Genomic DNA, 56,907 nt, shown 5'->3' on the forward strand with positions numbered 1-56,907 from the left:
GCGCAGCCCCCGCCGGGGTCCGAGGGGCGGAGCCCCTCGGGGGGTCTGGGGCACAGCCCCAGGGCCCGGGCCTATCCAGCCTCCTGCACGGGCGGGTGGGTGGGCAAACCCCCCGGGGTCTGGGGCGGAGCCCCAGGGAGCTGCACCCGGCGGGTGGGCAGCACCCCCAGGGGCCCCGGGGCGCAGCCCCGGAGGCTAGGCCGGGCTGCCCGAGGTGTAGCGGCGCAGCAGGGGCGAAAGGACCAGCACGGACTTCGTGCGCTCCACGTACGGCTCCCCCGCGATCCGCTCAAGCACCCGCTCGAAGTGCCGCATGTCGGAGGCGAAGACCTGCACGATCGCGTCCGCCTCCCCGGTGACGGTGGAGGCGGACGCCACCTCCGGGTACCGCTCGAGCCCGCGCCGGATCGCATCGGGCGACGTGTTGCGGCGGCAGTAGATCTCGATGAACCCCTCGGTCTCCCAGCCGAGGGCCGCCGGGTCCACCCGTACGGTGAACCCGGTGATGGCCCCCTCCGCCCGCAGCCGGTCGACGCGCCGCTTGACCGCGGGCGCGGACAGACCGATCAGCGAGCCGATGTCGGCATAGGAGCGGCGGGCGTCTTCGGCGAGCGCGTGGACGATGCGTTCATCGAGGTCATTGAGTCGCACTGCGGGTGGATCACTTCTGTGAGGCGGTGGCCAGCCTGGAACGGCGGTAGCCGTATCCGAAGTAGATCACGAGACCGGCGGCCATCCAGCATCCGAAGTACTCCCATGTGGCGCCGGACAGGTTCCACATGAGGTAGCCGCAGCTGACGAAGCCGAGGATGGGGACGACCCAGCCGAGCGGCACCCGGAAGGTGCGCGGCATGTCGGGGCGCGTCCGGCGCAGGATGATGACCGCGACGTTGACCAGGGCGAAGGCGAAGAGCGTGCCGATGCTGGTGGCGTCCGCGAGCTTGCCGAGCGGCACGGCGGCCGCGAGCACGCCGCAGAACAGCGAGACGACGACCGTGTTGGCGACCGGCGTGCCGCTGCGCGGGCTGACCTTGGCGAACACCTTGGGGACCAGTCCGTCGCGGGCCATCGCGAACAGGATCCGGGTCTGGCCGTAGAGCACGGTCAGGACGACGCTGGCGATGGCGATCACCGCGCAGGCCGCGAGCAGCGTGGCCCAGAACGAGTGGCCGGTGACGTCCTTCATGATGCCGGCCAGCGCCGCCTCGGAGCCCTCGAACTGCTTCCAGGGGCGGGCGCCGACCGCCACGAAGGCGACCAGGACGTACAGGGCGGTGACGATGACCAGCGACAGCATGATCGCGCGCGGCAGGTCCTTCTTCGGGTTCTTCGCCTCCTCACCGGCGGTGGAGGCGGCGTCGAAGCCGATGTAGGAGAAGAACAGCGTGGAGGCGGCGCCGCTGACGCCGGCCCGGCCGAGCGGCATGAAGTCGGAGTAGTTGCCCGACTTGAAGCCCATGAACCCGATCACGCAGAAGAGCACGAGAGCGGCGATCTTCACGCCGACCATGATCGTGTTGGCGCGGGCCGACTCGCGGGCGCCGCCGAGCAGCAGGCCCATCGCGAGGACGACGACGAGCAGGGCGGGCAGGTTGAATATCCCGCCGTCGCCGGGGGGTGCGGACAGCGCGTCGGGGATGGTGACGCCGATCGTGCCGTCCAGGAACTCGTTGAGGTACTGCCCCCAGCCGACGGCGACCGCCGCCACCGAGACGCCGTACTCCAGGATCAGGCACCAGCCGCAGATCCAGGCGACGAGTTCGCCGAGCGTTGCGTAAGCGTACGAGTACGAGGAGCCCGCGACCGGGATGGAGCCCGCGAGTTCGGCGTAGGACAGGGCCGAGAAGAGCGCCGTGAGTCCGGCGAGCACGAAGGAGATCGTGACGGCGGGTCCGGCCTTGGGGACGGCCTCGCCCAGGACGACGAAGATGCCGGTGCCGAGCGTCGCACCGATGCTGATCATGGTCAGCTGCCACATGCCGAGGGAGCGCCTGAGGGACCCGCCCTCGCCCTGCCCACCCTCCGCGACCAGGCGTTCCACCGGCTTGCGCCGCATCAGACCCCGGCCGGGGCGCGGGCCCCCGGCGGCGGGGGCATCGGTCGAGGGTGGCGGTGCGCCGTGATCCAACACTGAGGTGGCTCCTTATCGCTGCCAATCGGCGGCGGGTGACCGCGGCGGCCCGGCCGTCCCGCACAGAGGGAGATTTCGGGCAGCATGGAGCCTTCCCGTGGCCGGTTCCGCCGAGCAGGCGGTCCCCGCCACTCCACGTACGGCGAGAACCTTATGGGTTTCCGCTTCCCGGTCGTAATGCAGCAACCTTGCGCATCGCCGGTTGATCATTGCGCACGGGGGCGACGGGTGGCGGTTCGTTGCGGTTCAACGTTCGATCCGTGCGCCTGCCCTGCTCAGGGCGCTTCACACGGGCCCCGGGCGTGGTCCTGGTCACGGGCCCGCTTGACACTTCATCAGCCCTGTTGCAAGGTCGCGCCCCATGGACCCGCACGCGCCGCACGAGACCGCCGGGAAGCCGGCCGATGGCTGGCTGGATCCGGCCCCCTACCTGCGCGGAGTGGCGTGGCTCGACGCCGAGGGCCGGCCCGTACGGGCGGACCCGGACGACGCGATGCGGCTGCCCTGGGACACCGGGGAGCGGGCCGCGCTGCCGATCGGGACCCGGATCGAGTTCACCGCGCACGGCACGTCGGCGGTGGAGCTGCGCTATCGCGCCCGGGTGCCCAAGGCCGGCGCCGAGCTGCACGACCTGGCGCACACCTTCGCCCTCTGGCAGGGCGACCGGTGTGTGTGCGAGACCACCGAGGAGCCGCGCGAGGAGGGCCTCGTACGGCTCCAACTCCCCGACGGGGAGGGCCCGTTCACGATCCATCCGCCCGAGGCGCAGGCGCCGCACATCGTCGCGCTCCGCGCGGTGGACGGCGCCCTCGCACCGGCTCCGCGCGGCGCCCGCTGGCTGGTGCACGGGGACTCCATCACGGAGGGCTGGTGGTCGACGCGGCCCGCGCACGCCTGGCCGGCCGTCGCGGGGCGCGCGCTCGGCCTGGACACGGTGAACCTCGGCTACGCGGGCGGGGGGCGCGGTGAACTGCCCACCGCGGAGCAGCTGGCCCGGCTGCGGGCCGATGTGATCACCCTGGCCTTCGGCACCAACTGCTGGTCGCGGGTGCCGTTCTCGGCCACGCTGATGCACGAGAACACCCTGGCGTTCCTGCGCCTGGTGCGCCAGGGCCATCCCACGACGCCGCTGCTCCTGGTGTCCCCCCTGCTGTGCCCCGAGGCGGAGACGACCCCCAACGCGCTGGGCGCCACGCTCGGCGAGCTGCGCTCGGCCATGGAGAGCGCGACCCGCGAACTCATCGCCGCCGGCGACCGCTTCCTCCGTCTGCTGCCCGGGCAGGCCCTGTTGGGCGCCGAACACCTCGCGGACGGGCTGCACCCCACCGACGAGGGCCACGCCCGGTTCGGGGCGGCCGTGGCGCGGGCGCTCGCCCCGTACGCGCCGAAGCCCCCGCGGGAGGAATCGCGGGGGCTCGGGGACGTACGGCAGCCGGACAGGCCCTGAGGGGCCCGCCCGAAGGCGCTAGCTCCAGCTGGCGTGCAGCGGCTTGCCCTCGGCGTAACCGGCGGCGGACTGGATGCCGACGACGGCCTTCTCCTCGAACTCGGCGAGCGAGGAGGCACCGGCGTAGGTGCAGGAGGAGCGGACGCCCGCGATGATCGAGTCGATCAGGTCCTCGACGCCCGGGCGGGCCGGGTCGAGGAACATGCGCGAGGTGGAGATGCCCTCCTCGAACAGGGCCTTGCGGGCCCGGTCGTAGGCGGACTCCTCACTCGTGCGGTTCTTGACCGCGCGGGCGGAGGCCATGCCGAAGGACTCCTTGTAGAGGTGACCCTCGGCGGAGGTGTGGAGGTCGCCCGGGGACTCGTAGGTGCCCGCGAACCAGGAGCCGATCATGACGTTGGAGGCACCGGCGGCGAGCGCCATGGCCACGTCGCGCGGGTGGCGCACACCCCCGTCGGCCCATACGTGCTTGCCGAACTTCTTGGCCTCGGCCGCGCACTCCAGGACCGCGGAGAACTGCGGGCGGCCGACACCGGTCATCATGCGGGTGGTGCACATGGCGCCGGGGCCCACGCCGACCTTGATGATGTCGGCGCCGGCCTCGATGAGGTCGCGCACGCCCTCGGCGGCGACGATGTTGCCCGCGACGATCGGGACCTGCGGGTCGAGGCCGCGCACGGCCTTGATCGCGGCGATCATCGACTCCTGGTGGCCGTGTGCGGTGTCCACCACGATGGTGTCCGCGCCGGCGTCCAGGAGCTGCTTGGCCTTGCCCGCCACGTCGCCGTTGATGCCGACGGCGGCGGCGATGCGCAGCTTGCCCCGCGCGTCGGTGGCCGGGGTGTAGAGCGTCGCGCGCAGGGCGCCCTTGCGGGTCAGGATGCCGGCCAGGCGGCCGTCCCCGTCCACGGCGGGCGCGTAGCGGCGGTTGGCGTTGTCCAGCTTGTTGAAGGCCTCGCGCGGGTCGATGTCCGCGTCCAGGAGCAGCAGGTCCTTGGACATGACCTCGGACAGCTGGGTGAAGCGGTCCACGCCGGTGAGGTCCTGGTCGGTGACGACGCCGACGGGCCTGCGCTCGCCGTCCACGACGACGCCCGCGTTGTGGGCCCGCTTGGGCAGCAGGGCCAGCGCGTCGGCGACGGTCTGGGTCGGGGCCAGGACGATGGGGGTGTCGAGCACGAGATGGCGCGTCTTGACCCACGAGATGACGTCGGTGACGACCTCGATCGGAATGTCCTGGGGGATCACGACGATGCCGCCCCGGCGGGCCACGGTCTCGGCCATGCGGCGGCCGGCGATCGCGGTCATGTTGGCGACGACGAGCGGGATGGTGGTCCCCGTGCCGTCGGGGGCGGCGAGGTCCACGCCCTGGCGGGAGCCCACCGCGGAACGGCTCGGCACCATGAACACATCGTCGTACGTCAGGTCGTACGGCGGCTTGATGTCGTTGAGGAAACGCACGTGCTGAACATCCCAGTCGATCGAGGTGGCCCCAGGCATTTCAGCCAGGGGAAAAGCACGTAGTTCATTGTCCCATGTCCGTACGATCGCGCCGCCCGGGCCGATCGTCCAGGGACGGGACGTCCGTCCTAGTGGGATCCTCCGAGCGCGAGGTGCACGGCCAGCGTTCCCCGCGGTCCCGACCCGGCCGAGACGTCCAGGATGTCGAGGGCGGTGGCCCACTCCTCGGGCCGCCGTTCGGCGTACTCCTGCCAGCCGGTGACGACCAGGAGGCGGCCGGGGTCGGCGGGCCCCCAGTCCGGGTCGCCGAGGCAGTCGGCGAGGGCGTCCCAGTTCCGGCCGAACCAGTCGGGCAGGCGCAGCGCCTTGGCCACCCGCTCCATGAAGGCGGCCTTGCCGGTCACCCCGTCCAGATCGAGGACGTCGACCAGCCAGCCCGCGGCCCGTACCGCCTCGTACGGCTCCGGCGTCATCGCAGCACCGCCTCGAACGTCTTGTAGTGGTCGCCGGTGTAGTAGAACTCGCCGCCCTGCCCGGTCACCAGGCGCCGTGCGCCGCGGTCGCGGGAGTTCGGCGTCGTCACGGTGTACTCGTGGTAGTAGCCGCGCCCGCGCCGGGGCAGCGCCTTCTCGTAGTTGCCGAACACCACACCGTCCTTGCCGTACGGGAACGGGCCGCCCTGATCGATGAGCCGGAGCGTCTGCCGTGCCTCGGGCGGGAGCCGGTCGGCGCGGACGGTCGCCATGCCCTTGGCCCAGCCGGGTGTCGCGGCGGCGGACGACGGGGCGGAGGCGGCCGGGCTCTGTCCGGCGGGCCGCGCGCCGTCCTGGCCGCCGCAGCCGGCGAGCAGCACGGCGAGGCACGCGATCACCGAGGCCAGCGCGATCCGGGCACACCTGTTGATCATGTCCCGATGCTCCCATCCCGCGGAGGTGTGAGCGAATGCGTACGTCGCCGGTGGCGGGTCACGATGGAAGCATGCTGCTCGCCGACCTGGCCAGAACCTCGGCCGAGATCGCCTCCACCGCCTCGCGGTCGGAGAAGTCCGCGCTGCTGGCGCGCCTGTTCTCGGCCACCGAACCCGACGAGGCGCCGCTGGTGGTGACCTATCTGGCGGGCCGCCTCCCGCAGCGGCGCACCGGCCTCGGCTGGGCCGCCCTCAAGGACCGGCCGCCACCGGCCGCCTCGCCCGGCCTCACCGTGCGGGACGTGGACGGACGGCTCGACGCCATCGCGGCGGTGTCCGGCAAGGGCGCCCAGGGCGAGCGCAGGCGCCTGGTGGGCGAGCTGATGGCCGCGGCCACCGAGGAGGAGCAGAACTTCCTGATCGCGCTGATCACCGGCGAGGTCCGCCAGGGCGCCCTCGACGCGGCGGCCGTGGAGGGGCTCGCGGCGGCGGGCGGCGCCCCGGCGGCGGACGTGCGGCGCGCGGTGATGCTGGGCGGCTCGCTCGGCACGGTGGCGCGGGCCCTGCTCGCCGACGGCCCCTCCGCGCTGGCCGCGTTCCGGCTCGACGTGGGCCGCCCGGTGCTGCCGATGCTGGCGCACAGCGCGAAGGACGTCACCGAGGCGCTCGACCGGCTCGGTCCGTGCGTGGTCGAGGAGAAGCTCGACGGGATCCGCGCCCAGGTCCACAAGGACGGCGAGACGGTACGGGTGTTCACCCGCACGCTGGACGACATCACCGAGCGGCTGCCCGAAGTGCTCGCCGCGGCGCGGGAGTTGACGGCACATCAGGCGGTGCTCGACGGTGAGGTGATCGCGCTCGGGGCCGACGGGCGGCCCCGCTCGTTCCAGGACATCGCCGGGCGCGTCGGCTCCCGGCTCGATGTCGAGGGCGCCCAGGGCCGGTTGCCCCTGTCCCCCGTCTTCTTCGACCTCCTCTCGGTGGACGGCCGGGACCTGCTCGACCTGCCGGTGCACGAGCGGCACGCGGAACTCGCCCGCATCGCGCCGGAGCCGCGGCGCGTGCGGCGCTTCGTGGTGGCGGACCCGGCCGACGCCGAACTGCGCCGCGGCGCCGAGGAGTTCGCCGCCGCGACCCTTGAGCGCGGGCACGAGGGCGTGGTCGTCAAGGCGCTGGACTCGCGGTACGCGGCGGGCCGGCGCGGGGCCTCCTGGCTGAAGGTCAAGCCGGTGCACACCCTGGACCTGGTGGTGCTCGCGGCCGAGTGGGGGCACGGTCGGCGCACCGGCACCCTGTCCAACCTGCATCTGGGAGCGCGCCGCGAGGACGGCACGTTCGCCATGCTGGGCAAGACGTTCAAGGGGCTCACCGATGTGCTGCTCGCCTGGCAGACCGAGCGGCTGCGGGAGCTGGCGGTGGCCGAGGAGCCCTGGGGGGTGCGGGTGCGGCCGGAACTCGTCGTCGAGGTGGCCTTCGACGGGGTTCAGAGATCAACTCGGTACCCGGAAGGGGTCACACTGCGGTTCGCACGGGTAGTGCGCTACCGCGAGGACAAGAGGGCCTCGCAGGCGGACACGGTCGCCACGGTCATCGAACTGGGCGGCGGGAGGGACTGAACCGGTGGAGCAGGGTCACGGCGGGGAACAGCGGGAGCGGGCACAGCGAAGGGCGCAGGAGGCCGGGCTCGCGGCCGCGCGGCTCACCGCGGAAGGAGTCAGGGCGGTCGCGCTGACCTGGGTGGACGTGGCGGGCCTCACCCGCGTCAAGGTCGTACCGACCGCGCGGCTCGCGCAGGTGGCGGCGCACGGCGTCGGCATGTCACCGGTCTTCGACGTCTATCTGGTGGACGACTCGGTCACCACCAGCCCCCACATCGGCGGCCCGGACGGCGATCTGCGCCTGATCCCGGACCTGGAGAGGCTCACCGTGCTCGCGGCGCAGCCCGGCTGGGCGTGGGCGCCGGTGGAGCGCTACGAGCAGTCGGGCGAGCCCTACGACGCCTGCCAGCGCCTGTTCGCGCGCCGGATGACCGAGCGGGCCGCCGAGCGCGGCCTCGATCTGCGGATGGGCTTCGAGACGGAATGGGTCGTCGACCCGCCGCTCGCGGGCCCCGCGTACGGGATGGCGCGGGTCGTGGAGCGCTCGGCGTACGTGGGCGACGTGCTCGCCGCGCTGGAGGCGCAGGGCGTGGAGGTGCTGCAGATCCACCCCGAGTACACGGCGGGCCAGTTCGAGGTGTCGGTGGCTCCGGCCGATCCGGTGGGGGCCGCCGATCTCGTGGTCCTGGTGCGCGAGACGATCCGGGCGGTGTCGCTCCAGCACGGGCTCACGCCGTGGTTCGGGCCGGTCGTCGACCCGGAGGGCGTAGGCAACGGCGGCCACGTCCACTTCAGCCTGTGGCAGGACGGCCGCAACCTGTGCCGGGGCGGCGAGGGCCCCTTCGGCATGAGCACCACCAGTGAAAGCTTCCTCGCGGGGATCCTGGACGCGCTGCCGGCCCTGCTCGCCATCGGCGCCCCGACCCCGGCGAGCTATCTGCGGCTGACGCCCTCCCGGTGGGCCGGCGCCTTCCAGTGCTGGGGTCTGGAGAACCGGGAGGCGGCGCTGCGGTTCGTCGCGGGGCCGCCCGGCGCCGAGGACGCCGCGAACGCCGAGGTCAAGTCGTTCGACCCGGCGGCCAACCCGTACCTGGTGGCCGGCTCGCTCATCGCGGCCGGGCTCGCCGGGCTCGACGCGGGCCTGCGGCTGCCCCAGCCGGTGGCGGGCGACCCGGTCCACGCGGACGGCCCGCGCCGGCTGCCCGGGTCACTGCCCGAGGCGCTCGCCCGTTTCACCGAGTCGCAGGTGCTGCGCGAGGCCCTGGGCGAGCGGCTCTTCGAGGCCGTGATCGCGGTGCGCCAGGCCGAGACCAAGCTCTTCGACGGCCGCACGCCCCAGGAGATCGCCGAGGCGACGCGCGGGAGGTACTGAGTGCTGCCGCTGGTCGACCACCACTGCCACGGCGTGCTGCGCTCGGACCCGGGCGACGGCGCGTTCGAGGCGTTCCTGACCGAGTCCGACGCGCCCGCCGCGGCCGGCACCAGCTTCTTCGACACCCAGCTCGGCTTCGCGGTGCGGCGCTGGTGCCCGCCGCTGCTGGGTCTTGAGCCGCACTGTCCGCCGGAGCGCTATCTGGCGCGGCGCCGGGAGCTGGGCGCCGAGGAGGCCAACCGGCTGCTGCTGTCCGCCTCCGGCATCGGCACGTACCTGGTGGACACCGGGCTGCCCGGCGACCTCACGGGTCCGGCCGAGCTGGCCCGGCTCGGCTCGGCGGCGGCGCGCGAGATCGTCCGCCTGGAACATCTCGCGGAACGCACCGCCGAGCGGGCCGGGGCGGGTGCGCAGGCGCTGGATCCGGACAAGTTCCTGGCCCTGCTCGCCGAGGCGGTCGGGGCCGCCGCGCGGGGCGCCGCTGGTTTCAAGTCGGTCGCCGGATACCGCTACGGCCTCGACCTGGTGCCCGAGCCGCCGGGCCCGGCCGAGCTGAGGGAGGCGACCGCGGGGTGGCTGGCGGCCGGGGCCGGGCGGATCACCTCGCCCGTGCTGCTGCGGCACCTGCTGTGGTCGGCAGCGGACACCGGGCTGCCGCTCCAGATCCACACCGGTTTCGGCGACCCCGATCTGCGCCTGCACCGCTGCGATCCGCTGCTGCTCACCGACTTCGTCCGGGCCGTCCGCCCGACGGGCTGCCGTCTGGTGCTGCTGCACGGCTATCCGTACCACCGCAACGCGGGCTATCTGGCGCACGTGTACCCGCACGTGTACGCCGATGTGGGTCTCTCGCTCGCGCACACCGGCACCCGCGCGCAGGCGGTGCTCGCGGAGTTCCTGGAGCTGGCCCCGTTCGGCAAGCTGCTGTTCTCGACGGACGCCTACGGGCTCGCGGAGCTGTACGTGGTGGGGGCGCGGCTCTACCGGGAGGCGCTCGACCGGCTCCTGAACAGCTGGACCGGGTCGGGGGCGTGGTCGGGCGAGGACGCGCGGCGGGTGGCGGAACTCATCTCGGCGGGCAACGCCGAACGGGTCTACGGCCTCTGAGCCGGCCGGGCCGCCGGGGGCGCGGCCCCCGGCGGCTCAGATGCCGTCCGGGTCCGCCCGGTCCAGGGCGGGGCGGGGCCGGGGCCCGGCCTCGTTGAGCAGGAAGTCGGCCGCCGCGGTGTCGGTGACCAGGCTGGTGACCAGGCCGGAGCGCAGGACCGCGTCGATCGCGGCGGCCTTGCGCTGGCCTCCCGCGATGGCGACGACCTCGGGGATGCGGCGCAGCCGGTCCGCCTCGACGGTGATGCAGCGCTCCCCCAGGTCGCGCCCGACCCGGCGGCCCTCCGCGTCGAAGAGGTGCGCCGACATCTCGGCGGCGACCCCGAGGGAGGCGTAGTGCGCCCGCTCCTCGTCGCTCAGCATGTCGTGCACGGTGGAGATGCCCGGCTCCCAGGAGCCGATGGACACGGCGGCCACGGTGACCTTGTCGAAGTACTCGAAGGCGCGGGCGATGCCGGTCTGGTTGCGCAGGGCCGCGGCCGTGGCCGGGTCGGGCAGCAGCATCGGGGCGTAGATGGGGTGGGCCTCGCCGCCGGAGACCTGGGCGGCCCGGCGCACCGCCTCGACGGAGCCGCGCTCGGCGGTGCCCGCGTCGTAGACGCCGGTCAGCTGGACGACCGTGCAGGGCGGCAGCCGGTCGAGGGCCGCGGCCATGTGGATGGTGGAGCGGCCCCAGGCCAGGCCCAGCACATCGCCCTCGCTGACCAGCTCGCCGAGCAGGTCCGCGGCCACCTCTCCGAGGTTCTCCGGGTCGGGCGAGGTCTCCTCGCCGTCCGCCGGGGACTCCACGACGACCGCGTGCCGCAGGCCGTAGCGGGCCCGCAGGGCGTCGGAGCGCTCCGCGTCCAGTTCGGCGGGGACGCGGATCTCGATGCGTACGAGGTCCCGCTCCAGGGCGGTCTCCAGGACCCGGGCCACCTTGAAGCGGCTCACGCCGAACTCCTCGGCGATCTGGATCTTGGACTTGCCCTCCAGATAGAAGCGGCGGGCCATCGCCGCCGCCTGCACCAGCTCCGCGGGTCCCATCCGCAGGGCTGACCGACCCGCCGACATTGCAGACACCGCGATCTCCTCACTGCTGTTCACAACTGCTGTTCACGCACCGGACTCGCTGTTCATCCTGTCAGATCCCACGGTCCTTGATCAGCCCCGAGGGGTTCCGTTCATCCAGTGGCGGCTCAGTGTGCGCACGCCCAGGGGGCGTCGGCCGTCGTCCGTTCAGCCAGGGAGCGCAGGCTGCGCACCGCTTCGGCCGGGTCGTCCGCGCCGTAGACGGCCGAACCCGCGACGAAGACATCGGCTCCGGCCTCGGCGCAGCGCTCGATCGTGGTGGCCGAGACCCCGCCGTCGACCTGGAGCCAGAGTTCAAGTCCGTGTTTGCTGATCAGCTCACGGGTCCGGCGGATCTTCGGCAGCATGATGTCGAGGAAGGACTGGCCGCCGAAGCCGGGCTCGACCGTCATGATCAGCAGCATGTCGAGCTCGGGCAGCAGGTCCTCGAACGGCTCGATCGGGGTCGCGGGCTTGAGCGCCATCGAGGCGCGGGCGCCCTTGGCCCGGATCTCTCGGGCGAGCCGCACCGGGGCCGCCGCCGCCTCCGCGTGGAAGGTGACCGAACCGGCCCCGGCCTCCACGTACTGCGGAGCCCAGCGGTCCGGGTCCTCGATCATCAGATGGCAGTCGAGCGGTGTGCTGGTGGCCCGCGCGAGGGACTCGACGATGGGCACGCCCAGGGTCAGGTTCGGCACGAAGTGGTTGTCCATCACGTCGACGTGCAGCCAGTCGGCGCCCTGGACCGCCCGGGCCTCGTCGGCCAGCCGGGCGAAGTCCGCGGAGAGGATGCTGGGGTTGATCTGAGCCATGCCCCAAGCCTGCCATGCCCCGGGCGACTTGCCTGCCACGGTGCGGGACCCGGTGCGACGCGATGGGCGCGAGCCGGGCGATCCTGTTGCCCCGGGGGCCCCTGAAGCGTGGTCGTCCGCCGTACGGCCGGCCCGGCCGCAGACCCTGCGGTGCCCGCTCCGGCCGAGGTCGGCCAAACCGTGACCCGGCCAAGTCCCGTGCGGGCAGGGCGAGTTCGGGTCGGTCGCGCTCGGCGCACGCGGAGCGACGCCCCGCGTTCGGGCCGCCGCGGCGGGCGTCAGGCCGTACGCCTCAGGAGGGCGAGGTACATCGCGTCGGTGCCGTGCAGGTGCGGCCACAGCTGGACGTCGGGCCCCTCGCCGAGGCCGGCGACGCCGGGCATCAGCGGGCGTACGTCGATCCACTCGGCCTCGACCGGCTCGCCGCCGCCGCGCCCCGTGAGGACGTCGTCCACGACGATCCGGGTCTCGGCCAGGTGCGGGGAGCAGGTGGCGTATCCGACGACGCCCCCGACGCGGACCGCGGACAGCGCCTCGCGCAGCAGCCCGCGCTGGAGCGGCGCGAAGCCCTCCAGGTCCTCGGGGCGGCGACGCCAGCGGGCCTCCGGGCGCCGGCGCAGGGCGCCGAGACCGGAGCACGGGACGTCGACCAGGACCCGGTCGAAGGACTGCGGCAGCCATGGCGGGCGGGTGCCGTCGGCCGCGATGACCTGGTACGGGCCGGGGTTCCCGGCGAGCGCGCGCTCGACCAGGCGGGCCCGGTGCGGCTGCTTCTCGGAGGCGAGCAGCGCGGCCCCCCGGCCGGCGGCCAGGGCGGCAAGCAGGGCGGCCTTGCCGCCGGGCCCCGCGCAGCCGTCGAGCCAGCGCTCGTCGCGGCCTTCGAGCGGGGCGTTGGCCAGGGCGGCGGCCACCAGCTGGCTGCCCTCGTCCTGGACGCCGGCCCGGCCTTCGCGCACGGCGTCGAGCGCGCCGGGCTCCCCGCCTTCGGCCATCCGCACGGCGTACGGCGACCAGCGGCCCGGCAGGCCGCCCTCCTCGCCGAGCGCGTCGAGCAGTTCGTCGGTGGTGGAGCGGCCCGGGCGGACGACCAGGGTCACCTCGGGCCGCTCGTTGTCCGCCTCCAGGAGGTCCTCGATGCCGGCCCGGCCCCCGCCGAGCGCGTCCCACAGCGCGGAGACGACCCAGCGCGGGTGGGAGTGCACGACCGCCAGATGGTCCTCGGCGTCGTCCTCGTAGGACGGGGCGACCTTTTCCAGCCAGCCGTCCAGGTCGTCCGCGGCGATCTTGCGCAGGACGGCGTTGACGAACTTCGCCCGCCCGTCGCCGAGCACCACGCGCGCCAGCTCCACGCTCGCCGAGACGGCGGCGTGCGAAGGGATGCGGGTGCCGAGGAGCTGGTGCGCGCCGAGCGCGAGCACGTCGAGCACCGGGGGGTCGACCTCGCGCAGCGGGCGGTCGATGCAGGCCGCGATGATCGCGTCGTAGGTGCCCTGGCGGCGCAGGGTGCCGTAGACGAGTTCGGTGGCGAGCGCCGCGTCCCGGGCGTCGAAGGTGCCGCCCTCGCGCGCCTTGCGCAGCAGCGGGGGCAGCACGAGGTTGGCGTAGGCGTCGCGCTCGTCGACGGCCCGCAGGGCCTCGAAGGCGAGGATGCGGACCGGGTCCTTCTTGGGACGGCGGTACGGCTTGCCGGTCCTGCCGCCGCTGGGGCCGGCGCCCTGGCCCGCCTTGGGGTTCGGGCTGCGGCGTGGCGAATCGTTCACGTGAAAGGTGCTCCGCGGATCAGTTGGGGCGAACCCCTTCAGCCTACGTCCGCCGCACCCACGCGCTCACCCGGGGCGATGCGCACCCCGCGGGCCCAGTCGGCGCCGCGCATGGGCTTCTTGCCCTGCGGCTGGACCCAGAGCAGCTCCACCGCGTGCGAGCCGGTGCCGACGTACACGTTGTTCTTGGCGGCCGAGAGCTCGCCGGGCGCGAGGTCGGTGCGGTCGGTGACCAGGGCCGCCTGGATCAGCTTGAGGCGCTCGCCGCGGAAGACGGTCCAGGCACCGGGCGCCGGGGTGCAGCCGCGCACCACACGGTCCACGCGCAGCGCCGGGGCCGACCAGTCGACGTGCGCCATCTCGACGGTGATCTTCGGGGCGAGCGAGACGCCGTCGGGGGGCTGCGGCACCGCCTTCAGGGAGCCGTCCTCGATCCCGTCCATGGTGGCGGCGAGCAGCCCCGCGCCCGCGAACGCGAGCCGGGTCAGCAGGTCCCCGCTGGTGTCGGTGGGCCTGACCTCCTCGGTGACCGTGCCGTAGACCGGCCCTGAGTCCAGCCCCTCCTCGATCAGGAAGGTGGCGGCGCCGGTGATCTCGTCGCCCGCCATCACCGCGTGCTGCACCGGGGCGGCCCCGCGCCAGGCGGGCAGCAGCGAGAAGTGCAGGTTGACCCAGCCGCGGGCCGGGATGTCGAGGGCGACCCGGGGAAGGAGCGCGCCGTACGCCACGACCGGGCAGCAGTCCGGCGCGATCTCGCGCAGCCGGGCCAGGAACTCCTCGTCGCGCGGCTTCGCGGGCTTGAGCACCTCGATGCCGGCCTCCGCGGCCCGCTCGGCGACCGGGCTCGCCACCAGGCGGCGGCCCCGTCCGGCGGGTGCGTCGGGCCGGGTGACGACCGCGGCGACCTCGTGCCGGCCGGAGGCGATCAGGGCGTCCAGGGCGGGGACGGCGACCTCGGGGGTGCCTGCGAAGACGAGCTTCACTGGGGGTTACCTCGCTTTGTCGAGAGCAGCGTCTCAGTCTATGGGCCCCCGGGCGATGGCGTACGCGCAGGTGTCCGGGGCCGCGCGGGGCGGTCGGCGGCTCCCGTTCGGCAGGGGCGTACGGGGCTTCGCGCGCCCTGTGCATATGCCCATACGCCCCCGCAGCGTGACCCCAACAGGAGGTGGCGCGTTGGTCAAAAGAGATTGACCGCATCGGGCCGCCCCCGCGCCCCGCGCCTCTTCAACACCCGCTCCACGTCAACACAGCACCACGCGACCCAGCACAGCGCGACCCAGCACCGACCGACACAGACCCACCCGACACAGACCCACGCAGCAGCACCGTCCTCATCATCCCGTTCATCCCCTTCATCCCCTTCATCGCCGGTTCGAGAGGCTTGCCCATGGCCGACCACGCAACTCACGACGCCCAAGCGCGGGCCAGCCTGCACCTGTTGGTGCGTGACATCGAGCGGGTCCGCCGGCAGGTGGACGCCCTGCGCACCCTCACGGCGCAGCTGGGCAACGTCTACCGCCCGCGCCGCTCCGGCCCCTCCACGGGTTTCGTCGTGTACGGACGCGCCCCGGCCCCGACCGTACGGCTCGCCCAGGAGCTGCGCGACAGCGTCGAGACGCTGGTGACCGCGGCCGTCGACTTCGACCGTTCGCTCGGCTTCTCCTGGGACGCGGTGGGCTCGGCCCTCGGCGTCACCAAGCAGGCGGTGCACCGCCGTTACGGGTCCCGCCGGGCGAACGCGCCGGCCGCGGGGCAGGTCGACGAACTTCCCGCCGAGGCCGTGGCGCCCCGCGCCCTGCCGCCGCTGTCCGCCGTGCCCGCCGCCCGTTCCATGCCGCCGCAGCCGACGGCGAGCAGCCAGTCCCTGCGCGAGGAGGTCCGCACCAGCGCCTTCCCCGGCCCCCGCAACGGCTGACTCCCCCGCCCCGCCGTGCCCCCGTGCCTGTGACCGGCGCGGGGGCACACCCGTGCCGGTCCCCGGGGCGGGCGGCTCAGCCGATGTCGGGCGGGTCGATCCTGAGCCGCACCGCCTCGCCGCCGCCCCGGGCGAGCCGTGCGGCCTGGGCGGCCTTGAGGGCGGCGGCGAGCGCCGCGCCCCTGCCCGGCGGCACCCGCACCAGGGCCCGCTCCCACTGCTCGCCCACTGGCGGATCGCCCGGCCGCCGGGGCCGCCCGGGATCGGTGACCGGCAGCGGCACGGGCCCCAACACCTGCGCCTCGGGCGGCAGTTGGGCCGCACCGAGGAAGGCGGCCACCGCCTCGGGGCGCCCGATGGCCTCGGCCATCCGGGAGACCGGCGGGAAGCCCAGCTCGGCCCGCTCGGCCAGCTCGCGCAGGGCGTGGCCGACCGGGTCCCAGCGGACCAGCGCCTGCACCGGGCGCAGGGTGGGCTCGGCGACCACGACGACCGTGCCCCCCTCGTCCTGACCCCGCACCAGGGCGGCCGCCGTGATCCAGCGCCGCAAGGCCTCCTCGCCGGCCCGGATGTCGGGGCGGCTCAGCATCGCCCAGCCGTCCAGGAGCAGCGCCGCCGCATACCCGCCCTCGGCGACGGGCTCGGCGCCCGGGGTGGACACCACGAGCGCCGGCTGTCCCGGCACCTGGTCGAGCACGTGGTCGCGGCCCGAGGTGCGCACGGGCACGGCGGGGAAGGCCCGGCCGAGTTCCTCCGCGGTGCGGCGGGCGCCGACGATCTGGGCGCGCAGCCGGGCCCCGCCGCACTCGGCGCAGTGCCAGTCGCCCTCCGCGGTGCCGCACCAGGCACACGTCAACTCCCGCTCGTCCGGCGCCTGGAGCGGTCCCGAGCACCGCCGGCAGCGGGCGGGCTCGCGGCAACGGGCGCAGGCGAGCCGGGGCGCGTACCCGCGGCGGGGCACCTGCACGAGTACGGGGCCGCTCTTGAGGCCTTCGCGCACGGCCTGCCAGGCCAGGCTCGGCAGCCGGGCGGCGCGGGCCGCCTCGTCGCGCGCCAGCTCGCCGTCGCCCACGGTGCGTACGAGGGGGGCCGCGGCCCTGACCACCGCGCGCTCGGCGACCAGGGGCGCGGCCCAGCCGCTCTCCACGAGCTGGGCGGCCTCGACGGTGCAGCTGGTGCTGCCCAGCAGGAAGCCGCACGCGTCGTGGGTGGCGCGCAGCTCCAGCACCTCCCGTACGTGCGGGAAGGGGGCGTTGTCGTCGCTGTGGCTGGAGTCACCGTCCTCCCACACCACGACGAGGCCCAGGTTCTCGACGGGGGCGAACATGGCGGCACGGGTGCCCACCACGGCCCGTACCGCGCCCCGGCGCACCGCGAGCCACTGCCGGTAGCGCCGCTCGGGGCCGGAGTCGGCGGTGAGCAGCGCGTGCCGGCCCTCGCCGAGGAGGGCGGTCAGCGCCCCGTCCACCCGGCCCGCGCTCCGTCCGTCCGGGACGACGACCAGGGCGCCGCGGCCGGAGGCGAGGGTGGCGGCGACGGCCCGGGCGATCTCCTCCGCCCAGTGCGGCCCCGGCAGCGCGGTCCACACCGCGCGCGGCGCGCCGCCGGTGCCGAGCGCGCGCAGGAACGCGGGGCCCTGCGGGTAGCGCTGCCAGGTGCCGGGCTCGGGCGGGGCCGGCGGCGGGGGCGGCGGGGGCGACGGCTTCGACTCGGCCCGGGCGTTCCTCGGCGGCACGGCGAGCTGGAGCACATCGGCGAGGCTCCCCGCGTACCGGTCGGCGACGGCCCTGGCCAGCGCGAGCATGTCCGGGCTCAGCACCCGCTCGGGCGAGACGACACCGGCGAGGGCCGCCAGCGGGCCCGCGTAGTCCGACTCGGCGCGGCGCTCGACGAGGAACCCGTCGATCAGGCCGCCGCCCTCGCGGCGGCCGTCCCGGACGTTGCGCGAGCCGGCTCCGAAGCGCACCCGCACCCGGACACCGGGCTGCGCGTCGGCGTCCAGCTCCTCGGGGACGGCGTAGTCGAAGAACTGGTCGAGGTGGAGCACTCCCTTGTTCACCACGACCCGGGCGACCGGCAGCTCCCCGGCGAGCGCGGCGCCGCGCCACGTCCGCGGCTTGGCCCGGGGCACCTTGGCCTTGCGCACCGTCTCCCGGATCAGCGCGAGCTGCTCCGGGGCCCGGTGGTCGGGGCCCTCCCCCTGCGGTTCGTTCTCGCTGCTCACAGCGCCCATTCCTACCAGAGGGGACTGACAGCGCCGGGCGCCGCACAGCTCGGGACGCACGGGGGCCCCGGACCCGGTTCCCCCGGTCCGGGGCCCTCTCGCGGTGCCTCGGTTACAGACCCGCGGCGGCGCGCAGCGCGTCCACGCGGTCCGTGCGCTCCCAGGTGAAGTCGGGGAGCTCGCGGCCGAAGTGGCCGTACGCGGCGGTCTGGGCGTAGATCGGGCGGAGCAGGTCGAGGTCACGGATGATGGCGGCCGGGCGCAGGTCGAAGACCTGGGTGATGGCCGTCTCGATCTTCTCGTTGTCGACCGTGTTGGTGCCGAACGTCTCGATGAACAGACCGACCGGCTCGGCCTTGCCGATCGCGTACGCGACCTGGACCTCGCAGCGCGCGGCGAGGCCGGCGGCCACCACGTTCTTGGCGACCCAGCGCATCGCGTAGGCGGCCGAGCGGTCCACCTTCGACGGGTCCTTGCCGGAGAAGGCGCCGCCGCCGTGGCGGGCCATGCCGCCGTACGTGTCGATGATGATCTTGCGGCCGGTCAGACCCGCGTCGCCCATCGGGCCGCCGATCTCGAAGCGGCCGGTCGGGTTCACCAGGAGGCGGTAGCCGTCGGTGTCGAGCTTGATGCCGTCCTCGACGAGCTGCTTGAGGACGTGCTCGACGACGAACTCGCGGATGTCGGGAGCGAGCAGCGACTCCAGGTCGATGTCGCTCGCGTGCTGCGTGGAGACGACGACCGTGTCGAGCCGGACGGCCTTGTCGCCGTCGTACTCGATGGTGACCTGGGTCTTGCCGTCGGGGCGCAGGTAGGGGATGGTCCCGTTCTTGCGGACCTCGGTCAGGCGGCGCGAGAGACGGTGCGCGAGGTGGATCGGCAGCGGCATCAGCTCGGGCGTCTCGTCCGAGGCGTAGCCGAACATCAGGCCCTGGTCGCCGGCACCCTGCTTGTCCAGCTCGTCCTCGTCGCCCTCGACCCGGGTCTCATAGGCGGTGTCGACACCCTGGGCGATGTCCGGGGACTGCGCGCCGATGGACACCGAGACGCCGCAGGAGGCCCCGTCGAAGCCCTTCTTCGACGAGTCGTAGCCGATTTCCAGGATCTTGTCGCGCACGAGCTGGGCGATCGGCGCGTACGCCTTGGTCGTGACCTCTCCGGCCACGTGCACCTGGCCCGTGGTGATGAGGGTCTCCACGGCGACGCGCGAGGTCGGGTCCTCGCGCAGGAGCGCGTCGAGGATCGTGTCGCTGATCTGGTCAGCGATCTTGTCGGGGTGACCCTCGGTCACGGACTCCGAGGTGAAGAGACGACGGGACACAATGCTCCCTGGGGTTGCAGCGGCTGCTGGCTGATCATGGTAGGTCGCGCCGGGAGCTGCGCCCGGCTGCGTTCCGAGACCAGTTTATCGGTCGGTTCCGTTCGTTGGACCACGTGTCTCGCTCCGTGGAGTGCGCGGATCTCCGGATCCGGTCGATCCGCGGCCGGCGATCCTGGCCCCGGACGTCTCGCGCGGACCTGGCCACGGCCCGCCAGGGACGCCCCGCGCGGACCCGGACGCGGCGCTAGACCGCGTCGCCGGTGGCCGAGTCGCCGGATCCGAACCGGGCGCCCACGAGATCCCACACCACATCGGCGAGAGCCTCCTTGGGACCGTACGGCACCGGGGTCTCGGAGCCGTCGGCGCCGAGCACCACGGCCTCGTTCTCCTCGGAGCCGAACGTCTTGCGCTCGCCGACCTCGTTGACCACGAGCAGGTCGCAGCCCTTGCGCCGCAGCTTGAGACGGCCGTTGGCGAGCACGTCGTCGGTCTCGGCGGCGAAGCCGACGACCAGCTGGTCCGGGTGCGCCCGCTCGGCCGAGATCTCGGCGAGGATGTCCGGATTGCGGACGAGGGTGAGCGGCGCGGGCTCCTCGCCGTCCTTCTTCTTGATCTTCCCGGCGGCGTAGGACTCCGGCCGGAAGTCGGCCACCGCCGCCGCCATGACCACGGCATCCGCCCCGGGCGCCGCCTTCAGCACGGCCCCCCTCAGCTGGACGGCGGTGCCGACGCGGACCACATCGGCGCCCGCCGGGTCCGGGAGCCCGGTGTTGGCCTCGATCAGGGTGACCCGGGCCCCGCGCGCGACGGCGGTGCGGGCCAGTGCGTACCCCTGCTTGCCGGAGGAGCGGTTGCCGAGGTAGCGGACCGGGTCGAGGGGCTCGCGCGTGCCGCCGGCGCTGATCACCACGTGCCGCCCGGCCAGGTCCCGCGCGGAGCCGCCACGCGCGAGCACCCGGCGGCACACCTCGAACAGCTCGCCCGGGTCGGGCAGCCGCCCCTTGCCGGTGTCGACGCCGGTCAGGCGCCCGACGGCCGGCTCGACGACGACCGCGCCACGGCGACGCAGCGTGGCCACGTTCTCCTGGGTGGCGGGGTGCTCCCACATCTCGGTGTGCATCGCGGGCGCGAAGACGACCGGACAGCGGGCGGTGAGCAGGGTGTTGGTGAGCAGGTCGCCCGCGAGGCCGTGGGCGGCCTTGGCGAGCAGGTCGGCGGTGGCCGGCGCCACGATCACGAGGTCGGCGTCCTGCCCGATGCGGACGTGGGGCACCTCGTGGACGTCGGACCAGACCTCGGTCGAGACGGGGTGGCCGGAGAGCGCCGACCAGGTGGCGGCCCCGACGAAGTGCAGCGCCGCCTCGGTCGGCACCACCCGTACGTCGTGGCCCGATTCGGTCAGCCGGCGCAGCAGCTCGCACGCCTTGTAGGCGGCGATACCGCCGCTGACCCCCAGAACGACCTTCGGCTTGGCCATCGGAAAACTCGCCTCTCCCCGCGCGCCTGATGCGTGTACGTGCCCGCGCGAACGTCCGCGTGCACGTACCCATGACACACCACAGGCCCGGCAGTCGCGCTGCCGGGCCTGTGGTGGAAAACGTCGTGCCTACTGGGCGGGGCCCTCGATGGCCTCCGAGGTCAGCAGACCCGCGTTGATCTCGCGCAGCGCGATCGAGAGCGGCTTCTCGTGGACGTGGGTGTCCACCAGCGGGCCGACGTACTCGAGCAGGCCCTCACCGAGCTGCGAGTAGTACGCGTTGATCTGGCGGGCACGCTTGGCCGCGTAGATCACCAGGCTGTACTTCGAGTCGGTGGCCTCGAGGAGCTCATCAATCGGAGGGTTGATGATGCCCTCGGGCGCGGTCATGGAAGAGGACACTCTCTGCCTTCCGATGGGGATCGAATGTGAGATGGATGACACGGACGCCGACGCCGGGTAAATGACGTCATACGACTGGATCAAACAACTCGCATCAAGGCTAGCAGCTCACGGGCGACGTCCTCGACCGAGGTGTTGACCAGGGTCGTGTCGAACTCGGCCTCCGCGGCCAGTTCGATCTTCGCGGCGGCGAGCCGGCGCTCGATGACCTCGGGCGCCTCGGTGCCGCGGCCGGTGAGGCGGCGGACCAGTTCGTCCCAGCTCGGCGGCGCGAGGAAGACGAGCTGGGCCTCGGGCATCGAGGACCGTACGAGGCGCGCGCCCTGGAGGTCGATCTCCAGGAGGACGGGCTCGCCCGCTTCGAGGCGTTCGAGGACGGCCGCGCGCGGGGTGCCGTAGCGATTGCCCGCGAACTCGGCCCATTCGAGCAGCTCGCCGTTGGCGACGAGCTTGTCGAACTCCTCGTCGTCCACGAAGAAGTACTGCACGCCGTGGCGCTCGCCGGGCCGCGGCTTGCGGGTCGTCGCCGACACCGAGAGCCAGACCTCGGGATGGACCTTGCGCATATGAGCGACGACCGTGCTCTTGCCGACCCCGGAGGGGCCGGAGAGCACGGTCAGCCGCGGACGTGCGTCCGGGGGTACGGGGGTGGTCCCCCGGGGTGTTGCTGCCATGCGGCGATTATTCCAGCTTCTCGGGCATGCCCGAGACGTCAGGCCCCGGAGCCGCCGAACTCACGCTCAAGGGACGCGATCTGGTTGGAGCCGAGCCCCCGCACGCGGCGGCTCTCGGAGATCCCGAGCCGCTCCATGATCTGCTTGGCGCGGACCTTGCCCACGCCGGGCAGGGACTCAAGGAGGGCGGAGACCTTCATCTTCCCGATGACGTCGTTCTCCTGGCCCGACTTGATGACCTCGTGGAGCGAGGCGCCGGAGTGCTTGAGTCGATTCTTGACCTCGGCCCGCTCCCGGCGAGCCGCGGCGGCCTTTTCGAGCGCGGCTGCGCGCTGTTCAGGGGTAAGGGGCGGAAGAGCCACGCCTACGTCACCTCGGATGTCGAACTGTCGGATACGGACCGGTGAGGAACCTGATCGCCCCACACCAGGCGAGCAACGGACCACGCACTCGCGCACGTGCTCGTCTGCTCTCGTCGGAGACTAGCGGCCAAGGCCGCTCCAGTCAGCGAGAACAGACGAAAAGTCCTGGTCAGCCTCAACCGACCGGGACTTTCCGGACAAAACAACCCGGTTTTGAGTAAGGAAATTGTCAACGTTCCGCGTCCGGGGACCTCGCGCCCTCCCCGTCGGCGGTTTTCCTCCGCCACGGCGCCGGACCTGGTGACCCTCCGCCGCGTCCGCACGGCACGGCGCCCCGGTGCGACACATGTCACACCGGGGCGCCGTGGTCGATCATCCCCGCGGCAGCGCCGCGCGGACCTCGTCGGCGTAGCGGGCCGCGGCCTCGCGCAGTGCGGCGGTGTCCGGGCCGTGGCGCAGGACGCCCCGGCTGACGCTGGGCACCACGTTGCGCACGGCGGAGCCGAACACGCCCGGCAGGTCCGCCGGGGTCGCGCCCTGGGCGCCGATGCCGGGGGCCAGCAGCGGGCCGTTGATGTCGAGGTCCGCCCCGGCGTCGCCCAGCGTGGCACCCACGACCGCGCCGACCGAGCCGAGCGGCGACGCGCCCTCGTTCTCGGCCTTCATGTGGTCCAGCATCAGCTGGGCCAGCGAGCGGCCGTCCGCCGTGGTCGAGCGCTGCACCTCGGCGCCCTCCGGGTTGGAGGTCAGGGCCAGCACGAAGACGCCCGAGCCGGACTTGGCCGCGAGGTCGAGCGCCGGGCGCAGCGAGCCGAAGCCGAGGTACGGGGAGACGGTGACCGCGTCCGAGAACAGCGGGGACGCCGGGTCCAGGTAGGTGGCCGCGTACGCCGCCATGGTCGAGCCGATGTCGCCGCGCTTGGCGTCCATCAGGACCAGGGCGCCGGCCGCGCGGGCCTCCGCGACGGCCTTCTCCAGGACGGCCACGCCGCGCGAGCCGAACCGCTCGAAGAACGCGGACTGCGGCTTGAGCAGCGCGACCCGGTCGGCGAGTGCCTCGACCGTGGTGCGGGTGAAGCGTTCGAGGCCCGCGATGTCGTCGTCGAGGCCCCAGTCGGCCAGCAGCGAGGCGTGCGGGTCGATGCCCACGCACAGCGGGCCGCGGGCGTCCATCGCCTCGCGCAGTCGGGTACCGAAGGGGGTCATGCGGCGGCCTTCTTCCGGGTCTCGGCGCCGACGGCCTCGGCGAGCGTCGCGTACGGGGAGGTGGCGAGCCGGGCGGCGAGGCCCTTGTGGATCGCGCGGGCCCAGAACGGGCCTTCGTAGATGAAGGCGCTGTAGCCCTGGACCAGGGTGGCACCGGCCAGGATGCGCTGCCAGGCGTCCTCGGCGTTCTCGATGCCGCCGACGCCGATCAGGACGAGCCGGTCGCCGACGCGGGCGTACAGCCGGCCGAGCACCTCCAAGGAGCGCTCCTTGAGGGGGGCGCCGGACAGGCCGCCGGTCTCCTTGACGAGGGCCGCGGGCGACGTCAGGCCGAGGCCGTCGCGGGCGATCGTCGTGTTGGTGGCGATGATGCCGTCCAGGCCCAGTTCGACCGCGAGGTCGGCGACCGCGTCGATGTCGGCGTCGGCGAGATCGGGGGCGATCTTCACGAGCAGCGGGACGCGGCGGCCGCTCACGCTGCGGTCGGCGGCCTCGCGCACGGCCGTCAGGAGCGGGCGCAGCGACTCGGTGGCCTGGAGGTTGCGCAGGCCCGGGGTGTTGGGCGAGGAGACGTTCACGACGAGGTAGTCGGCGTGGGCGGCGAGGCGCTCGGTCGACTTCACGTAGTCGGCGGCGGCCTCGGCCTCGGGGACCACCTTGGTCTTGCCGATGTTGACGCCGACCGTGGTGCGGAACACCGCCCTGCGGGACGCCAGGCGCTCCGCCACGGCCGCCGAACCCTCGTTGTTGAAGCCCATGCGGTTGATCAGCGCGCGGTCCTGCACGAGGCGGAACAGCCGCTTCTTGGGATTGCCGGGCTGGGGCTCGCCGGTGACGGTGCCGATCTCGATGTGGTCGAAGCCGAGCATCGCCATGCCGTCGATCGCGACGGCGTTCTTGTCGAAGCCGGCCGCGAGGCCGAAGGGGCCGTGCATGCGCAGGCCGAGCGCCTCGGTGCGCAGCTCCTTGTGACGGGGCGCGAGCACGGCGGCGGCGAAGGTCCGCAGGACGGGAACGCGGGCCAGCAGACGGATCCAGCGGAAGGCCATGTGGTGGGCCTGCTCGGGGTCCATCCGCCGGAAGACGAGGTTGAAGAAGAGCTTGTACATGTTCGGTGTCCTCAGGGGCTCGTGGAGAGGGCTCATGAAGAGGGGGACACCGTTTCCGGTGTCCCCCTCGTCCCCGTCCGCTAGTCGCGGGCCGCGGTCAGGTGTTCCGCGTGTTCCTGGAGGGAACGTACCCCCACGTCACCGCGGTTGAGGGCGTCGATGCCCTGGACGGCCGCGGCGAGCGCCTGGACCGTGGTCAGGCAGGGCACGGAGCGGGCGACCGCAGCCGTGCGGATCTCGTAGCCGTCGAGCCGGCCCCCGGTGCCGTACGGCGTGTTGACGATGAGGTCGACCTCGCCGTCGTGGATCAGCTGGACGATCGTCTTCTCGCCGTTCGGGCCCTCGCCCTCGCTGAGCTTGCGCACCACCGTGGCGTTGATGCCGTTGCGGCGCAGCACCTCGGCGGTGCCGGAGGTGGCGAGCAACTCGAAGCCGTGGGCGACCAGTTCGCGCGCCGGGAAGATCATCGTGCGCTTGTCGCGGTTGGCGACCGAGATGAACGCGCGGCCCTTGGTCGGCAGCGGACCGTACGCGCCGGCCTGCGACTTGGCGTACGCGGTGCCGAACACCGAGTCGATGCCCATGACTTCGCCGGTGGAGCGCATCTCCGGGCCGAGCACCGTGTCGACGCCGCGTCCGTGGACGTCGCGGAAGCGGCTCCACGGCATCACGGCCTCCTTGACGGAGATGGGCGCGTCCAGCGGCAGCGTGCCGCCGTCGCCCTCCTTGGGCAGCATGCCCTCGGCGCGCAGCTCGGCGACGGTCGCGCCCAGCGAGATGCGGGCCGCGGCCTTGGCGAGCGGCACCGCGGTCGCCTTGGAGGTGAAGGGCACCGTGCGCGAGGCGCGCGGGTTGGCCTCCAGGACGTAGAGGATGTCCCCGGCCATCGCGAACTGGATGTTGATGAGCCCGCGGACGCCGACGCCCTTGGCGATGGCCTCCGTCGAGGCGCGCAACCGCTTGATGTCGTGGCCGCCGAGGGTGATCGGGGGCAGCGCGCACGCCGAGTCGCCGGAGTGGATGCCGGCCTCCTCGATGTGCTCCATGACGCCGCCGAGGTAGAGCTCGGTGCCGTCGTAGAGGGCGTCCACGTCGATCTCGATCGCGTCGTCGAGGAAGCGGTCGACCAGGACCGGGCGGGTCGGGCTGATCTCGGTGGACTCCGCGATGTACGAGGACAGCCGCTCCTCGTCGTACACGATCTCCATGCCGCGTCCGCCGAGCACGTACGAGGGGCGTACGAGGACGGGGTAGCCGATCTCGTCGGCGATGGCCTTGGCGCCCGCGAAGGTGGTGGCGGTGCCGTGCTTGGGCGCGGGCAGGCCGGCCTCCGCGAGCACCCGGCCGAAGGCGCCGCGGTCCTCGGCGGCGTGGATGGCCTCGGGCGGGGTGCCGACCACCGGGACGCCGTTGTCCTTGAGCGCCTGGGACAGGCCGAGCGGGGTCTGGCCGCCGAGCTGCACGACGACGCCCGCGACCGGGCCCGCGAGGGTCTCGGCGTGGACGATCTCCAGGACGTCCTCCAGGGTGAGCGGCTCGAAGTACAGCCGGTCGGAGGTGTCGTAGTCGGTGGAGACGGTCTCCGGGTTGCAGTTGACCATCACGGTCTCGTAGCCCGCGTCGCTCAGCGCGAAGGAGGCGTGGACGCAGGAGTAGTCGAACTCGATGCCCTGGCCGATGCGGTTGGGGCCCGAGCCGAGGATGATCACCGCGGGCTTCTCGCGCGGCGCGACCTCGCTCTCCTCGTCGTAGGAGGAGTAGAAGTACGGCGTCTTGGCGGCGAACTCGGCGGCGCAGGTGTCGACCGTCTTGTAGACCGGGCGCACGCCGAGCGCGTGCCGGACCTCGCGCACGACGTCCTCGCGCAGGCCGCGGATGCCGGCGATCTGGGCGTCCGAGAAGCCGTGCCGCTTGGCCTCGGCGAGCAGCTCGGGGCCGAGCTTGTCGGCGGCGGCCAGCTCGTCGGCGATCTCCTTGATGAGGAAGAGCTGGTCGACGAACCAGGGGTCGATCTTCGTGGACTCGAAGACCTCCTCCTGGGTGGCGCCCGCGCGGATCGCGGCCATGACGGTGTTGATCCGGCCGTCGGTCGGGCGCACGGCCTGCTCCAGGAGGGCGGCCTTGTCGCCGGTGGGGCTCGTGAAGTCGAACTGCGAGCCCTTCTTCTCCAGGGAGCGCAGCGCCTTCTGGAGGGCCTCGGTGAAGTTGCGGCCGATCGCCATGGCCTCGCCCACCGACTTCATGGTGGTGGTGAGGGTGGAGTCGGCCGAGGGGAACTTCTCGAAGGCGAAGCGCGGGGCCTTGACCACGACGTAGTCGAGGCTGGGCTCGAAGGAGGCCGGCGTCTTCTCGGTGATGTCGTTGGGGACCTCGTCGAGGGTGTACCCGATGGCCAGCTTGGCCGCGATCTTGGCGATCGGGAAGCCGGTGGCCTTCGAGGCGAGCGCGGAGGACCGCGAGACGCGCGGGTTCATCTCGATGACGATGACCCGGCCGTCCTCCGGGTTGATCGCGAACTGGATGTTGCAGCCGCCGGTGTCGACGCCCACCTCGCGGATGATCGCGATGCCGATGTCGCGCAGCCGCTGGTACTCGCGGTCGGTCAGCGTCATCGAGGGCGCGACGGTGATCGAGTCGCCGGTGTGCACGCCCATCGGGTCGAAGTTCTCGATGGAGCAGACGACCACGACGTTGTCGTTCTTGTCGCGCATCAGCTCCAGCTCGTACTCCTTCCAGCCGAGGATGGACTCCTCCAGGAGCACCTCGGTGGTCGGCGAGAGGGTGAGGCCCTGGCCTGCGATGCGGCGCAGCTCCTCCTCGTCGTGCGCGAAGCCGGAGCCGGCGCCGCCCATGGTGAAGGAGGGGCGCACCACGACGGGGTAGCCGCCGAGGGTGTCGACGCCCTTGATGACATCGTCCATGGAGTGGCAGATGACCGAGCGGGCGGACTCGCCGTAGCCGATCTTCGCCTTGACGGCCTCGACGACGCCCTTGAACAGGTCGCGGTCCTCGCCCTTGTTGATGGCCTCGACATTGGCGCCGATCAGCTCGACGCCGTACTTCTCCAGGACGCCCTGCTCGTGCATGGAGATCGCGGTGTTGAGCGCGGTCTGGCCGCCGAGGGTGGGCAGGAGCGCGTCGGGGCGCTCCTTGGCGATGATCTTCTCGACGAACTCCGGGGTGATCGGCTCGACGTAGGTGGCGTCGGCGATCTCCGGGTCGGTCATGATCGTGGCCGGGTTGGAGTTGACCAGGATGACCCGCAGGCCCTCGGCCTTGAGGATGCGGCAGGCCTGGGTGCCGGAGTAGTCGAACTCGGCGGCCTGGCCGATGACGATCGGTCCGGAGCCGATGACCAGGACGGACTGGATGTCGGTGCGCTTAGGCACGCTCGGCCTCCATCAGAGATACGAAGCGGTCGAAGAGGTACGCGGCGTCGTGCGGGCCCGCGGCCGCCTCGGGGTGGTACTGGACGCTGAAGGCCGGCTGGTCGAGCAGCTGGAGGCCTTCGACGACCTGGTCGTTCAGACACACGTGGGAGACCTCGGCGCGCCCGAAGGGCGTCTGGGAGACCTTGTCGAGCGGCGCGTCGACGGCGAAGCCGTGGTTGTGCGCGGTGACCTCGACCTTGCCGGTGGTGCGGTCCTGCACCGGCTGGTTGATGCCGCGGTGGCCGTACTTCAGCTTGTACGTGCCGAAGCCGAGCGCGCGGCCGAGGATCTGGTTGCCGAAGCAGATGCCGAACAGCGGCGTCCGGCGCTCCAGGACGGCCCGCATCACGGCGACGGGGCCGTCGGCGGTGGCCGGGTCGCCCGGGCCGTTGGAGAAGAACACGCCGTCGGGGTTCACCGCGAAGACGTCCTCGGCGGTGGCGGTGGCGGGCAGCACGTGCACCTCGATGCCGCGCTCGGCCATGCGGTGCGGGGTCATCCCCTTGATGCCGAGGTCCACGGCGGCGACGGTGAACTTCTTCTCGCCGACCGCCGGCACGACGTAGGCCTCCTTGGTGGCGACCTCGGCGGAGAGGTCGGCGCCGGCCATCTGCGGGGCCTCCTGCACCCGGGCGAGCAGTGCCGCGTCGTCCGCGACCGCCTCGCCGGAGAAGATGCCGACGCGCATGGCGCCGCGCTCGCGCAGGTGGCGGGTGAGCGCGCGGGTGTCGACGCCGGAGATCCCGACGACGCCCTGGGCCACCAGCTCGTCGTCAAGGGTGCGGCGCGAACGCCAGTTGGAGGGCAGGCGGGCGGGGTCGCGCACGACGTAGCCGGCCACCCAGATCCTCGCGGACTCGGGGTCCTCGTCGTTGACGCCGGTGTTGCCGACGTGCGGGGCGGTCATCACGACGACCTGGCGGTGGTACGACGGGTCGGTGAGGGTCTCCTGGTAGCCGGTCATGCCGGTGGAGAACACGGCCTCGCCGAAGGTCTCCCCCACGGCCCCGTAGGCACGTCCGCGGAAGATGCGGCCGTCCTCCAGGACGAGTACGGCGGGAACCTTGGCGGCTCCCCGGGTGGAGGTCGTCATCGTGCGGCGCCTTCCGTCGTGGTGGTGGGTTGGTCAGGGGTGCGGATCATGGAGTTGATGGCCTCGACCCAGGCCTGGTGCTGCTCGGCCCGGTCGGAGCGGAAGCCGGAGTCGATGAGCCGGTCGCCGTGGTTCCAGGTGACGACCAGCAGCCCGCCCTCGGTGAGGACCTTGCCGGCGATGCCCTTGTCGAGGCGGGCGCCGCGCAGCTGGGCGGTGGGCACGAAGAAGTCGTCCGCGCCGGGGCGTACGACGTCGAGGCCCGCGTCCGTCAGGGTGAGCACGGCCTTGCTGCGGACACCGAGGCCGTGCGCCACGATGCGGTCGAGCCACTGCCCGGCGGTGGTGGAACCGTGGTAGCGGCCGCTCAGCTTCAGTCTGGCCTCACCGGGCGCTTCGGGCGCGGTGGCGAGCTCGGGCAGGTCGGCCTGGAGGCGGCGGCGCCACTGCCAGCCCTGGCGCATCAGCCAGTAGACGAGCGCCACGAAGAGCGCGAGTCCGACGAGCCAGCCGATGCGTCCGCCCCAGTTGGTCACCTCGGCGGACTTCTCCTCGGCGGCCAGATTGATCAGTGATGCGTACGTCACGCCAGCTTCCCGTCCACGACCGTTGCCCGGCCCCGCAGGAAGGTGTGCGTGACGCGTCCGGGCAGCTCGCGGCCCTCGTAGGGGGTGTTGCGGCTGCGGGAGGCGAAGCCCGCGGGGTTCACCTCTCCACGGTATGCCGGATCCACCAGGGTCAGGTTGGCGGGTTCGCCTGCCGAGACGGGGCGGCCGTGGCCCGTGGCCCGGCCGATCGCGGCGGGCTTGTGCGACATGCGGTCGGCGACGCCGGCCCAGTCGAGCAGCCCGGTCTCGACCATCGTGTGCTGCACGACGGAGAGCGCGGTCTCCAGGCCGACCATGCCCATGGCCGCCGCGGCCCACTCGCAGTCCTTGTCCTCGTGCGGGTGCGGGGCGTGGTCGGTGGCGACGATGTCGATGGTGCCGTCGGCGAGCGCCTCGCGCAGCGCCATGACGTCCTTCTCGGTGCGCAGCGGCGGGTTGACCTTGTAGACCGGGTTGTACGAGCGGACCAGCTCGTCGGTCAGGAGCAGGTGGTGCGGGGTGACCTCGGCGGTCACGTCGATGCCGCGCGACTTGGCCCAGCGGACGATCTCGACCGAGCCGGCCGTGGAGAGGTGGCAGATGTGCACGCGGGAGCCGACGTGCTCGGCGAGCAGCACGTCCCGGGCGATGATCGACTCCTCGGCGACGGCGGGCCAGCCGCCGAGACCGAGCTCGGCCGAGACGACGCCCTCGTTCATCTGGGCGCCCTCGGTCAGCCGGGGCTCCTGGGCGTGCTGGGCGACGACGCCGCCGAAGGCCTTCACGTACTCCAGGGCGCGCCGCATGATCACGGCGTCGTCCACGCACTTGCCGTCGTCGGAGAAGACCGTGACCCCGGCGGCCGAGTCGTGCATGGCGCCGAGCTCGGAGAGCTTCTTGCCCTCCAGGCCCACGGTGACGGCGCCGATGGGCTGCACGTCGCAGTAGCCGGACTCCTTGCCGAGCCGCCACACCTGCTCCACGACGCCGGCGGTGTCGGCGACGGGGAAGGTGTTGGCCATGGCGAAGACCGAGGTGAAGCCGCCGCGGGCGGCGGCCCGGGTGCCGGTGAGGACGGTCTCGGAGTCCTCGCGGCCGGGCTCGCGCAGATGGGTGTGCAGGTCGACGAGGCCGGGCAGCAGGATCTGGCCCGCCGCGTCGATGACGGTCGCGTCGCCCGCGTCGAGGCCGGTGCCGACGGCCGCGATGGTCTCGCCGTCGATCAGGACGTCCTGGACGTCACCGCCGAGGACCTTCGCACCACGGATAAGGATCGTGCTCATGGTTACTTGTTCTCCGCATCGGTGGGACGGGCGTGGCTGACGGCGGGCTCGTTGCCGCCGAGCAGCAGGTACAGGACCGCCATACGGGTGTGGACGCCGTTGGCGACCTGCTCGACGACCGTGCAGCGCTCGGAGTCGGCGACCTCGGCGGTGATCTCCATGCCGCGCACCATCGGGCCCGGGTGCATCACGATGCCGTGCTCCGGCATCCTGGCCATCCGCAGGCCGTCGAGCCCGTAGCGCCGCGAGTACTCGCGCTCGGTCGGGAAGAAGGCGGCGTTCATGCGTTCGCGCTGCACACGGAGCATCATCACCGCGTCGGACTTCGGCAGCACGGCGTCCAGGTCGTAACTGACGTCGCAGGTCCAGTGCTCGACGCCGACCGGCAGCAGCGTCGGCGGGGCCACCAGGGTGACCTCGGCGCCGAGCGTGTGCAGCAGGTCGACGTTGGAGCGGGCCACCCGGCTGTGCAGCACGTCGCCGACCAGGGTGATGCGCTTGCCCGTCAGGTCCTGGCCGAGCGCGTCCTCGCCGACCAGGCGGCGGCGCATGGTGAAGGCGTCGAGCAGGGCCTGGGTGGGGTGCTGGTGGGTGCCGTCGCCCGCGTTGATGACGGGGGCGTCGATCCAGCCGGAGGTGGCCAGGCGGTAGGGGGCGCCGGAGGCGCTGTGCCGGATGACGACGGCGTCGACGCCCATCGCCTCCAGGGTCTGCGCGGTGTCCTTGAGGGACTCGCCCTTGGAGACCGATGAGCCCTTGGCGGCGAAGTTGATGACGTCCGCGGACAGCCGCTTCTCGGCGGCCTCGAAGGAGATCCGGGTACGGGTGGAGTCCTCGAAGAAGAGGTTGCAGATGGTCCGGCCGCGCAGGGCGGGGAGCTTCTTTATCGGCCGGTCGGAGACCCGGGCCATCTCCTCGGCGGTGTCGAGGATGAGGACGGCGTCGTCGCGGGTGAGGTCGGCGGCCGAGATGAGGTGACGCATCATCGGGGGGTTCTCCAGGTGTGGTGGAGGTGGGGGCGTGCGGGCGCGCAGAAGCAGCCCGTACGGGTCGGTGGTGGCCGTACGGGGGTGGGCGGAGCTACTGCTCGCCGGCCGGAGCGGTCTGCTTGACGCCGAGCAGCACGGCGTCGCGGCCGTCCTCCTCCGCGAGCTGGACCTTGACCGTCTCCCGCAGCGACGTGGGGAGGTTCTTGCCGACGTAGTCGGCGCGGATCGGGAGTTCGCGGTGGCCGCGGTCGACGAGGACCGCGAGCTGTACGGCGCGCGGGCGGCCGATGTCGCCGAGCGCGTCGAGGGCGGCGCGGATGGTGCGGCCCGAGAAGAGGACGTCGTCGACGAGGACGACCAGGCGGCCGTCGATGCCGTCGCCGGGGATCTCGGTGCGGCCGAGCGCGCGGGCCGGCTTCATCCGCAGGTCGTCGCGGTACATGGTGATGTCGAGCGAGCCGACCGGGGTCTTGCCTCCGGTGATCGACTCCAGCTTCACGGCGAGCCGCTCGGCGAGGAAGACGCCACGGGTCGGGATGCCGAGGAGCACCACGTCGTCGGCGCCCTTGGCACGTTCGACGATCTCGTGGGCGATACGGGTCAGGACGCGGGCGATGTCGGGGCCTTCGAGAACGGGCCGCGCCGCATCGGGGTGCGCCGGATCCTGCGGGTGCTGCGTGTCCATATGAAACGGACCTCCTTCTCCGCCTCACGGGACGGACCTTAAAGGACGTCGGAATTGCGCTCCCCACGGTACCAGGGCCCGGGCGCCGTCCCGCACCGGGCCGTCACTCGAACGGGTGAACCGGGCGCGACATCCGCCGTGGCCCGCGGGGCCGCGCCCCGCGCGGAGCCCGTCACTCCTGCGGGGTGGGGGTGTGGACCATTCGGCTTGACGCGGCCAAGTAACGCTGCGTAACCTCACAGTGAGTTACAGCCGCGCGGCGGAGCCGCACGTTGTCACAGCGTCCGGGGAGCTATATGTCCAGCGAATACGCAAAACAGCTCGGGGCCAAGCTCCGCGCCATCCGCACCCAGCAGGGCCTCTCCCTCCACGGCGTGGAGGAGAAGTCCCAGGGCCGCTGGAAGGCCGTCGTGGTCGGCTCGTACGAGCGCGGCGACCGCGCCGTGACCGTACAGCGCCTTGCCGAGCTGGCGGACTTCTACGGCGTTCCGGTGCAGGAGCTGCTGCCGGGCACCACGCCGGGCGGGGCCGCCGAGCCGCCGCCGAAGCTGGTCCTCGACCTTGAGCGCCTCGCGCACGTGCCGCCGGAGAAGGCGGGCCCGTTGCAGCGTTACGCGGCCACCATCCAGTCGCAGCGCGGCGACTACAACGGCAAGGTCCTCTCGATCCGCCAGGACGACCTGCGCACCCTTGCCGTCATCTACGACCAGTCCCCCTCGGTCCTCACCGAGCAGCTGATCAGCTGGGGCGTCCTCGACGCCGACGCGCGCCGCGCGGTCGCGCACGAAGAGGCCTGACGCCCCTTCAGCAGAAACGTGCCGTCGGGCCCGTCGGGAGCACTCGCTCCCGACGGGCCCGACGCGTTTACCGGCGCCTCCCGCGGGTCACGCCTCCCGTCCGCCGGACGCGGCGCGGGCACGGCAAAGGGCCCGCGGCACGGTGGGTGCCGCGGGCCCTTCGGATGGCCTCGTTCCGCCGGAGCTAGTCGCGGCGCAGGCTCGGCTTCAGGTCCTTGAAACGGGCGAGCAGCCCGTTCACGAAGGCCGGGGAGTCGTCCGTGGAGAACTCCTTCGCCAGCTGGACGGCCTCGTCGATGACGACCGCGTCGGGCGTCTCGTCCTCCCAGACCAGCTCGTACGCGCCGAGACGCAGGATGTTCCGGTCCACGACCGGCATCCGGTCGAGCGTCCAGCCCACCGCGTACGTGGAGATGAGGTCGTCGATGCGGTCCACGTGGTCCGCGTACCCCTCGACGAGCTGCATCGTGTACTCGGCGACCGGCGGCTGACGGTCGTCGGACCGCGAGTGCCGCACCCAGTCCGCGAGGACCGTCTGCACGGACTCGCCGCGCTGGTCGGCCTCGAAGAGGATCTGGAAGGCACGCTTGCGGGCCTTGTTCCGGGCAGCCACGGTTAGCTGTTCACCCGGCCGAGGTAGTCACCGGTGCGGGTGTCGACCTTGATCTTCTCACCGGTGGTGATGAAGAGCGGGACGCCGATCTCGTAACCGGTCTCCAGGGTGGCCGGCTTGGTGCCGCCGGTGGAGCGGTCGCCCTGGACGCCCGGGTCGGTGTGCTGGATGACCAGCTCGACGGCGGCCGGGAGCTCGACGTAGAGCACCTCGCCCTCGTGCTGGGCGACCGAGGCGGTGAAGCCCTCGATCAGGAAGTTGGCGGCGTTGCCGACGGCCTTGCGGTCGACCATCAGCTGGTCGTACGTGTCCATGTCCATGAAGACGAAGTACTCGCCGTCCATGTACGAGAACTGCATGTCGCGGCGGTCGATGGTGGCCGTCTCGACCTTCACACCGGCGTTGAAGGTCTTGTCGACGACCTTGCCGGAGAGCACGTTCTTGAGCTTGGTGCGCACGAAGGCCGGGCCCTTGCCGGGCTTGACGTGCTGGAACTCGACGACGGACCAGAGCTGGCCTCCGTCGAGCTTGAGCACCAGGCCGTTCTTGAGGTCGTTCGTGGAAGCCACGGTTGCGGAATCTCCTGGACTGAAAGCTGGTGGACGACCGAGGGTACGCACCTGGGGCGCGTACGCGTGCTAGAGCGCTAGCAGCTCCTTGGTCGTGATGGTGAGTAGCTCGGGGCCGCCGTCCGCCTCGGGGCGTACGACGAGCGTGTCATCGATCCGGACGCCGCCCCGGCCCGGGAGGTGGACCCCCGGTTCGACGGTGACCGGCACGCAAGTGTCCAGTTTACCCATGGCTCCAGGTGCGAGCTGCGGCTCCTCGTCGATTTCGATCCCGACACCGTGGCCGGTGAGCGGTCCGAAGGCCTCCGCATGGCCCGCGGCGCCCAGCACCTGACGGGCCGCGCGGTCCACTTCGCGGTACTCCGCCCCTGGTACGAGGGCCTCGCGACCGGCCCGCTGGGCTGCGAAGACGGCCTCGTACAGCTCGATCTGCCAGTCGGCGGGCGTGGTGCCGATCACGAAGGTGCGGCCGATCTCGCAGCGGTATCCGCGATAGGTCGCACCCAGGCAGACCGAGAGGAAGTCGCCCTCCTCGACCCTTCGGTCGGCCGGACGGTGGCCCGCGCGGCCGGAGTTGGGGCCGGTGCCGACCGAGGTCATGAACGCGGGGCCGTCGGCGCCGTGGTCGACCAGGCGGCGCTCCAGTTCGAGCGCGAGGTGGCGTTCGGTGCGGCCCACCAGGATCGACTCCAGGAGTTCGCCGAGCGCCTGGTCGGTAATCTCCGCGGCGATCCGCAGACAGGCGATCTCGTCCTCGTCCTTGACCAGGCGGCGCTGCTCCACGGCGCCGCCCAGATCGTTCAGGAGGAGCCGGGGAGCCACCGAGCCGAGCGCGCGGTGGCGGGCCACGGACAGGTGGTGCTCCTCCACGGCGAGCGAGTCGGCGCCGCTGGCCGCCGCGAGGTCGGCCGCCGCTACGGCCGCGTCGCCGCCGGGGGCGGGCAGCACGGTGAGCCGCAGGTGCTCGTCGAGGTGCCCCTCGATGAGGTCGCCCGACGGCGTGCGCGGGCACAGCAGTACGTCCTCGGCCGGGCCGAGCAGCAGCACCGCGCCCGGCGGGGCACCGCCCGCGAGATAGCGGACGTTGGCCGGGCGCGAGACCAGGGCCGCCGCGCTGCCCGCGGCCGCGCAGCGGTCCCGCAGCCAGCCGCGGCGCACCGCGAACACCTCTGACATGCCCCGAGCGTATGAGCGGGGGCGTGGTTCGGCCGGTTCTGCGCGTCCGACCGGGGGCCGCCCCGGTAGTCGGTCCGCCCTTGCCCTCACACGCCGGGCGAACTGAGGCAGCCCGCCCTGCCCACCCCGCCAAGGCCGGCCCGGCCCCCCGGGACTCCGCCCCGGACCCCGATCGCGCCTGAACGGCGCTCGTCCTCAAACACCGGACGGGCTGAAACCCCCACCCCGGCAGGACCAACCCCGCCAGGGGCGCGGGGAACTGCGCGAGACGCGACCACGACCCGCAGACGAACCCAAACCCCCGGGCCCCGCCCCAAACCGCGATCCCGCCTGAACGGCGCTCGTCCTCAAACACCGGACGGGCTGAAACCCCCACCCCGGCAGGACCAACCCCGCCAGGGGCGCGGGGAACTGCGCGAGCAAGCCAGCACGGTCCGCGGACGAACCCAAACCCCCGGGGCTCCGCCCCGGACCCCGATCGCGCCTGAACGGCGCTCGTCCTCAATCGCCGGACGGGCTGAGGTGGCCGGTGCTGCCCAGCACCGAGCAGTTAAGGGGCGCGGGGAACTGCGCGAGCAAGCCAGCACGGTCCGCGGACCGGGGCCGGGACCGCCCAGGGCTACCAGTTCGGTGGGCTGGCGATTGTGCGGGCCAGGACGTCGTCCAGGAGGCGGGCCGTGGTGGGCACGTCGTACTGGGAGTTGTCGATGATCGGCAGGCCCGAGCCGTACCAGCCGGCCATCCGCCCGTGGATACCCGCCACCTCTTCGTCGGACAGCCGGCGGTTCCCACTGCGCTCCGCGTTGCGCTCCAGGACCACTTCGAGGCCCGGCAGCAGCACGACCGGAAGCAGACCCGGACCCACGTGCCGCTTCCAGCCGCCGAGGCCGACGACCGGCCGGTCGGGGAAGACCGCGTCGTCCAGGATGCAGGAGATGCCGTTGGCCAGGAAGTTGCGCGCGGCGAAGCCGCAGGTGCGGCGGGCCAGGCGGTACTGGGCCTCGGAGTGGTCGTTCCAGCCGGACTGGGGGTCGGCGAACCCCGAGCACACCCATTCGCGGACGTCGTCCAGGCTGATGTGGGCGGTGGGCACCCGGCGGTGCTGCGCCCAGTACCGGGCCACGGTGGTCTTGCCCGCTCCGGCGGGGCCGATGAGCAGCACCGCGAGCGTGGTGGCGCCGGTGCCCTCGGGCGCCTGGGGCAGCGGCACCGGGCCGCCGGGCGGCAGCGCCACATGGCCCGTGGTGTCGCGCGACGGCGGCCGGGCCGAGGCGTGCTGCGGCGCGGGCCCGTGCCAGCCCTGGCCGGGCGGCTGCTGGGCCGGTGGCGACGGCGGCTGGGAGGGGAGGTGGGCCGCACCGGACCCGGGCGGCGGGCCCGGCTGGTACGGCGGTGCGCCGGGCGCGGGCGGCGCCTGCGGCGCGGGCGGCCCGGACGGGGCGGTGCCCTCCGGCTCGACGCCCTGGGCGGCCCAGCCGTGCGGGGGCCGCCCCGGGGCGTGGGGCGGCGGCAGTGGAGCCCCCCCTGCGTGCTGCATCCGGTGCCACTCCGTCTCGTACAGGCAACTGGCGCTGGTCGGGCGCCCGTCGGTGTGGGCGGCCCGGTGCAGAACCGTACCTCCCCGGGCCGCCACAGTGTGAACGGCCCGGGGCGTGCGAGCGTGCCCGTCAGCCGAGTTGGTCGCCCAGCTCGTCGGCGAGCGCACGCAGTGCCAGGCGGTAGGAGCCGATGCCGAAGCCCGCGACGGTGCCGGTGGCGACGGGCGCGATCACCGAGGTGTGGCGGAATTCCTCACGGGCGTACGGGTTCGAGATGTGCACCTCGATGAGCGGCGCGGTGCGCTGGGCCGCCGCATCGCGCATTCCGTACGAGTAGTGGGTGAAGGCACCCGGGTTGATGACGACCGGAACGCGCCCGTCCGCCGCCTCGTGGAGCCAGCGGATGAGCTCGCCCTCGTCGTTGGTCTCGCGGACCGACACCTCGAAGCCCAGCTCCTTGCCCAGCGCCTCGCAGACCTCGACGAGGCCGGCGTAGGTGGTGGCGCCGTACACGTCGGGCTCGCGGGAGCCGAGACGGCCGAGGTTGGGCCCGTTGAGGACGAACACCGGCCGGCTCACGCCGAGACCTCACCGAAGGCGGCGAGCAGCACCGCCGGGTCGGGACCCTCCAGGACGGTCGGCTTGGCGAGGCCGTCCAGGACGATGAAGCGCAGCAGGTTGCCGCGGGACTTCTTGTCCAGCTTCATGTTCTCCAGCAGCTTGGGCCACTGGTCGCCGCGGTAGGTGAGCGGCAGCCCGACGGACTCCAGGATCGCGCTGTGCCGGTCGGCGGTGGCGCCGTCCAACCGCCCGGCCAGACGGCCGAGTTCGGCCGCGAAGACCATGCCGACGGAGACGGCGGCGCCGTGCCGCCACTTGTAGCGCTCGTTCTTCTCGATGGCGTGGGCCAGGGTGTGGCCGTAGTTGAGGATCTCGCGCAGCCCGGATTCCTTCAGGTCGTTGGAGACGACCTCGGCCTTGACCCGGATGGAGCGCTCGATGAGCTCGGCGGTGTGCGGGCCCTGGGGGGTGCGGGCGCCGGCCGGGTCGGACTCGATGAGGTCGAGGATCACCGGGTCGGCGATGAAGCCGGTCTTGATGACCTCGGCCATGCCCGACACGTAGTCGTGGACGGGCAGCGAGTCCAGTGCGGCCAGGTCGCACAGGACGCCGACGGGCGGGTGGAAGGCGCCCACCAGGTTCTTGCCCTCGGCGGTGTTGATGCCCGTCTTGCCGCCGACGGCCGCGTCCACCATGCCGAGCACCGTGGTCGGCACCGAGATCCAGCGCACCCCGCGCAGCCAGGTCGCGGCGACGAAGCCCGCGAGGTCGGTGGTGGCGCCGCCGCCGACGCCGACGACCACGTCGGTGCGGGTGAAGCCCGACTGGCCCAGCGCCTTCCAGCAGTAGGCGGCGACCTCGGCGGTCTTGGCCTCCTCGGCGTTGGGGACCTGGATCGCGATGGCCTCGTAGCCCTGGGCGGCGAGGTCCTCGCGGATCGCGTCACCGGTGCCGGCCAGCGCCTCGGGGTGGATGATCGCGACCCGTCCGGTCCGGTCGCCGATCAGCCCGGCGAGCTCGCCCAGCAGGTTGTGGCCGACGAGCACTTCGTACGGGTCAGTGCCGGCGGAGCCGCCGACCTGGATCCGGGTGGGTGCCTGCTCCGTCATGCGTCCTTCAACTCCAGTGCGTCGAGGACCGCCTGGGCGACCTCTTCGGGGGTGCGCCCGTCGGTCGCGACGACCGCACGGGCGACTTCGGTGTACAGGGGGCGCCGTGCGTCCATCAGCTCGCGCCACTGCCGGCGCGGGTTGACGGCGAGCAGCGGCCGGGCGGTGTTCAGGCCGACGCGCCTGACCGCCTCCTCGACGTCCAGCGAGAGGTAGACGACGGGGTGCGCCGCGAGCAGCCCGCGGGTCCCCTCGTCGAGGACCGCGCCGCCGCCGAGCGCGAGCACGCCGGCGTGCTCGGCCAGCGCGGTACGGACCGCGGCCCGTTCCAGGGCGCGGAAGTGCGGCTCGCCGTCCTCGATGAAGATGTCCGAGATCTCGCGGCCCTCGGCGGCCACGATGTCCGCGTCGGTGTCCCGGTAGGGCGCGCCGAGCCGTTCCGCGAGCAGCGCGCCCACCGTGGACTTGCCCGATCCCATCGGGCCGACGAGGACGACCAGGGGTCCGGTGGTGCTCACCGGATCTGCAGGTTGTCGAGGTAGGACCGGACGTTGCGGCGGGTCTCGGGCACGCTGTCGCCGCCGAACTTCTCGGCGACCGCGTCCGCCAGGACGAGCGCGACCATGGCCTCGGCGACGATGCCGGCGGCCGGCACGGCGCACACGTCGGAGCGCTGGTGGTGGGCCTTGGCGGCCTCGCCGGTGGCGACGTCGATGGTGGCGAGCGCGCGGGGCACGGTGGCGATGGGCTTCATCGCGGCCCGTACGCGCAGCAGTTCACCGGTGGTGAGCCCGCCCTCGGTGCCGCCGGAGCGGCCGGAGGTGCGCCGGACGCCGTCGGCGGTGTTGACGATCTCGTCGTGCGCCTTGGAGCCGGGCACCCGGGCCAGGTCGAAGCCGTCGCCGACCTCGACGCCCTTGATCGCCTGGATGCCCATGAGGGCGGCGGCGAGCCGCGCGTCCAGGCGGCGGTCCCAGTGCACGTGGGAGCCGAGGCCGACGGGCACGCCGTAGGCCAGGACTTCCACGACGCCGCCGAGGGTGTCGCCGTCCTTGTGGGCCTGGTCGATCTCGGCGACCATCGCCTTCGACGCGTCCGCGTCCAGGCAGCGCACCGGGTCGGCGTCCAGCTTCTCGACGTCGGCCGGGGTCGGCAGCACCCCGTAGGGGGCCTTGGCCGCGGCCAGCTCCACCACGTGGGAGACGATCTCGATGCCCGCGGTCTCCTTGAGGTAGGAGCGGGCCACCGCGCCGAGCGCGACGCGGGCCGCGGTCTCGCGGGCGCTGGCGCGCTCCAGGACGGGCCGGGCCTCGTCGAAGCCGTACTTCTGCATGCCGGCGAGGTCGGCGTGGCCGGGCCTGGGCCGGGTCAGCGGGGCGTTGCGGGCCAGCTCCGCGAGGATCTCGGGGTCGACCGGGTCGGCCGACATGACCTGCTCCCACTTGGGCCACTCGGTGTTGCCCACCATGACCGCGATCGGCGAGCCCATGGACAGGCCGTGCCGTACGCCGCCGAGGAAGGTCACCTCGTCGCGCTCGAACTTCATCCGGGCACCGCGTCCATAGCCGAGGCGCCGCCGGGCCAGGTGGTCGGCCACCATGTCCGTGGTGATCGGGACGCCGGCGGGAAGGCCCTCCAGCGTCGCGACGAGTGCGGGGCCGTGGGACTCCCCCGCGGTCAGCCAGCGCAACCTGCTCAACGGTGCTCCTCGTTGCTCGCGCGTCCGGGTACTACGGCGGCGTTACCGGGGTGCGCGGCCCTGGCCCGCCACCCCCGATCCTCCCACGTCCCGGGAGGTGGGCCGGGCCGAGGTCCAGCAGGCGGACCGTGATCCCGCCGGGCGGGTGCGCGCGGGCGGCCCGCGGGCGCCGGTTCAGCGCAGCGCGAGGGCCGCTTCGCCCGCCTTGCGCATGACGTCGAGCGGGGCCGCGCGGCATCCCGTCATCTGCTCGACCTGGAGCACGGCCTGGTGCACGAGCAGGTCGAGCCCGCCGACGACCGCTCCCCCGCGCCCGGTCCAGGCCGCCGCGAGCGCGGTCGGCCAGGGTTCGTACAGCACGTCGAAGAGGGTGCCCGGCCGCTCGGGGACGGCCGTGGCCAGCGCGTCGGTGGTGCCGGCCGGGGTGGTGGCGATGACCAGCGGTTCCCCGAAGGCCTCGGCCGCCCGCGCCCAGTCGGCGGTGCGCACGTCGACGCCGAGCCGCTCGCCCCAGCCGCGCATCTCCTCGGCCCGCGCGGCACTGCGGACGTACGCGGTGACCGGGCCGGTGCAGATCCGGGCGAGCGCGGCGAGCGCTGAGGAGGCGGTGGCGCCTGCGCCGAGGACGGCCGCGGAGCCGACGCCGCTCACACCGCGCTCCTCCAGGGCCGCGATCATGCCGGGGACGTCGGTGTTGTCGCCGAGGCGGCGGCCGTCGTCGGTGAAGACGACGGTGTTGACCGCCTCGACCGAGGCCGCCGTGGCGCTCACCGCGTCGAGCAGCGGGATGACCGCCCGTTTCAGCGGCATCGTGAGCGAGAGGCCCGCCCAGGAGGTGTCGAGCCCCGCGAAGAAGCCGGAGAGCCCCGCCTCGTCGACCTCGAACCGGTCGTAGGACCAGTGGTCGAGGCCGAGTTCGGCGTACGCGGCGCGGTGCAGGACGGGGGACAGCGAGTGGGCGATGGGCGAGCCGAGAACGGCCGCCCTGCGCGCACCCTCACTGGCCTGACTGGGCATCGAACTCTGCCTTCAGCTTGTTGAACTCGCCCAGGGTCTTGGCGAACTCGGTCTTGTGCTTGCCGTCGGTGGCCACGAAGTACATCCAGCCGTCGCTGGTCGGGTCGAGCGCGGCGGCCAGCGCTTCACTGCCGGGGTTGCTGATCGGGCCGGGGGTGAGCCCGCGCCACTTGTAGGTGTTGTACGGGTCCGGGTTGCTGTTGATCTCGGACAGCCCGATCTTGATGTCGCTCTTGTTGGTGAGGTAGTTGTACGCCGAGTCGAACTGGAGCTTCTGGTTGGTCTGGATGTTGTCCGGCTTGAGGCGGTTGTAGACGACCTCGGACATCTTGCGGAAGTCGTCGGGCGACTTGCCCTCGGCCTGGACCAGGCTGGCCACGGTGATGAGCTGCCAGGGACCGTCCAGCTTCAGCTTCTTGGCCTCGGCGGCCAGGTCCTGCTTGCCGTACTCGGAGGTGGCCCGGTTGACCATCTTCTTCAGGACGTCCTCGGGCTTCATGCCCTTGGCCACCGGATAGCTCGCCGGGTAGAGGAAGCCCTCCAGCGGGTCCTTGACGTCCTTGTGGTTCTTGGCCCAGTCCGGCAGGCCCATGCTGTCGGCGTTCTTGAGCGCGATGTTCTTGGTGGTGCCGGGCGACAGGCCGAGACGGTCGTCGATCTTGTCGTAGACCCAGGAGTTGCGTTTGCCTTCGGGAATGATGAGCGAGTTGCGGCTGGTCGGATCCAGCATCAGCTTGACCGCGTTCGCCGCCGACATGCCCTTCTTCAGGGTGTAGGCGCCGGCCTGAATGGTCTTGCCCTTGGGGTCGTCGTTCTGCGCCTGGATGAAGGCGTCGATGCTCTTGACGACACCGGCCTGCTTGAGGAGCTGGCCGATCTCGGAGCCGCCCGCACCCGTCGGCACCTCGACGGTGACGGTCTCGCTCGTGCCCGCGCCCACGTAGTCCGGGGCCGCGCCGAACTTCTTCTGGTAGAAGTCGTAGCCCACGTAGCCGACGCCGCCCGCGCCGATCGCGAAGACCACCGCGAGCACGAGGCAGGCGCGCCCGCTCTTGCCCTTCTTCTTGGTCTTGCTCCGCCGGTCGCGGCCACCACCGCCGGCATCGGCTCTGCGGGACGGGCGCGGCTCGTCGTCATCGCGTTCGCTTTCGCCAACACCGGTGAAGAACGGGTGGCTCTCCTCCTGCGGTTCGGCGTCCCACTCGTGGCCCTGTTCCGGCACCTCGGGGGCGGCCGTCGCCCGGCGCCGGCCGGGCGGCTGCGGCGGCGGGTACGCCTCGGACGTGCCGTAGACGTCCTGGCCCTCACCGGCATAGCCGTTGTTGTACGGGTCGGGCTGCTGGCCCACGTACGGCATCGCGGCCTGCTGGCCGGTGCTGTCCCAGCCGGCGTCGTACTGCTGCGGGTACGCCGGCGGCGCCGCGTACTGGTCCGCGTACTGGTGCGGGGCGTAGCCCTGCTGGACCTGGTCGGCGTAGCCCTGCTGCACCTGCTGGTCCGCGTACTGCGGCTGCGCATACTGCTGGGGATACTGCTGCTGGGCGTACGGATCCTGCGACTGCTGCGGGTAGTACGGCTGCCCGCCCTGCTGCGCGTACTGCTCCTGCTGCTGGTGGCCGTCGTACGAAGCCTGACCGGAGGCAGCCTGCTGCGCTCCCCACCCCTGGTCCCCGTAGAGGGGATCCGCTGGATGCCACGGTTCGGAGCCTTGGCCCCGGCCATACTCAGTCATCGGTCCCCTAGAGCCGCGAGGCATCCGGACGGTCCGCCTCTTTTGCTGTGCGGCGACTGTTCGAATGCCTCCGCATCGGCCGGAACGTTACCGTATCGCGATCAGATAACCACTTCGACGCCTTCGCCAGGAGGGTTGCCTGACACCCGTTCGGCCTCAAGTGCGTTCTGCAGGATGACCACGGCCGCGGCCTGGTCGATGACGGAACGTCCCTTCTTCGACTTCACCCCGGAGGCCCGCAGGCCCTGGGTCGCGGTCACCGTCGTCATCCGCTCGTCGACCAGGCGCACCCCGATGGGCGCGATACCACGCGCCAACTCCCGGACGAAGACCCGGACTTTGGCCGCCGCCGGGCCCTCGCCGCCGTTCAGCGAGCGGGGCAGTCCGACGACGACCTCGATCGGCTCGTACTCCTCGACCAGCTGCCGCAGCCGCCGGTGGGCCGCCGGGACGTCACGCCCCGGGACGGTCTCCACCGGCGTGGCGAGCACCCCGTCGGGGTCGCACGAGGCGACCCCGATCCGGGCGTCCCCGACGTCAATGGCGAGTCGGCGTCCTCGTCGCATCAGGCGGTCTCGGCTACCTGGCGCTCGACGGCGTCGATGGCGTCGCCGATCGCGTCCGGGTTCTGGCCGCCGCCCTGGGCGACGTCCGGCTTGCCGCCACCGCCGCCGCCCAGGGTCTTGGCAGCGGTACGGACCAGTTCACCGGCCTTGAGCCCGCGCTCGCGCGCGGCCTCGTTGGTGGCGATGACCGTCACGGGACGGCCGCCCGCCGTGGTGAACAGGGCCACGACCGCCGGGCGGTCGCCGGGGATCCGGCCGCGCACGTCGAGGACCAGCTTGCGCAGGTCGTCGGCGGAGGTGCCGTCCGGCACCTGGCCGGTGACGAGCGCGGTGCCGCGGACGTCCTTGGCGGTGTCGACGAGACCGGCTGCGGCCTGGAGCACCTTCTCGGCGCGGAACTTCTCGATCTCCTTCTCGGCGTCCTTCAGCTTGCCGAGCATGGCGGAGATCTTCTCGGGCAGCTCGTCGGCGCGGCCCTTGACCAGTTCCTGGAGCTGGGCGACGACCGTGTGCTCACGGGCCAGGAAGTTGTACGCGTCGACGCCGACCAGCGCCTCGATGCGGCGCACGCCCGAGCCGATGGACGACTCGCCGAGCAGCTTCACCAGACCGAGCTGGGCGGTGTTGTGCACGTGGGTGCCGCCGCACAGCTCCTTGGAGAAGTCGCCGATGGTGACGACGCGGACCCGCTCGCCGTACTTCTCGCCGAACTCGGCGATGGCGCCCTGCTTCTTGGCCTCGTCGATCGACATGACCTCGGCCTGCACGTCGAGCTCGCGGGAGAGCACCTCGTTGATCTTCTGCTCGACGTCGGTGAGGACCGTGCCGGGCACGGCGGCGGGCGAACCGAAGTCGAAGCGGAAGCGGCCCGGCGAGTTCTCGGAGCCGGCCTGGGCGGCGGTCGGGCCGAGCGCGTCGCGCAGCGCCTGGTGGGTGAGGTGGGTCGCGGAGTGGGCGCGGGCGATGGCGCGCCGGCGCTTGGTGTCGATGGCCGCGTACGCCGAGGCGCCGACGGTCACCTCGCCGACCTGGACGACACCCTTGTGCACGTGCACGCCGGGCACCGGCTTCTGCACGTCGCGGACCTCGATGACCGCGCCGCTGTCGAGCTTGATGCGGCCCTGGTCGGCGAGCTGGCCGCCGCCCTCGGCGTAGAAGGGGCTGCGGTCGAGGACGACCTCGACCTCGTCGCCCTCGGTGGCGGCGGGCGAGGGCACTCCGTCGACGAGCAGGCCGACGATGGTCGACTCGTTCTCGGTGGAGGTGTAGCCGGTGAAGTCGGTCGCGCCGGAGTTGTCGGCCACCTCGCGGTAGGCGGACAGGTCGGCGTGGCCGGTCTTCTTGGCGCGGGCGTCGGCCTTGGCCTGGTCGCGCTGCTGCTTCATCAGACGGCGGAAGCCGTCCTCGTCCACGGACAGGCCCTGTTCGGCGGCCATCTCCAGGGTGAGGTCGATCGGGAAGCCCCAGGTGTCGTGGAGCAGGAACGCCTTGTCGCCGGCCAGGACCGTGCCACCGGTGGCCTTGGTCTCGGTGATGGCGGTGTCCAGGATGTTGGTGCCGCCGCGCAGCGCCTTGAGGAAGGCGGCCTCCTCGGCGAGGGCGACCGTCTCGATGCGCTTGCGGTCGGTCAGGAGCTCCGGGTACTGCAGGCCCATCGTCTTGATGACGACGTCGATCAGTTCCTGGACGACCGGGCCGGTGGCGCCCATCAGGCGCATGTTGCGGATGGCGCGGCGCATGATGCGGCGCAGCACATAGCCGCGGCCCTCGTTGCCCGGGGTCACGCCGTCGCCGATGAGCATCACCGAGGTGCGGATGTGGTCGGCGACCACGCGCATGGAGACGTCCGACTCGTGCTTGTCGCCGTAGCGGACGCCGGTCAGCTCGGTGGCCTTGTCCATGACGACGCGCAGGGTGTCGGTCTCGTACATGTTCTGCACGCCCTGCAGGATCATCGCGAGACGTTCGAGGCCGAGGCCGGTGTCGATGTTCTGGGACGGCAGGTCGCCGAGGATCGGGAAGTCCTCCTTGCCCTCGCCGGCGCCGCGCTCGTACTGCATGAAGACCAGGTTCCAGATCTCCACGTACCGCTCGTCGTTGACGGCGGGGCCGCCCTCGGCGCCGAACTCGGGGCCGCGGTCGTAGTTGATCTCGGAGCAGGGGCCGCACGGTCCGGGCACGCCCATGGACCAGAAGTTGTCCTTCTTGCCCAGGCGCTGGATGCGCTCCTTCGGCACTCCGACGACCTCGTGCCAGATCCGCTCGGCCTCGTCGTCGTCGAGGTAGACGGTGATCCAGAGCTTCTCGGGCTCCAGGCCGTAGCCGCCGTCCGCCACGGAGCTGGTGAGCAGCTCCCAGGCGTACTTGATGGCGCCTTCCTTGAAGTAGTCCCCGAAGGAGAAGTTGCCGCACATCTGGAAGAACGTGCCGTGCCGGGTGGTCTTGCCGACCTCTTCGATGTCCGGCGTGCGCACGCACTTCTGCACGCTGGTGGCGCGCGGGGCGGGCGGCTTGGTCTCACCCAGGAAGTAGGGCTTGAAGGGGACCATGCCGGCGTTGACGAGCAGCAGAGTCGGGTCGTCCGCGATGAGCGACGCCGAAGGGACGACGGTGTGCCCGCGCTCCTCGAAGAAGCTCAGCCAGCGGCGGCGAATCTCGGCCGACTCCATCAGTGGTCCTCATTCCGGTTGTACGAATGCTTGGTGTGCTGCTGTGTGGTCTCGATGGCGACGAGGCGGCGCTGCGCGGGCAGTTCACGCGGCGGCTCGCTCTCGGCGATGCCCAGGACGTCGTTGAGTTCGGCCTCGCGCTGAGCCATGCCGGACTTGATGTCGAGGGCGAAGTCCTTGAGCCGGTGGCCGGCCTCGACCGCCTTGTCGGCGGCGCGCGCGGCCAGGCTCTCGGGGGTGAGTTGTCTCAGCTTCCGGTTCACCTTGGCGGTGGCCCAGACTCCGGTGGCCGCGCCCGCGGTGAACCAGAACGTACGGCGGAACATCGCGGCGTCAGCCCTTTCGCTTGGAGCGGCGCGCGGACGGCACGGTCCGTCCGACGATCACGGTGTGGCGGGCCTCGTCGCTCCGCTGCCGGCGGCTCTCCCGCGCGGGCGCGTCGGCGGGGGCGGCGCCCTTGCGGCCGATGGCCCGGCGCACCCCGTACCCGAAGGCCGCGACCTTGACCAGCGGGCCGCCGAAGGTGGAGGCGACCGTGGTGGAGAGCGCGGAGGCGTTGGAGGTGACCTCCTGGACGTCGGAGGCGATGGCGTCGACCCGGTCCAGCTGGGTCTGTGCCGAGCGCACCGCGTCCGAGGCGTCGGCGAGCAGGGGGACGGCCTGGTCGGTCACGTCCGCTACCAGCTTGGTCGTCGCCTTCAGCGTCTGGGCCAGCCTCACGAGAACGACCGCGAGGAAGGACACCAGGATCGCCCAGAAGACGGCCACCAGGATCCCGGCCACCTCTCCACCGGACACTTGCACCGCTCCCCGCAACCCGTCGGAACTCGACAACCTCGAAAACTCGAAACCTCGAAAAAGGTAGTCCTGCGAGCCTATCGCGCCGCGGATGGCTTCCCGTACCGCGTTCTCCGCCGCCGCGCGCGGAGTTGGGCAAGACGATTGTACGCAGTGCACACCCTTGAGTACGCTGCGTGTCCCATGCGCTCCCATCTGCCCGCAGAGTTGAACCGCTTCGTCGGGCGCGACCGCGAACTGACCCGCCTCGACCATCTCCTCGGCCACGCGCGGATGGTCACGGTGACCGGCGTCGGCGGGGTCGGCAAGACCCGCTTCGCCCTGCGGGCCGCGGCCTGGGCGGCAGCGCAGGAACGGTACTGCGACGGTGTCCGGCTGGTCGAGCTGTCCTCTCTCACCGATCCCGCGCTGCTCGACCACGCCGTCGCCGAGGCGCTCGGTCTGACCGACCACACGGCGAGACCGCCGCGCCGGCAGCTGCTCGACCACCTCGCGGAGCGCGAACTCCTGCTGGTGCTCGACGGGTTCGAGCAGTTGGTCCAGGGCTGCGCCGAGCTGGTGCGGGAGCTGCTGCGCGACTGCCCAGGGCTGCGGGTGCTGGCCGCCGGGCGGCTGCCGCTGCGGATCGACGGCGAGCAGGTGTTCCCGCTCGCGCCGATGACCGAGCAGGACGCGGTGGCGCTCTTCGCCGAGCGGGCGGCGGGCGTCCGCGGGGGCGAGCGGCCGGCCGAGGGGGACGAGGCCGTCGCCGAGCTGTGCCGGCGCCTGGACGGGATTCCGCTGGCTCTGGAACTGGCCGCGGGCCGGCTCGGGGCGCTGTCGCCGGAGCAGTTGCTGCGCCGCCTCGACGACCGGTTCCGCCTGCTCACCGGCGGCGGCCGCGGCTCGCTCCCCCGCCACCAGACCCTGCGCACCACGATCGGCTGGAGCCACGAGCTGTGCACGGGCGCACAGCGGCTGCTCTGGGCGCGGCTGGCCGTGTTCGCGGGCAGCTTCGACCTGGAGGCCGTCGAGTACATCTGCGTGGGCCCCGATCTGCCCCAGCAGGACGTCCTCGACGTCCTCGGCGAGCTGCTCGACCAGTCGGTGGTGGTGCGCGAGGACGGCCCCGGCGGCCCGCGCTACCGGCTGCTGGACACGGTCCGCGAGTACGGCGCCGAATGGCTGGTGGCGACGGGGGACGCGGAACGGCTGCACCGGCGCCACCGCGACTGGTACCTGGGTCTTGCCACCTGGTGCGAGCTGGACTGGTTCAGTCCCCGCCAGGCGGAGGTGGCCCTGCGCGTGGAGGGCGAACTGCCCAATCTGCGGGCCGCGATGGAGTTCTCGCTCACCTCGCGCGAGGACACGCACCTCGCCCAGTACCTGGCGGGCACGCTCTGGTTCTACTGGACGGGCTGCGGGCGCCTGGCGGAGGGCCGGCACTGGCTGACGCAGGTCCTGGACGCCGGGAGCGAGCACGACAGCTCCCGCCTGAAGGCGCTGTGGGTCCTCGGCTACGTGGCGGTGCTGCAGGGCGACGCGGTGGCGGCCATCGCGGCGCTGCAGGAGTGCCGCGAGGAGGCCGAGTTGCGCGGCGACCCGGTGGCCGCGGCGTACGCGGTGCACCGCACCGGCTGTCTGGCCCTGGTCACCGACGACATGCCGCGCGCCGAGGAGCTGATCCGCGCGGCCCTCGCCGAGTACGACGAGGTCGGCGAGCTCAACAGCAACGTCCTGATGGGCCAGGTCGAGCTGGCCATGGCGGTGGGCTTTCGCGGGCGACTGGACGAGGCGGTCTCGGTGTGCGAGCAGGTCGTGGAGATCTGCGACGAGCACGGCGAGCGCTGGGCCCGGGCCTACGCGCGCTACGTCCTGGCGTACGCGGCCTGGTACGGCGGTGATTTCGGGCGGGCGCGCGCCCTGCTGCGCGAGAGCCTCGCGGTCGCCCACACCTTCCACGATCTGGTGGGCACGGTGCTCACGCTCGAAATGCTGGCGCTGGTGGAGGCCGACACCGGCGACCCGGCGGAGGCGGCCGTGCTCCAGGGGGCCGCGGAGCGGCTGTGGCCGTCGGTGGGCCTGCCGCTGTTCGGCTCGGCGTACTTCTACGCCGCGCACGTGCTGTGCGAGGAGCGCACCCGCGAGCGGCTCGGCGACGCGGCGTACGAGACGCACCGGCGGCGCGGCGCGGGCCTGGACGCGGACGGGGCAGTGGCACGGGGCCTCGGCCGGGCCGGTCAAGAGGCCGATGGCGCAAGGGAGTTGACGCCCGCGCGCGAGGGCCGGACGCCCGAGGACCCCGGACACGCGAAAGCCCGCCGCCTCCCGCTCCGTGCGGAGCGGGGGGACGGCGGGCTGAAGCGCTGAGGCTCCGGTGCTACGCCTGGATCAGCGGGCGTAGTACTCGACGACGAGCTGCTCGTCGCAGATGACCGGGATTTCCTTGCGGTTCGGGTCGCGGTCCAGGCGGAAGGCCAGGGCCTTCAGGTTCACCTGGAGGTAGCGCGGGGTCTCGCCCTCGCCGGCGTAGCCACCCTCGCGGGCGACCTGGAAGGGGACCTTCTCGCGGCTGCGCTCGCGGACCGTCACGACGTCGTCCGGACGGACGCGGAACGACGGCTTGTCGACCTTGGCGCCGTTGACCTGGATGTGACCGTGCACGACCATCTGGCGGGCCTGGTAGATGGTGCGGGCGATGCCCGAACGCAGGACCAGGGCGTCGAGGCGGCGCTCGAGCTCGACGACCAGCGCCTCGCCCGTCTTGCCCTCGGCCTTCTTGGCGCGGTCGTAGGCACGCGCCATCTGGCGCTCGCTGATGTCGTACTGGGCGCGCAGACGCTGCTTCTCGAGCAGACGGACCTTGTAGTCCGAGTTCTGCTTGCGGCCACGGCCGTGCTCGCCCGGCGGGTAGGGGCGGGCCTCGAAGTACTTGACGGCCTTCGGCGTCAGCGCGATGCCGAGCGCACGGGACTTCTTGACCTTGGGACGCGACTGGTTAGGCACGTTCTCCAAACCTCCATGGTTGGGTTAGGTTAGGCTCACCTTACTCAAGGAGATCGCATGTCGCGTCCGGGGAACACCAGTCACATCACGGACAGCACGAAGAAGGCCGGCCAAACGCCGCTTTCGCGGGAGGCCGACTCTCCCGACTCCTCTGGAGCCGGGCACGTGACGGAGGTCCGATCAGATCGTGGTCAGCCGCGTCCCAGCGGACTTGAAGTCGCACGGATGCCGTCAGCAGCCGAGCGCACACGAACTCTCGTACAGAGTACCTGCTCGGCGGTGCTGCTCGTACCCGGCCTCCCACCGACCCGTCCCGAGCAGGCCACGACCGAGGTCCGCACCGTCGGACCCGACGGGGACCTGTTCCTGGTCCTGCCCGCCGACTCCCCCGTCGTACGGGCCGCCACCCACGCCCAGGACGACGAGGTCCGGGCGGTCCTCGAACTCACGGACGTGGCTCCGGTCTCCGTCCCCCACCGCATCCGGGGCCGCGCCTGGGTCTCCGGCTGGCTGACCCTGGTGCCCGGCCAGGCGGCCCCCGGGCGGATGACGCTGCGCCTGGACGTCGGGGAGGCGTACGTGGACGACCTGTGGGGGGCGAGCGCGGTCGACCCCGAGGACTTCGCGCGGGCGCAGCCCGACCCGCTGGCCCGGTACGAGACCGAGCTCCTGCAGCACCTCGCCTCGGCCCACGACGAGCAGGTGGGGCTGCTCGCCGGGCTCGTGGAGCGCGCGGACGTGACCCGGGTCACCCCGCTTGCGCTCGACCGGTTCGGTCTCCGGGTGCGTTTCGGCCGGGGCGGCGGCCACACCTTCGACGCCCGCTTCGACTTCCCCGAGCCGGTGACCGACATCACGGACCTGCGCCGCGCGATGCACCAGCTCTTCGAGGCCGCGGCCGGCTAGCAGCAGGGGCGGTGGCGGGGGCCGCCCGCTCGGCAGGAGAGCCCTCCGCGGCATCACCCTCCGCGGAAGGCCCCTCCGCAAGAGACCTCTCCCCCCGGAGGCCCCTCCGCAGGAGACCCTCTGCACGAGGCGCCCTACTCCTCCCCGCGCCCCAACCGCTCCCGCACCTTCTCCACCACGTCCGCGTACCGCGCCTCCGCCCCATACCGCGTCGGCTCGTAGTACCGCTTCTCGGACACCGCGTCCGGCGCGTACTGCTGGGCGGCGATGGCGCCCGGCACGTCGTGCGGATAGACATAGCCCTGCGCGTGCCCCAGCTTGGCCGCGCCCTTGTAGTGGCCGTCCCGCAGATGGGGCGGGACGGGGCCGGCCAGGCCCGCCCGTACGTCCGCGAGGGCCGCGCCGATCGCCGTCGTCGCGGAGTTGGACTTGGGGGCAAGCGCCAGCGCGATGGTGGCGTGGCTGAGGGTGAGGGCCGCCTCGGGGAAGCCGATGAGGGCCACCGCCTGGGCCGCCGCCACCGCAGTGGGCAGGGCCGTCGGGTCGGCGAGGCCGATGTCCTCGCTCGCGGAGATGATCAGGCGGCGCGCGATGAAGCGGGGGTCCTCCCCCGCTTCGATCATGCGGGCCAGATAGTGCAGCGCCGCGTCGACGTCCGAGCCGCGGATCGACTTGATCAGGGCGCTCGCCACGTCGTAGTGCTGGTCGCCGCCCTTGTCGTACTTCACCGCCGCCCGGTCGACGGTCTCCTCCAGCGTCTGGAGCGTGATCTCCCGCTCCGACTTGGCGAGGGCCGAACCGGCCGCGGCCTCCAGGGCGGTCAGTGCCCGGCGCGCGTCACCGCCCGCGATGCGCAGCAGATGGGACTCCGCGTCATCGGGCAGGGTGACCGCGGCGCCCAGGCCCCGCTCCTCGGCGAGCGCCCGGCGCACCAGCGCCCGCAGGTCGTCGTCGGTGAGCGGTTCGAGGGTGAGCAGCAGGGAGCGGGAGAGCAGGGGGGAGATCACCGAGAAGTACGGGTTCTCCGTGGTGGCCGCGATGAGGGTGACCCAGCGGTTCTCGACGGCGGGGAGCAGGGAGTCCTGCTGGGCCTTGGAGAAGCGGTGGATCTCGTCGAGGAAGAGGACGGTCTCCTTGCCGAAGCCGCCGATGGCGCGGCGCGCGCCGTCGATGACCGCGCGGACCTCCTTGACCCCGGCGGTGATCGCCGAGAGCTCGACGAACCGCTTGTTGGTGGCCTTGGACACCACGTAGGCGAGCGTGGTCTTGCCGGTGCCCGGCGGGCCCCACAGGATCACCGACGAGGGGCCGGCGGGGCCGCCCGCGCCCTCGCCCACCAGGCGGCGCAGCGGCGAGCCCTGCTTCAGGAGGTGCTGCTGGCCGACCACCTCGTCGAGGACGCGCGGGCGCATCCGTACGGCCAGGGGGCTGCCCGCCGGGTCTTTCTCCTGGCGGTCCTCGGCGGCTGCGGTGAAGAGGTCGGGTTCCACGCACACGACCCTAGGGCACGGCACTGACAACGCCGTCCGGCCTGCGCGGACGCGGGCCGTCCCGGTGGCCGGTGAGCGCCGGTCAGCTGGTCCAGAAGTCCCACCAGCGGGTCAGGATCAGCATTCCGATCACGCCGATGTGCAGCACCGGCAGGACCCAGGTGAACTCGGACAGCGCGTTCTTCATCCAGCGCGGCGCGGGCAGGAACCCGCGGCGCAGGTTGAACGACGTCACGTACCAGAACATGACGATGGTGGCGACCCAGGCGAGGCAGCACCACAGGCAGAGCGAGTTGATCCGGTACAGCGACTCGAACTGGAGCCAGCTGACGAAGCAGACGCCGAAAACGGTGCCCGCGTTGAAGGTCAGCCAGTACCAGCGGCGGAAGCGCGCGCCCGCCAGGATGCTCATGCCGACGCAGACGACGATTCCGTAGGCGACCAGGCCCAGCATCGGGTTCGGGAAGCCGAAGGCCGACGCCTGATCGCTCTTCATGATGTTGCCGCAGGACACGACCGGGTTCAGGCTGCACCCCGGCACGAAGTTCGGGTTCTCGAGCAGTTTGAACTTGTCGAGCGTGATGACCCAGGCCGCCACCACCCCGGCCACACCCGTGATCACGAGCAGCCAGGCGAACGCGCGGCTGCCGCCGACGGCCCCCTCGCTGCTCACCTCGCGGTGTCCGGAGTCGGAGGAGACGTCGTCAAGTGTTGTGGTCATAGCGCCGGTCCGTCATCCCGTCATCGTGGTTGCCTGTGCTGCCGCCGCCTCATTCTGCCGCACGGGGTGCGCTGTCCACCGTTCGATGGACATAAGGACGTCCGCGCGGGGAGCGGGCACGGGCCGCGCACGATCGCGCGCGACGGGGGCGCGGGGGCGAGCGGAGCCCGCTCCCCACGCCTTCGGCCGTCAGGCCAGGCGCTCGCGGACCGCGTCCACGACCGCGTCCAGCGCCACCGGGCCCTGTTCGCCCGACTCCATGTCCTTCAGCTGGACCACGCCTTCCGCGAGGTCCCGCTCGCCCGCGACCAGGGTGAAGCGCGCGCCCGAACGGTTCGCGTTCTTCATCGCGCCCTTCAGACCCTTGCCGCCGAAGCTGAAGTCCGCCGCGATGCCCGCCCGGCGCAGCTCGGTGACCTTGGCGAAGAGCACGCGCCGCGCCTCCTCGCCGAGCGGGACCGCGAACACACTGGTCGAGGAGGGGAGTTCGAGGGCGACGCCCTCGGCCTCCAGCGCCAGGACCGTACGGTCGACGCCCAGCGCCCAGCCCACCGACGGCAGCGCGGGGCCGCCGATCATCTCGGAGAGGCCGTCGTAACGGCCACCGCCGCCGACCGCGGACTGCGAGCCGAGACCGTCGTGGACGAACTCGAACGTCGTGCGCGTGTAGTAGTCGAGACCGCGCACCAGCTTCTCGTCGTCCTCGAAGGCGACGCCCTCCGCCGTGAGCAGCGCGCGCACCTCCTCGTGGTACGCCTTGCACGCGTCGCACAGGTAGTCGCGCAGCACCGGCGCGCCGGTCAGCTGCTTCTGCACGTCGGGGCGCTTGTCGTCGAGGACCCGCAGCGGGTTGATCTCGGCGCGGCGGATCGTCTCCTCGTCGAGGTCGAGGCCGCGCAGGAACGACTGGAGGGCCTCCCGGTAGACCGGGCGGCACTCCTTGTCGCCCAGCGAGTTCAGCAGGATGCGGAAGTTCCGCAGACCGAGCGAGCGGTACGCGTCGTTCGCCAGGATGATCAGCTCGGCGTCGAGCGCCGGGTCCTCGGCGCCGATCGCCTCGGCACCGACCTGCGAGAAGTGCCGGTAACGGCCCTTCTGCGGGCGCTCGTAGCGGTAGTACGAGCCCGAGTACCAGAGCTTGACGGGGAGGTTGCCCGCCTTGTGCAGATTGGCCTCGAGGGACGCCCGCAGCACCGAGGCGGTGCCCTCCGGGCGCAGCGCGAGCCGGTCGCCGCCCTTGGTCTCGAAGGCGTACATCTCCTTCGTGACGATGTCGGTGGACTCGCCGACCCCGCGCGCGAAGAGCTCGACGTTCTCGAAGCCCGGGGTCTCGATGTAGCCGTATCCCGACCGCTTCAGCGGCGCCGCGATGGCCTCGCGCACGGCGAGGTAGCGCGCCGAATCCGGCGGGAGCAGGTCGTAGGTGCCCTTGGGGGCCTGGAAAGTACTCATGGGAAAGCTTTTCGTCACATTCCTCGTCGGGGAGAGGCGATGCCCTCTCCCTGGCCGGCGGCCACCTGCCGCAGATACGGGTTGGTGGCGCGCTCCTGGCCGATGGTCGTCTGGGAGCCGTGGCCGGACAGCACCACGGTCGAGTCGTCGAGCGGCAGGCACACGCGGCCCAGCGACTCGAGGAGCTCGGCGTGGCTGCCGCCGGGCAGGTCGGTGCGTCCGACGGAGCCGGCGAAGAGCAGGTCGCCCGAGAACAGGATCGGAGGAATGTCCTCCGCCTCGGGCAGCCCGAACGTCACCGACCCCTTGGTATGGCCGGGCGCGTGCGACACGGTGAGCTCCAGGCCGGCGAGCGCGAGCCTGGCGCCGTCCGTGAGCTCCTTGACGTCGTCCGGCTCCCCCACCGTCAGATCGCCCATGAGCTGGGCGCCGAAGGCACGGCCGAGGGCCTTCTCCGGGTCGCTCATCATGTAGCGGTCGTCGGGGTGGATCCAGGCGGGCACGTCGTGGGCTCCGCAGACCGGGACGACCGAGGCGCAGTGGTCGATGTGGCCGTGGGTGAGGATGACGGCGACGGGCTTGAGCCGATGCTTCTTCAGCGTTTCCTCGACGCCCTGGGCGGCCTGGTGGCCGGGGTCGATGATCACGCATTCCTCGCCTGCGGCGGGGGCGACCAGGTAGCAGTTGGTCCCCCAGGCCCCGGCGGGGAACCCGGCAATCAGCACGATCGTCCTCGATTTCTTGCGCGGCGGGTGATGACGGCTGTTCAGAGCGTACCGGCGCCGCTCGGGTCACAGCGAACCCATATACGGTACGGGTCACAGTCAGCTCGTACGCACGTACCGGCACCCCACGAGACCGCACAAGGAGACGACCGGTGGTCAGCAGCGAACAGCGTCGGCGCCAGCTCGCGCGCGAGAAGTTCGAGCGGCAGCAGCAGCGCCGGGAGGCAGCCCGGCGCAAGGCCAGGCGCCGCAACACGGTCATCGCGGCCACCCTCGCGGTGGTCGTGGCGGCGGGTGGCGTCGCCTTCGCGACGGGCGCCTTCTCGGGCGACGGCGCCAAGAAGTCCGACGCCGCGGCCCCCTCCGCCAGCCCGTCGTCCTCGGCCAGCTCGACGCCCGAGCCGAAGATGGCGGTGGACGCCAAGGCGAAGTACGCCATGGCCCTGAAGACGAACGCCGGCGACATCTCCGTCGCGATGGACGCGGCGAAGACCCCGCACACCGTGAACTCGTTCAAGTACCTCGCCGACAAGGGGTACTTCAACAACACCAAGTGCCACCGCCTGACCGCGCAGGGCATCTACGTGCTCCAGTGCGGCGACCCCCAGGGCACCGGTTCGGGCGGCCCCGGCTACACGATCCCGGACGAGAACCTGACCGGTCTCGGCAAGGCGGGCGCGGACGGCACGGTGACCTACCCGGCGGGCACGGTGGCCATGGCCAACACCGGCCAGGCGCACACCGGCGGCAGCCAGTTCTTCCTGGTCTACAAGGACAGCAAGCTGCCGCCCACCTACACGCCGTTCGGCACGATGGACGCGGCCGGCCTGAAGGCCGTCGAGGACGTCGCCAAGGAGGGCGTCGAGGGCGGCGCGGGTGACGGGGCGCCCAAGAAGGCCGTCACCGTCGAGAAGGCCGCCGTCACCAAGCAGTGACGCCGCCGGGCGCCCGGCACCGAGCGTGAACCGCTGAATTCGGCCGCGCTGAGTGCGGACAGCCGGGCGGCCGGTCGCCTAGATTGGCGTTGTGCAGCGTGGGCCCGTACCGCGCTGTGGAGGGCGGGCGGGACCCGCCGGGAAACTGTGGACGATGCCCCGGGGGAGCGACCCCCCGCGCAGGCATCATGTGGAGGAGGCGCTGTGAGCAGCGACCCGTGGGGCCGCGTCGATGAGACGGGCACCGTGTATGTGCGTACAGCCGAGGGCGAAGTGGTCGTCGGATCGTGGCAGGCGGGCTCTCCCGAGGAGGCGCTGGCCTACTTCGAGCGCAAGTACGAGGGCCTGGTTGTCGAGATCGGCCTCCTCGAACGACGGGTGAAGACCACCGATCTGTCGGCGAAGGACGCGCAGACCGCGATCGACCACCTGCGCGGCCAGGTGGA

General features: G+C 72.4%; 51 protein-coding genes and 1 pseudogene (1 of these 52 only partly in view). 10 read left to right on the forward strand and 42 right to left on the reverse strand.

From position 1 onward, the window contains the following. Nucleotides 1-195 precede the first annotated feature (195 nt). Both ACGF3I_RS27155 and ACGF3I_RS27160 read right to left on the reverse strand, forming a co-directional pair. On the reverse strand, nucleotides 196-651 hold the full coding sequence (locus tag ACGF3I_RS27155) for an Lrp/AsnC family transcriptional regulator (protein WP_261714895.1): 456 nt from the start codon (nucleotides 649-651) through the stop codon (nucleotides 196-198). A 10-nt stretch (nucleotides 652-661) separates the two neighbouring features. Further along, on the reverse strand, nucleotides 662-2,131 hold the full coding sequence (locus ACGF3I_RS27160) for an amino acid permease (protein WP_393136396.1): 1,470 nt from the start codon (nucleotides 2,129-2,131) through the stop codon (nucleotides 662-664). Between the two features lie 361 nt (nucleotides 2,132-2,492). Between ACGF3I_RS27160 and ACGF3I_RS27165 the strand changes: the two genes are divergently transcribed. Beyond that, on the forward strand, nucleotides 2,493-3,578 hold the full coding sequence (locus ACGF3I_RS27165; RefSeq protein ID WP_393136398.1) for a GDSL-type esterase/lipase family protein: 1,086 nt from the start codon (nucleotides 2,493-2,495) through the stop codon (nucleotides 3,576-3,578). An 18-nt stretch (nucleotides 3,579-3,596) separates the two neighbouring features. Here the strand turns inward: ACGF3I_RS27165 and ACGF3I_RS27170 are convergent, their stop codons facing one another. The 3 genes from ACGF3I_RS27170 to ACGF3I_RS27180 form a co-directional block, all read right to left on the reverse strand. After that, complete coding sequence (locus ACGF3I_RS27170) at nucleotides 3,597-5,078, reverse strand: GuaB1 family IMP dehydrogenase-related protein (protein ID WP_393136400.1); 1,482 nt, start codon at nucleotides 5,076-5,078, stop codon at nucleotides 3,597-3,599. Nucleotides 5,079-5,167: 89 nt separating this feature from the next. After that, complete coding sequence (locus ACGF3I_RS27175) at nucleotides 5,168-5,512, reverse strand: barstar family protein (protein WP_393136402.1); 345 nt, start codon at nucleotides 5,510-5,512, stop codon at nucleotides 5,168-5,170. Next, entirely contained in the window at nucleotides 5,509-5,946 is a 438-nt protein-coding gene (locus ACGF3I_RS27180; protein ID WP_393136404.1) for a ribonuclease domain-containing protein, read from the reverse strand. The genes ACGF3I_RS27175 and ACGF3I_RS27180 overlap by 4 nt, the downstream gene beginning before the upstream one ends. Before the next feature lie 71 nt (nucleotides 5,947-6,017). Here ACGF3I_RS27180 and ACGF3I_RS27185 point away from each other — a divergent pair, with 71 nt between their 5' ends. The 3 genes from ACGF3I_RS27185 to ACGF3I_RS27195 are packed head-to-tail and all read left to right on the forward strand — an operon-like array spanning nucleotide 6,018 to nucleotide 10,023. Next, nucleotides 6,018-7,562, forward strand: a complete 1,545-nt coding sequence (locus tag ACGF3I_RS27185; protein ID WP_393136406.1) for an ATP-dependent DNA ligase — start codon at nucleotides 6,018-6,020, stop codon at nucleotides 7,560-7,562. 4 nt (nucleotides 7,563-7,566) lie between these two features. Then, nucleotides 7,567-8,916: a glutamine synthetase family protein gene (locus ACGF3I_RS27190; protein WP_393136408.1), complete on the forward strand. Its 1,350-nt coding sequence runs from the start codon at nucleotides 7,567-7,569 to the stop codon at nucleotides 8,914-8,916. Further along, nucleotides 8,917-10,023 carry an amidohydrolase family protein gene (locus tag ACGF3I_RS27195; RefSeq protein ID WP_393136410.1) on the forward strand — a complete coding sequence of 369 codons (1,107 nt, stop codon included), beginning with the start codon at nucleotides 8,917-8,919 and terminating at the stop codon, nucleotides 10,021-10,023. A gap of 36 nt (nucleotides 10,024-10,059) precedes the next feature. Here the strand turns inward: ACGF3I_RS27195 and ACGF3I_RS27200 are convergent, their stop codons facing one another. From ACGF3I_RS27200 to fmt, 4 genes are all read right to left on the reverse strand, one after another. Next, nucleotides 10,060-11,109, reverse strand: coding sequence for a sugar-binding transcriptional regulator (locus tag ACGF3I_RS27200; protein WP_393136411.1), 1,050 nt, complete (start codon nucleotides 11,107-11,109; stop codon nucleotides 10,060-10,062). Between the two features lie 92 nt (nucleotides 11,110-11,201). Beyond that, nucleotides 11,202-11,885, reverse strand: coding sequence for a ribulose-phosphate 3-epimerase (gene rpe / locus ACGF3I_RS27205; protein ID WP_393136413.1), 684 nt, complete (start codon nucleotides 11,883-11,885; stop codon nucleotides 11,202-11,204). Between the two features lie 278 nt (nucleotides 11,886-12,163). Beyond that, nucleotides 12,164-13,645: an RsmB/NOP family class I SAM-dependent RNA methyltransferase gene (locus ACGF3I_RS27210; protein ID WP_393136415.1), complete on the reverse strand. Its 1,482-nt coding sequence runs from the start codon at nucleotides 13,643-13,645 to the stop codon at nucleotides 12,164-12,166. A 38-nt stretch (nucleotides 13,646-13,683) separates the two neighbouring features. Further along, on the reverse strand, nucleotides 13,684-14,628 hold the full coding sequence (gene fmt / locus ACGF3I_RS27215) for a methionyl-tRNA formyltransferase (protein WP_393136417.1): 945 nt from the start codon (nucleotides 14,626-14,628) through the stop codon (nucleotides 13,684-13,686). A 404-nt stretch (nucleotides 14,629-15,032) separates the two neighbouring features. Here fmt and ACGF3I_RS27220 point away from each other — a divergent pair, with 404 nt between their 5' ends. Beyond that, the gene (locus ACGF3I_RS27220) at nucleotides 15,033-15,560 is read left to right on the forward strand and encodes a hypothetical protein (RefSeq protein WP_393136419.1); all 528 of its coding nucleotides are present in this window, start codon (nucleotides 15,033-15,035) and stop codon (nucleotides 15,558-15,560) included. A 76-nt stretch (nucleotides 15,561-15,636) separates the two neighbouring features. Here ACGF3I_RS27220 and ACGF3I_RS27225 read toward each other — a convergent pair whose 3' ends face one another. The 14 genes from ACGF3I_RS27225 to pyrR form a co-directional block, all read right to left on the reverse strand. After that, nucleotides 15,637-17,784, reverse strand: coding sequence for a primosomal protein N' (locus ACGF3I_RS27225; RefSeq protein ID WP_393136421.1), 2,148 nt, complete (start codon nucleotides 17,782-17,784; stop codon nucleotides 15,637-15,639). A 112-nt stretch (nucleotides 17,785-17,896) separates the two neighbouring features. Continuing rightward, entirely contained in the window at nucleotides 17,897-19,105 is a 1,209-nt protein-coding gene (gene metK, locus ACGF3I_RS27230) for a methionine adenosyltransferase (RefSeq protein ID WP_393136423.1), read from the reverse strand. Nucleotides 19,106-19,349: 244 nt separating this feature from the next. Then, the gene (coaBC, locus tag ACGF3I_RS27235; RefSeq protein WP_393136425.1) at nucleotides 19,350-20,582 is read right to left on the reverse strand and encodes a bifunctional phosphopantothenoylcysteine decarboxylase/phosphopantothenate--cysteine ligase CoaBC; all 1,233 of its coding nucleotides are present in this window, start codon (nucleotides 20,580-20,582) and stop codon (nucleotides 19,350-19,352) included. 129 nt (nucleotides 20,583-20,711) lie between these two features. Then, nucleotides 20,712-20,984, reverse strand: coding sequence for a DNA-directed RNA polymerase subunit omega (rpoZ, locus tag ACGF3I_RS27240; protein WP_017242218.1), 273 nt, complete (start codon nucleotides 20,982-20,984; stop codon nucleotides 20,712-20,714). A gap of 80 nt (nucleotides 20,985-21,064) precedes the next feature. After that, the gene (gene gmk / locus ACGF3I_RS27245; protein ID WP_393136427.1) at nucleotides 21,065-21,658 is read right to left on the reverse strand and encodes a guanylate kinase; all 594 of its coding nucleotides are present in this window, start codon (nucleotides 21,656-21,658) and stop codon (nucleotides 21,065-21,067) included. A gap of 38 nt (nucleotides 21,659-21,696) precedes the next feature. Then, nucleotides 21,697-22,020, reverse strand: a complete 324-nt coding sequence (locus ACGF3I_RS27250; protein WP_053724505.1) for an integration host factor — start codon at nucleotides 22,018-22,020, stop codon at nucleotides 21,697-21,699. A 372-nt stretch (nucleotides 22,021-22,392) separates the two neighbouring features. Next, a complete protein-coding gene (pyrF, locus tag ACGF3I_RS27255; protein WP_393136429.1) occupies nucleotides 22,393-23,226 on the reverse strand; it encodes an orotidine-5'-phosphate decarboxylase in 834 nt (277 codons plus the stop codon). Continuing rightward, the gene (locus ACGF3I_RS27260) at nucleotides 23,223-24,335 is read right to left on the reverse strand and encodes a quinone-dependent dihydroorotate dehydrogenase (RefSeq protein WP_393136431.1); all 1,113 of its coding nucleotides are present in this window, start codon (nucleotides 24,333-24,335) and stop codon (nucleotides 23,223-23,225) included. Before ACGF3I_RS27260 ends, pyrF begins: the two co-directional genes overlap by 4 nt. A gap of 80 nt (nucleotides 24,336-24,415) precedes the next feature. After that, complete coding sequence (carB, locus tag ACGF3I_RS27265; protein ID WP_393136433.1) at nucleotides 24,416-27,724, reverse strand: carbamoyl-phosphate synthase large subunit; 3,309 nt, start codon at nucleotides 27,722-27,724, stop codon at nucleotides 24,416-24,418. Continuing rightward, nucleotides 27,717-28,859 (reverse strand): glutamine-hydrolyzing carbamoyl-phosphate synthase small subunit, encoded by a 1,143-nt coding sequence (gene carA / locus ACGF3I_RS27270; protein WP_393136435.1) that lies wholly within the window; start codon nucleotides 28,857-28,859, stop codon nucleotides 27,717-27,719. The genes carB and carA overlap by 8 nt, the downstream gene beginning before the upstream one ends. Beyond that, complete coding sequence (locus ACGF3I_RS27275) at nucleotides 28,856-29,446, reverse strand: hypothetical protein (RefSeq protein WP_393136437.1); 591 nt, start codon at nucleotides 29,444-29,446, stop codon at nucleotides 28,856-28,858. Before ACGF3I_RS27275 ends, carA begins: the two co-directional genes overlap by 4 nt. After that, on the reverse strand, nucleotides 29,443-30,729 hold the full coding sequence (locus ACGF3I_RS27280) for a dihydroorotase (protein WP_393136440.1): 1,287 nt from the start codon (nucleotides 30,727-30,729) through the stop codon (nucleotides 29,443-29,445). The genes ACGF3I_RS27275 and ACGF3I_RS27280 overlap by 4 nt, the downstream gene beginning before the upstream one ends. Before the next feature lie 2 nt (nucleotides 30,730-30,731). After that, entirely contained in the window at nucleotides 30,732-31,715 is a 984-nt protein-coding gene (locus tag ACGF3I_RS27285; protein WP_393136442.1) for an aspartate carbamoyltransferase catalytic subunit, read from the reverse strand. Nucleotides 31,716-31,809: 94 nt separating this feature from the next. After that, nucleotides 31,810-32,403 (reverse strand): bifunctional pyr operon transcriptional regulator/uracil phosphoribosyltransferase PyrR, encoded by a 594-nt coding sequence (gene pyrR, locus ACGF3I_RS27290; protein ID WP_393136444.1) that lies wholly within the window; start codon nucleotides 32,401-32,403, stop codon nucleotides 31,810-31,812. 296 nt (nucleotides 32,404-32,699) lie between these two features. Here pyrR and bldD point away from each other — a divergent pair, with 296 nt between their 5' ends. Beyond that, on the forward strand, nucleotides 32,700-33,200 hold the full coding sequence (bldD, locus tag ACGF3I_RS27295; protein ID WP_093894511.1) for a transcriptional regulator BldD: 501 nt from the start codon (nucleotides 32,700-32,702) through the stop codon (nucleotides 33,198-33,200). A gap of 184 nt (nucleotides 33,201-33,384) precedes the next feature. Here bldD and nusB read toward each other — a convergent pair whose 3' ends face one another. The 14 genes from nusB to ACGF3I_RS27365 form a co-directional block, all read right to left on the reverse strand. Next, nucleotides 33,385-33,813 carry a transcription antitermination factor NusB gene (gene nusB / locus ACGF3I_RS27300; RefSeq protein WP_053724514.1) on the reverse strand — a complete coding sequence of 143 codons (429 nt, stop codon included), beginning with the start codon at nucleotides 33,811-33,813 and terminating at the stop codon, nucleotides 33,385-33,387. 2 nt (nucleotides 33,814-33,815) lie between these two features. Then, nucleotides 33,816-34,382 (reverse strand): elongation factor P, encoded by a 567-nt coding sequence (gene efp, locus ACGF3I_RS27305; protein ID WP_393136447.1) that lies wholly within the window; start codon nucleotides 34,380-34,382, stop codon nucleotides 33,816-33,818. 69 nt (nucleotides 34,383-34,451) lie between these two features. Then, nucleotides 34,452-35,558: a M24 family metallopeptidase gene (locus tag ACGF3I_RS27310; protein ID WP_393136449.1), complete on the reverse strand. Its 1,107-nt coding sequence runs from the start codon at nucleotides 35,556-35,558 to the stop codon at nucleotides 34,452-34,454. A gap of 619 nt (nucleotides 35,559-36,177) precedes the next feature. Further along, nucleotides 36,178-37,095, reverse strand: coding sequence for a Pro-rich N-terminal domain-containing protein (locus tag ACGF3I_RS27315; protein ID WP_393136451.1), 918 nt, complete (start codon nucleotides 37,093-37,095; stop codon nucleotides 36,178-36,180). Nucleotides 37,096-37,225: 130 nt separating this feature from the next. Beyond that, nucleotides 37,226-37,675: a type II 3-dehydroquinate dehydratase gene (gene aroQ, locus ACGF3I_RS27320; protein WP_393136453.1), complete on the reverse strand. Its 450-nt coding sequence runs from the start codon at nucleotides 37,673-37,675 to the stop codon at nucleotides 37,226-37,228. Continuing rightward, entirely contained in the window at nucleotides 37,672-38,766 is a 1,095-nt protein-coding gene (aroB, locus tag ACGF3I_RS27325) for a 3-dehydroquinate synthase (RefSeq protein WP_393136455.1), read from the reverse strand. Before aroB ends, aroQ begins: the two co-directional genes overlap by 4 nt. Next, on the reverse strand, nucleotides 38,763-39,245 hold the full coding sequence (locus tag ACGF3I_RS27330) for a shikimate kinase (protein WP_393136553.1): 483 nt from the start codon (nucleotides 39,243-39,245) through the stop codon (nucleotides 38,763-38,765). The genes aroB and ACGF3I_RS27330 overlap by 4 nt, the downstream gene beginning before the upstream one ends. A gap of 35 nt (nucleotides 39,246-39,280) precedes the next feature. Further along, a complete protein-coding gene (aroC, locus tag ACGF3I_RS27335; protein ID WP_393136457.1) occupies nucleotides 39,281-40,465 on the reverse strand; it encodes a chorismate synthase in 1,185 nt (394 codons plus the stop codon). Between the two features lie 174 nt (nucleotides 40,466-40,639). Beyond that, a complete protein-coding gene (locus tag ACGF3I_RS27340) occupies nucleotides 40,640-41,482 on the reverse strand; it encodes a shikimate dehydrogenase (protein ID WP_393136459.1) in 843 nt (280 codons plus the stop codon). Next, complete coding sequence (gene mltG / locus ACGF3I_RS27345) at nucleotides 41,463-43,214, reverse strand: endolytic transglycosylase MltG (protein WP_393136461.1); 1,752 nt, start codon at nucleotides 43,212-43,214, stop codon at nucleotides 41,463-41,465. The genes ACGF3I_RS27340 and mltG overlap by 20 nt, the downstream gene beginning before the upstream one ends. A gap of 101 nt (nucleotides 43,215-43,315) precedes the next feature. Continuing rightward, complete coding sequence (ruvX, locus tag ACGF3I_RS27350) at nucleotides 43,316-43,780, reverse strand: Holliday junction resolvase RuvX (RefSeq protein WP_393136463.1); 465 nt, start codon at nucleotides 43,778-43,780, stop codon at nucleotides 43,316-43,318. After that, nucleotides 43,780-46,449 (reverse strand): alanine--tRNA ligase, encoded by a 2,670-nt coding sequence (gene alaS / locus ACGF3I_RS27355; protein ID WP_393136465.1) that lies wholly within the window; start codon nucleotides 46,447-46,449, stop codon nucleotides 43,780-43,782. Before alaS ends, ruvX begins: the two co-directional genes overlap by 1 nt. Beyond that, a complete protein-coding gene (locus ACGF3I_RS27360) occupies nucleotides 46,449-46,775 on the reverse strand; it encodes a DUF6167 family protein (RefSeq protein WP_393136467.1) in 327 nt (108 codons plus the stop codon). The genes alaS and ACGF3I_RS27360 overlap by 1 nt, the downstream gene beginning before the upstream one ends. Before the next feature lie 7 nt (nucleotides 46,776-46,782). Beyond that, nucleotides 46,783-47,247, reverse strand: coding sequence for a DUF948 domain-containing protein (locus tag ACGF3I_RS27365; RefSeq protein ID WP_393136469.1), 465 nt, complete (start codon nucleotides 47,245-47,247; stop codon nucleotides 46,783-46,785). 183 nt (nucleotides 47,248-47,430) lie between these two features. Here ACGF3I_RS27365 and ACGF3I_RS27370 point away from each other — a divergent pair. After that, nucleotides 47,431-49,588: pseudogene (locus ACGF3I_RS27370) on the forward strand (ATP-binding protein). 29 nt (nucleotides 49,589-49,617) lie between these two features. Here ACGF3I_RS27370 and rpsD read toward each other — a convergent pair. After that, the gene (gene rpsD / locus ACGF3I_RS27375) at nucleotides 49,618-50,232 is read right to left on the reverse strand and encodes a 30S ribosomal protein S4 (protein ID WP_120728451.1); all 615 of its coding nucleotides are present in this window, start codon (nucleotides 50,230-50,232) and stop codon (nucleotides 49,618-49,620) included. Between the two features lie 225 nt (nucleotides 50,233-50,457). On the opposite strand from rpsD, the gene ACGF3I_RS27380 reads away from it, so the two are divergent. Further along, complete coding sequence (locus ACGF3I_RS27380) at nucleotides 50,458-51,138, forward strand: DUF2470 domain-containing protein (protein WP_393136471.1); 681 nt, start codon at nucleotides 50,458-50,460, stop codon at nucleotides 51,136-51,138. A gap of 134 nt (nucleotides 51,139-51,272) precedes the next feature. Here ACGF3I_RS27380 and ACGF3I_RS27385 read toward each other — a convergent pair whose 3' ends face one another. From ACGF3I_RS27385 to ACGF3I_RS27400, 4 genes are all read right to left on the reverse strand, one after another. Further along, nucleotides 51,273-52,628: a replication-associated recombination protein A gene (locus ACGF3I_RS27385; RefSeq protein ID WP_393136473.1), complete on the reverse strand. Its 1,356-nt coding sequence runs from the start codon at nucleotides 52,626-52,628 to the stop codon at nucleotides 51,273-51,275. An 82-nt stretch (nucleotides 52,629-52,710) separates the two neighbouring features. Then, nucleotides 52,711-53,349: a vitamin K epoxide reductase family protein gene (locus tag ACGF3I_RS27390; RefSeq protein ID WP_393136475.1), complete on the reverse strand. Its 639-nt coding sequence runs from the start codon at nucleotides 53,347-53,349 to the stop codon at nucleotides 52,711-52,713. 189 nt (nucleotides 53,350-53,538) lie between these two features. Then, entirely contained in the window at nucleotides 53,539-54,801 is a 1,263-nt protein-coding gene (gene hisS, locus ACGF3I_RS27395) for a histidine--tRNA ligase (protein ID WP_393136477.1), read from the reverse strand. A gap of 14 nt (nucleotides 54,802-54,815) precedes the next feature. Further along, nucleotides 54,816-55,526: an MBL fold metallo-hydrolase gene (locus ACGF3I_RS27400; protein WP_393136479.1), complete on the reverse strand. Its 711-nt coding sequence runs from the start codon at nucleotides 55,524-55,526 to the stop codon at nucleotides 54,816-54,818. Nucleotides 55,527-55,678: 152 nt separating this feature from the next. On the opposite strand from ACGF3I_RS27400, the gene ACGF3I_RS27405 reads away from it, so the two are divergent. Both ACGF3I_RS27405 and ACGF3I_RS27410 read left to right on the forward strand, forming a co-directional pair. Beyond that, the gene (locus ACGF3I_RS27405; protein WP_393136481.1) at nucleotides 55,679-56,461 is read left to right on the forward strand and encodes a peptidylprolyl isomerase; all 783 of its coding nucleotides are present in this window, start codon (nucleotides 55,679-55,681) and stop codon (nucleotides 56,459-56,461) included. A gap of 204 nt (nucleotides 56,462-56,665) precedes the next feature. Beyond that, nucleotides 56,666-56,907, forward strand: the beginning of a protein-coding gene (locus ACGF3I_RS27410; RefSeq protein WP_393136483.1) for a DUF349 domain-containing protein. Its footprint extends 988 nt past the window's final position; the window shows 242 of its 1,230 coding nt (coding positions 1-242); it begins with the start codon at nucleotides 56,666-56,668; its stop codon lies off the right edge, out of view.

It is taken from the genome of Streptomyces sp. NPDC048111, assembly GCF_043202815.1.
In the GTDB taxonomy this organism is placed as follows: Bacteria; Actinomycetota; Actinomycetes; order Streptomycetales; family Streptomycetaceae; genus Streptomyces.

Excerpts from the sequence above, each read along its gene's own strand:
- hisS (WP_393136477.1), bottom strand. The coding sequence starts at position 54,801 with ATGAGTACTTTCCAGGCCCCCAAGGGCACCTACGACCTGCTCCCGCCG.
- gmk (WP_393136427.1), bottom strand. The coding sequence starts at position 21,658 with ATGGCAGCAACACCCCGGGGGACCACCCCCGTACCCCCGGACGCACGT.
- ACGF3I_RS27360 (WP_393136467.1), bottom strand. The coding sequence starts at position 46,775 with ATGTTCCGCCGTACGTTCTGGTTCACCGCGGGCGCGGCCACCGGAGTC.
- ACGF3I_RS27220 (WP_393136419.1), top strand. The coding sequence starts at position 15,033 with ATGGCCGACCACGCAACTCACGACGCCCAAGCGCGGGCCAGCCTGCAC.
- ruvX (WP_393136463.1), bottom strand. The coding sequence starts at position 43,780 with ATGCGACGAGGACGCCGACTCGCCATTGACGTCGGGGACGCCCGGATC.
- ACGF3I_RS27260 (WP_393136431.1), bottom strand. The coding sequence starts at position 24,335 with ATGTACAAGCTCTTCTTCAACCTCGTCTTCCGGCGGATGGACCCCGAG.
- ACGF3I_RS27315 (WP_393136451.1), bottom strand. The coding sequence starts at position 37,095 with ATGCAGCACGCAGGGGGGGCTCCACTGCCGCCGCCCCACGCCCCGGGG.
- ACGF3I_RS27170 (WP_393136400.1), bottom strand. The coding sequence starts at position 5,078 with ATGCCTGGGGCCACCTCGATCGACTGGGATGTTCAGCACGTGCGTTTC.
- ACGF3I_RS27390 (WP_393136475.1), bottom strand. The coding sequence starts at position 53,349 with ATGACCACAACACTTGACGACGTCTCCTCCGACTCCGGACACCGCGAG.
- ACGF3I_RS27185 (WP_393136406.1), top strand. The coding sequence starts at position 6,018 with ATGCTGCTCGCCGACCTGGCCAGAACCTCGGCCGAGATCGCCTCCACC.
- aroB (WP_393136455.1), bottom strand. The coding sequence starts at position 38,766 with ATGACGGAGCAGGCACCCACCCGGATCCAGGTCGGCGGCTCCGCCGGC.
- mltG (WP_393136461.1), bottom strand. The coding sequence starts at position 43,214 with ATGACTGAGTATGGCCGGGGCCAAGGCTCCGAACCGTGGCATCCAGCG.
- rpe (WP_393136413.1), bottom strand. The coding sequence starts at position 11,885 with ATGGCTCAGATCAACCCCAGCATCCTCTCCGCGGACTTCGCCCGGCTG.
- carA (WP_393136435.1), bottom strand. The coding sequence starts at position 28,859 with ATGACGACCTCCACCCGGGGAGCCGCCAAGGTTCCCGCCGTACTCGTC.
- ACGF3I_RS27285 (WP_393136442.1), bottom strand. The coding sequence starts at position 31,715 with ATGATGCGTCACCTCATCTCGGCCGCCGACCTCACCCGCGACGACGCC.
- alaS (WP_393136465.1), bottom strand. The coding sequence starts at position 46,449 with ATGGAGTCGGCCGAGATTCGCCGCCGCTGGCTGAGCTTCTTCGAGGAG.
- coaBC (WP_393136425.1), bottom strand. The coding sequence starts at position 20,582 with ATGGCCAAGCCGAAGGTCGTTCTGGGGGTCAGCGGCGGTATCGCCGCC.
- bldD (WP_093894511.1), top strand. The coding sequence starts at position 32,700 with ATGTCCAGCGAATACGCAAAACAGCTCGGGGCCAAGCTCCGCGCCATC.
- ACGF3I_RS27340 (WP_393136459.1), bottom strand. The coding sequence starts at position 41,482 with ATGCCCAGTCAGGCCAGTGAGGGTGCGCGCAGGGCGGCCGTTCTCGGC.
- ACGF3I_RS27310 (WP_393136449.1), bottom strand. The coding sequence starts at position 35,558 with ATGTCAGAGGTGTTCGCGGTGCGCCGCGGCTGGCTGCGGGACCGCTGC.
- ACGF3I_RS27280 (WP_393136440.1), bottom strand. The coding sequence starts at position 30,729 with ATGAGCACGATCCTTATCCGTGGTGCGAAGGTCCTCGGCGGTGACGTC.
- ACGF3I_RS27380 (WP_393136471.1), top strand. The coding sequence starts at position 50,458 with ATGCCGTCAGCAGCCGAGCGCACACGAACTCTCGTACAGAGTACCTGC.
- ACGF3I_RS27175 (WP_393136402.1), bottom strand. The coding sequence starts at position 5,512 with ATGACGCCGGAGCCGTACGAGGCGGTACGGGCCGCGGGCTGGCTGGTC.
- ACGF3I_RS27165 (WP_393136398.1), top strand. The coding sequence starts at position 2,493 with ATGGACCCGCACGCGCCGCACGAGACCGCCGGGAAGCCGGCCGATGGC.
- ACGF3I_RS27180 (WP_393136404.1), bottom strand. The coding sequence starts at position 5,946 with ATGATCAACAGGTGTGCCCGGATCGCGCTGGCCTCGGTGATCGCGTGC.
- ACGF3I_RS27330 (WP_393136553.1), bottom strand. The coding sequence starts at position 39,245 with ATGGGATCGGGCAAGTCCACGGTGGGCGCGCTGCTCGCGGAACGGCTC.
- pyrR (WP_393136444.1), bottom strand. The coding sequence starts at position 32,403 with ATGGACACGCAGCACCCGCAGGATCCGGCGCACCCCGATGCGGCGCGG.
- pyrF (WP_393136429.1), bottom strand. The coding sequence starts at position 23,226 with ATGACCCCCTTCGGTACCCGACTGCGCGAGGCGATGGACGCCCGCGGC.